General features: G+C 68.6%; 58 protein-coding genes and 1 pseudogene (2 of these 59 running past the window's edge). 30 read left to right on the plus strand and 29 right to left on the minus strand.

What is annotated here, in order from left to right:
- The 4 genes from ABZV44_RS05780 to ABZV44_RS05795 form a co-directional block, all read left to right on the plus strand.
- A protein-coding gene (locus ABZV44_RS05780) for an aldo/keto reductase (RefSeq protein ID WP_354832450.1) crosses the window boundary here: on the plus strand, window positions 1-290 show its 3' end. Its footprint begins 670 nt before the window's first position; 290 of the gene's 960 nt are visible here — the last part of the coding sequence; its start codon lies off the left edge, out of view; it ends in the stop codon at window positions 288-290.
- A gap of 20 nt (window positions 291-310) precedes the next feature.
- Window positions 311-1,348, plus strand: coding sequence for an ABC transporter substrate-binding protein (locus tag ABZV44_RS05785; RefSeq protein ID WP_354832452.1), 1,038 nt, complete (start codon window positions 311-313; stop codon window positions 1,346-1,348).
- Between the two features lie 329 nt (window positions 1,349-1,677).
- Window positions 1,678-2,694, plus strand: coding sequence for an iron ABC transporter permease (locus ABZV44_RS05790; protein WP_354833120.1), 1,017 nt, complete (start codon window positions 1,678-1,680; stop codon window positions 2,692-2,694).
- Complete coding sequence (locus ABZV44_RS05795) at window positions 2,691-3,533, plus strand: heme ABC transporter ATP-binding protein (protein ID WP_354832454.1); 843 nt, start codon at window positions 2,691-2,693, stop codon at window positions 3,531-3,533. Before ABZV44_RS05790 ends, ABZV44_RS05795 begins: the two co-directional genes overlap by 4 nt.
- A gap of 60 nt (window positions 3,534-3,593) precedes the next feature.
- Here the strand turns inward: ABZV44_RS05795 and ABZV44_RS05800 are convergent, their stop codons facing one another.
- From ABZV44_RS05800 to ABZV44_RS05815, 4 genes are all read right to left on the minus strand, one after another.
- A complete protein-coding gene (locus ABZV44_RS05800; protein ID WP_354832456.1) occupies window positions 3,594-3,944 on the minus strand; it encodes a YrdB family protein in 351 nt (116 codons plus the stop codon).
- Window positions 3,941-6,043 (minus strand): MMPL family transporter, encoded by a 2,103-nt coding sequence (locus ABZV44_RS05805; protein ID WP_354832458.1) that lies wholly within the window; start codon window positions 6,041-6,043, stop codon window positions 3,941-3,943. The genes ABZV44_RS05800 and ABZV44_RS05805 overlap by 4 nt, the downstream gene beginning before the upstream one ends.
- Window positions 6,043-6,579 carry a hypothetical protein gene (locus ABZV44_RS05810; protein ID WP_354832460.1) on the minus strand — a complete coding sequence of 179 codons (537 nt, stop codon included), beginning with the start codon at window positions 6,577-6,579 and terminating at the stop codon, window positions 6,043-6,045. The genes ABZV44_RS05805 and ABZV44_RS05810 overlap by 1 nt, the downstream gene beginning before the upstream one ends.
- A gap of 105 nt (window positions 6,580-6,684) precedes the next feature.
- Window positions 6,685-7,062 (minus strand): hypothetical protein, encoded by a 378-nt coding sequence (locus tag ABZV44_RS05815; RefSeq protein ID WP_354832462.1) that lies wholly within the window; start codon window positions 7,060-7,062, stop codon window positions 6,685-6,687.
- 196 nt (window positions 7,063-7,258) lie between these two features.
- Here ABZV44_RS05815 and ABZV44_RS05820 point away from each other — a divergent pair, with 196 nt between their 5' ends.
- From ABZV44_RS05820 to ABZV44_RS05830, 3 genes are read left to right on the plus strand one after another with little or no spacing between them, the layout of a single operon-like run.
- Window positions 7,259-8,284: a hypothetical protein gene (locus ABZV44_RS05820; protein ID WP_354832464.1), complete on the plus strand. Its 1,026-nt coding sequence runs from the start codon at window positions 7,259-7,261 to the stop codon at window positions 8,282-8,284.
- On the plus strand, window positions 8,284-8,550 hold the full coding sequence (locus ABZV44_RS05825) for a DUF5703 family protein (protein ID WP_040857817.1): 267 nt from the start codon (window positions 8,284-8,286) through the stop codon (window positions 8,548-8,550). The genes ABZV44_RS05820 and ABZV44_RS05825 overlap by 1 nt, the downstream gene beginning before the upstream one ends.
- 18 nt (window positions 8,551-8,568) lie before the next feature.
- Window positions 8,569-9,648, plus strand: coding sequence for a quinone-dependent dihydroorotate dehydrogenase (locus ABZV44_RS05830; RefSeq protein WP_354833122.1), 1,080 nt, complete (start codon window positions 8,569-8,571; stop codon window positions 9,646-9,648).
- Window positions 9,649-9,742: 94 nt separating this feature from the next.
- Here the strand turns inward: ABZV44_RS05830 and ABZV44_RS05835 are convergent, their stop codons facing one another.
- From ABZV44_RS05835 to ABZV44_RS05845, 3 genes are all read right to left on the minus strand, one after another.
- The gene (locus tag ABZV44_RS05835; RefSeq protein ID WP_354832466.1) at window positions 9,743-10,156 is read right to left on the minus strand and encodes a hypothetical protein; all 414 of its coding nucleotides are present in this window, start codon (window positions 10,154-10,156) and stop codon (window positions 9,743-9,745) included.
- 247 nt (window positions 10,157-10,403) lie between these two features.
- Window positions 10,404-10,688 carry a hypothetical protein gene (locus ABZV44_RS05840; protein WP_354832468.1) on the minus strand — a complete coding sequence of 95 codons (285 nt, stop codon included), beginning with the start codon at window positions 10,686-10,688 and terminating at the stop codon, window positions 10,404-10,406.
- Window positions 10,685-10,978, minus strand: a complete 294-nt coding sequence (locus tag ABZV44_RS05845) for a hypothetical protein (RefSeq protein ID WP_354832470.1) — start codon at window positions 10,976-10,978, stop codon at window positions 10,685-10,687. The genes ABZV44_RS05840 and ABZV44_RS05845 overlap by 4 nt, the downstream gene beginning before the upstream one ends.
- A 443-nt stretch (window positions 10,979-11,421) precedes the next feature.
- Between ABZV44_RS05845 and ABZV44_RS05850 the strand changes: the two genes are divergently transcribed.
- The 4 genes from ABZV44_RS05850 (at window position 11,422) to ABZV44_RS05865 (ending at window position 16,858) form a co-directional block, all read left to right on the plus strand.
- On the plus strand, window positions 11,422-12,987 hold the full coding sequence (locus tag ABZV44_RS05850) for a carbohydrate kinase family protein (protein WP_354832472.1): 1,566 nt from the start codon (window positions 11,422-11,424) through the stop codon (window positions 12,985-12,987).
- A 278-nt stretch (window positions 12,988-13,265) separates the two neighbouring features.
- The gene (locus ABZV44_RS05855) at window positions 13,266-14,069 is read left to right on the plus strand and encodes a GTP cyclohydrolase II (RefSeq protein ID WP_354832474.1); all 804 of its coding nucleotides are present in this window, start codon (window positions 13,266-13,268) and stop codon (window positions 14,067-14,069) included.
- Window positions 14,070-14,229: 160 nt separating this feature from the next.
- Entirely contained in the window at window positions 14,230-14,841 is a 612-nt protein-coding gene (locus ABZV44_RS05860; protein WP_354832476.1) for a GTP cyclohydrolase, read from the plus strand.
- Between the two features lie 187 nt (window positions 14,842-15,028).
- A complete protein-coding gene (locus ABZV44_RS05865) occupies window positions 15,029-16,858 on the plus strand; it encodes a long-chain fatty acid--CoA ligase (RefSeq protein WP_354832478.1) in 1,830 nt (609 codons plus the stop codon).
- A 103-nt stretch (window positions 16,859-16,961) separates the two neighbouring features.
- On the opposite strand, the gene ABZV44_RS05870 is transcribed toward ABZV44_RS05865, so the two are convergent.
- On the minus strand, window positions 16,962-18,269 hold the full coding sequence (locus ABZV44_RS05870) for a hypothetical protein (RefSeq protein WP_354832480.1): 1,308 nt from the start codon (window positions 18,267-18,269) through the stop codon (window positions 16,962-16,964).
- A gap of 133 nt (window positions 18,270-18,402) precedes the next feature.
- Here ABZV44_RS05870 and ABZV44_RS05875 point away from each other — a divergent pair, with 133 nt between their 5' ends.
- Window positions 18,403-18,954: a TetR/AcrR family transcriptional regulator gene (locus ABZV44_RS05875; protein ID WP_354832481.1), complete on the plus strand. Its 552-nt coding sequence runs from the start codon at window positions 18,403-18,405 to the stop codon at window positions 18,952-18,954.
- A 216-nt stretch (window positions 18,955-19,170) separates the two neighbouring features.
- Here ABZV44_RS05875 and ABZV44_RS05880 read toward each other — a convergent pair whose 3' ends face one another.
- The 3 genes from ABZV44_RS05880 to ABZV44_RS05890 form a co-directional block, all read right to left on the minus strand.
- Window positions 19,171-19,707 (minus strand): YbhB/YbcL family Raf kinase inhibitor-like protein, encoded by a 537-nt coding sequence (locus tag ABZV44_RS05880; RefSeq protein ID WP_354832483.1) that lies wholly within the window; start codon window positions 19,705-19,707, stop codon window positions 19,171-19,173.
- Between the two features lie 19 nt (window positions 19,708-19,726).
- Window positions 19,727-21,076 carry a M20/M25/M40 family metallo-hydrolase gene (locus tag ABZV44_RS05885; protein WP_354832484.1) on the minus strand — a complete coding sequence of 450 codons (1,350 nt, stop codon included), beginning with the start codon at window positions 21,074-21,076 and terminating at the stop codon, window positions 19,727-19,729.
- A gap of 167 nt (window positions 21,077-21,243) precedes the next feature.
- Window positions 21,244-22,461 (minus strand): hypothetical protein, encoded by a 1,218-nt coding sequence (locus ABZV44_RS05890; RefSeq protein ID WP_354832486.1) that lies wholly within the window; start codon window positions 22,459-22,461, stop codon window positions 21,244-21,246.
- 179 nt (window positions 22,462-22,640) lie between these two features.
- Between ABZV44_RS05890 and ABZV44_RS05895 the strand changes: the two genes are divergently transcribed.
- The 4 genes from ABZV44_RS05895 (at window position 22,641) to ABZV44_RS05910 (ending at window position 27,962) form a co-directional block, all read left to right on the plus strand.
- On the plus strand, window positions 22,641-23,729 hold the full coding sequence (locus ABZV44_RS05895; RefSeq protein WP_354832488.1) for a phospholipid scramblase-related protein: 1,089 nt from the start codon (window positions 22,641-22,643) through the stop codon (window positions 23,727-23,729).
- Between the two features lie 64 nt (window positions 23,730-23,793).
- On the plus strand, window positions 23,794-25,311 hold the full coding sequence (locus ABZV44_RS05900; RefSeq protein WP_354832490.1) for an FAD-dependent monooxygenase: 1,518 nt from the start codon (window positions 23,794-23,796) through the stop codon (window positions 25,309-25,311).
- Window positions 25,312-25,480: 169 nt separating this feature from the next.
- Window positions 25,481-26,932 carry an FAD-dependent oxidoreductase gene (locus tag ABZV44_RS05905; RefSeq protein WP_354832492.1) on the plus strand — a complete coding sequence of 484 codons (1,452 nt, stop codon included), beginning with the start codon at window positions 25,481-25,483 and terminating at the stop codon, window positions 26,930-26,932.
- A gap of 151 nt (window positions 26,933-27,083) precedes the next feature.
- Window positions 27,084-27,962 carry an NAD(P)-binding domain-containing protein gene (locus ABZV44_RS05910; protein WP_354832494.1) on the plus strand — a complete coding sequence of 293 codons (879 nt, stop codon included), beginning with the start codon at window positions 27,084-27,086 and terminating at the stop codon, window positions 27,960-27,962.
- A 100-nt stretch (window positions 27,963-28,062) separates the two neighbouring features.
- Here the strand turns inward: ABZV44_RS05910 and ABZV44_RS05915 are convergent, their stop codons facing one another.
- From ABZV44_RS05915 to ABZV44_RS05940, 6 genes are all read right to left on the minus strand, one after another.
- Complete coding sequence (locus tag ABZV44_RS05915) at window positions 28,063-29,286, minus strand: hypothetical protein (RefSeq protein WP_354832496.1); 1,224 nt, start codon at window positions 29,284-29,286, stop codon at window positions 28,063-28,065.
- 5 nt (window positions 29,287-29,291) lie between these two features.
- On the minus strand, window positions 29,292-29,513 hold the full coding sequence (locus ABZV44_RS05920) for a hypothetical protein (RefSeq protein WP_354832498.1): 222 nt from the start codon (window positions 29,511-29,513) through the stop codon (window positions 29,292-29,294).
- 108 nt (window positions 29,514-29,621) lie between these two features.
- Complete coding sequence (locus tag ABZV44_RS05925; RefSeq protein WP_354832500.1) at window positions 29,622-31,988, minus strand: GMC family oxidoreductase N-terminal domain-containing protein; 2,367 nt, start codon at window positions 31,986-31,988, stop codon at window positions 29,622-29,624.
- Between the two features lie 11 nt (window positions 31,989-31,999).
- Window positions 32,000-33,028 (minus strand): hypothetical protein, encoded by a 1,029-nt coding sequence (locus ABZV44_RS05930; protein ID WP_354832502.1) that lies wholly within the window; start codon window positions 33,026-33,028, stop codon window positions 32,000-32,002.
- A 13-nt stretch (window positions 33,029-33,041) separates the two neighbouring features.
- Window positions 33,042-34,565: an aldehyde dehydrogenase family protein gene (locus ABZV44_RS05935; protein WP_354832504.1), complete on the minus strand. Its 1,524-nt coding sequence runs from the start codon at window positions 34,563-34,565 to the stop codon at window positions 33,042-33,044.
- 270 nt (window positions 34,566-34,835) lie between these two features.
- Window positions 34,836-35,096 carry a hypothetical protein gene (locus tag ABZV44_RS05940; protein WP_354832506.1) on the minus strand — a complete coding sequence of 87 codons (261 nt, stop codon included), beginning with the start codon at window positions 35,094-35,096 and terminating at the stop codon, window positions 34,836-34,838.
- A 475-nt stretch (window positions 35,097-35,571) separates the two neighbouring features.
- On the opposite strand from ABZV44_RS05940, the gene ABZV44_RS05945 reads away from it, so the two are divergent.
- Window positions 35,572-35,871: a hypothetical protein gene (locus ABZV44_RS05945; protein ID WP_354832508.1), complete on the plus strand. Its 300-nt coding sequence runs from the start codon at window positions 35,572-35,574 to the stop codon at window positions 35,869-35,871.
- Window positions 35,872-36,289: 418 nt separating this feature from the next.
- Here ABZV44_RS05945 and ABZV44_RS05950 read toward each other — a convergent pair.
- A pseudogene (locus ABZV44_RS05950) lies at window positions 36,290-36,447 on the minus strand (transposase); the annotation flags it as partial.
- 95 nt (window positions 36,448-36,542) lie between these two features.
- Window positions 36,543-37,265: a GntR family transcriptional regulator gene (locus ABZV44_RS05955; protein ID WP_354832510.1), complete on the minus strand. Its 723-nt coding sequence runs from the start codon at window positions 37,263-37,265 to the stop codon at window positions 36,543-36,545.
- 178 nt (window positions 37,266-37,443) lie between these two features.
- On the opposite strand from ABZV44_RS05955, the gene ABZV44_RS05960 reads away from it, so the two are divergent.
- Window positions 37,444-37,743 (plus strand): hypothetical protein, encoded by a 300-nt coding sequence (locus ABZV44_RS05960; protein ID WP_354832511.1) that lies wholly within the window; start codon window positions 37,444-37,446, stop codon window positions 37,741-37,743.
- Between the two features lie 122 nt (window positions 37,744-37,865).
- On the plus strand, window positions 37,866-38,996 hold the full coding sequence (locus tag ABZV44_RS05965; RefSeq protein ID WP_354832513.1) for a glycosyltransferase: 1,131 nt from the start codon (window positions 37,866-37,868) through the stop codon (window positions 38,994-38,996).
- A 123-nt stretch (window positions 38,997-39,119) separates the two neighbouring features.
- Here the strand turns inward: ABZV44_RS05965 and ABZV44_RS05970 are convergent, their stop codons facing one another.
- Complete coding sequence (locus ABZV44_RS05970) at window positions 39,120-40,235, minus strand: hypothetical protein (protein ID WP_354832515.1); 1,116 nt, start codon at window positions 40,233-40,235, stop codon at window positions 39,120-39,122.
- A gap of 256 nt (window positions 40,236-40,491) precedes the next feature.
- Here ABZV44_RS05970 and ABZV44_RS05975 point away from each other — a divergent pair, with 256 nt between their 5' ends.
- The 6 genes from ABZV44_RS05975 (at window position 40,492) to ABZV44_RS06000 (ending at window position 44,196) form a co-directional block, all read left to right on the plus strand.
- Window positions 40,492-41,676: an inorganic phosphate transporter gene (locus ABZV44_RS05975; protein WP_354832517.1), complete on the plus strand. Its 1,185-nt coding sequence runs from the start codon at window positions 40,492-40,494 to the stop codon at window positions 41,674-41,676.
- Between the two features lie 11 nt (window positions 41,677-41,687).
- Window positions 41,688-41,981, plus strand: coding sequence for a hypothetical protein (locus ABZV44_RS05980; RefSeq protein ID WP_354832519.1), 294 nt, complete (start codon window positions 41,688-41,690; stop codon window positions 41,979-41,981).
- A gap of 3 nt (window positions 41,982-41,984) precedes the next feature.
- The gene (locus tag ABZV44_RS05985) at window positions 41,985-42,287 is read left to right on the plus strand and encodes a DUF3349 domain-containing protein (RefSeq protein WP_354832521.1); all 303 of its coding nucleotides are present in this window, start codon (window positions 41,985-41,987) and stop codon (window positions 42,285-42,287) included.
- A gap of 32 nt (window positions 42,288-42,319) precedes the next feature.
- A complete protein-coding gene (locus ABZV44_RS05990) occupies window positions 42,320-42,631 on the plus strand; it encodes a DUF3349 domain-containing protein (RefSeq protein WP_354832523.1) in 312 nt (103 codons plus the stop codon).
- Window positions 42,632-42,817: 186 nt separating this feature from the next.
- Window positions 42,818-43,924 carry an alanine dehydrogenase gene (gene ald / locus ABZV44_RS05995; protein ID WP_354832525.1) on the plus strand — a complete coding sequence of 369 codons (1,107 nt, stop codon included), beginning with the start codon at window positions 42,818-42,820 and terminating at the stop codon, window positions 43,922-43,924.
- Between the two features lie 50 nt (window positions 43,925-43,974).
- Window positions 43,975-44,196, plus strand: a complete 222-nt coding sequence (locus ABZV44_RS06000) for a hypothetical protein (RefSeq protein ID WP_354832527.1) — start codon at window positions 43,975-43,977, stop codon at window positions 44,194-44,196.
- Window positions 44,197-44,252: 56 nt separating this feature from the next.
- Here ABZV44_RS06000 and ABZV44_RS06005 read toward each other — a convergent pair whose 3' ends face one another.
- Both ABZV44_RS06005 and ABZV44_RS06010 read right to left on the minus strand, forming a co-directional pair.
- The gene (locus tag ABZV44_RS06005; RefSeq protein WP_354832529.1) at window positions 44,253-44,753 is read right to left on the minus strand and encodes an Lrp/AsnC family transcriptional regulator; all 501 of its coding nucleotides are present in this window, start codon (window positions 44,751-44,753) and stop codon (window positions 44,253-44,255) included.
- Window positions 44,754-44,819: 66 nt separating this feature from the next.
- Entirely contained in the window at window positions 44,820-45,020 is a 201-nt protein-coding gene (locus tag ABZV44_RS06010; RefSeq protein ID WP_354832531.1) for a hypothetical protein, read from the minus strand.
- Window positions 45,021-45,336: 316 nt separating this feature from the next.
- On the opposite strand from ABZV44_RS06010, the gene ABZV44_RS06015 reads away from it, so the two are divergent.
- The 4 genes from ABZV44_RS06015 (at window position 45,337) to ABZV44_RS06030 (ending at window position 48,329) form a co-directional block, all read left to right on the plus strand.
- A complete protein-coding gene (locus ABZV44_RS06015) occupies window positions 45,337-46,212 on the plus strand; it encodes a helix-turn-helix transcriptional regulator (RefSeq protein ID WP_354832533.1) in 876 nt (291 codons plus the stop codon).
- A complete protein-coding gene (locus tag ABZV44_RS06020) occupies window positions 46,209-46,418 on the plus strand; it encodes a DUF397 domain-containing protein (protein WP_354832535.1) in 210 nt (69 codons plus the stop codon). The genes ABZV44_RS06015 and ABZV44_RS06020 overlap by 4 nt, the downstream gene beginning before the upstream one ends.
- Before the next feature lie 100 nt (window positions 46,419-46,518).
- Entirely contained in the window at window positions 46,519-47,193 is a 675-nt protein-coding gene (locus tag ABZV44_RS06025) for a class I SAM-dependent methyltransferase (protein WP_354832537.1), read from the plus strand.
- A gap of 218 nt (window positions 47,194-47,411) precedes the next feature.
- Entirely contained in the window at window positions 47,412-48,329 is a 918-nt protein-coding gene (locus tag ABZV44_RS06030; protein ID WP_354832539.1) for an EamA family transporter, read from the plus strand.
- A gap of 146 nt (window positions 48,330-48,475) precedes the next feature.
- Here the strand turns inward: ABZV44_RS06030 and ABZV44_RS06035 are convergent, their stop codons facing one another.
- From ABZV44_RS06035 to ABZV44_RS06055, 5 genes are all read right to left on the minus strand, one after another.
- Window positions 48,476-48,745 (minus strand): hypothetical protein, encoded by a 270-nt coding sequence (locus tag ABZV44_RS06035; RefSeq protein WP_354832541.1) that lies wholly within the window; start codon window positions 48,743-48,745, stop codon window positions 48,476-48,478.
- A gap of 12 nt (window positions 48,746-48,757) precedes the next feature.
- Window positions 48,758-49,711, minus strand: a complete 954-nt coding sequence (locus ABZV44_RS06040; protein WP_354832543.1) for a sigma-70 family RNA polymerase sigma factor — start codon at window positions 49,709-49,711, stop codon at window positions 48,758-48,760.
- A 46-nt stretch (window positions 49,712-49,757) separates the two neighbouring features.
- Window positions 49,758-50,465: a hypothetical protein gene (locus tag ABZV44_RS06045; RefSeq protein WP_354832545.1), complete on the minus strand. Its 708-nt coding sequence runs from the start codon at window positions 50,463-50,465 to the stop codon at window positions 49,758-49,760.
- 21 nt (window positions 50,466-50,486) lie between these two features.
- A complete protein-coding gene (locus tag ABZV44_RS06050) occupies window positions 50,487-51,278 on the minus strand; it encodes an SDR family oxidoreductase (protein ID WP_354832547.1) in 792 nt (263 codons plus the stop codon).
- Window positions 51,279-51,596: 318 nt separating this feature from the next.
- Window positions 51,597-52,424, minus strand: coding sequence for a thioesterase family protein (locus tag ABZV44_RS06055; RefSeq protein WP_354832548.1), 828 nt, complete (start codon window positions 52,422-52,424; stop codon window positions 51,597-51,599).
- A 221-nt stretch (window positions 52,425-52,645) separates the two neighbouring features.
- Between ABZV44_RS06055 and ABZV44_RS06060 the strand changes: the two genes are divergently transcribed.
- Entirely contained in the window at window positions 52,646-53,308 is a 663-nt protein-coding gene (locus ABZV44_RS06060; RefSeq protein ID WP_354832550.1) for an HAD-IA family hydrolase, read from the plus strand.
- An 18-nt stretch (window positions 53,309-53,326) separates the two neighbouring features.
- On the opposite strand, the gene ABZV44_RS06065 is transcribed toward ABZV44_RS06060, so the two are convergent.
- Together ABZV44_RS06065 and ABZV44_RS06070 are read right to left on the minus strand one after the other, a co-directional pair.
- Entirely contained in the window at window positions 53,327-54,754 is a 1,428-nt protein-coding gene (locus ABZV44_RS06065) for an amino acid permease (protein ID WP_354832552.1), read from the minus strand.
- A gap of 194 nt (window positions 54,755-54,948) precedes the next feature.
- On the minus strand, window positions 54,949-55,850 hold the 3' portion of the coding sequence (locus ABZV44_RS06070) for a proline dehydrogenase family protein (RefSeq protein ID WP_354832554.1). It continues 58 nt past the right edge of the window; the window shows 902 of its 960 coding nt (coding positions 59-960); its start codon lies beyond the right edge, outside the window — the gene reads right to left on this strand; its stop codon occupies window positions 54,949-54,951.

Raw genomic sequence — 55,850 nt, forward strand, 5'->3', positions numbered from 1 at the left:
TGCCCGCCGACTCGCGCGGCGCCGACGAGGCCACCGCCGCCGAGATCACCGCCCACCTCGACGATCGCGCGGTGCGGGTGGTGGACGCGGTGGTCACCGCCGCCGACGGGCTGGGCACCTCACCGCTGGCGGTGGCGCTGGCCTGGATCCGCGATCAGCCCGCGGTGGCGACGATGCTGGTCGGGGCGCGGGATATCGGGCAGCTCACCGGGATTCTGGCCGCCGAAACCCTCGAGCTGCCGCGTGCCATCACCGCCGCACTGGGAGACGTGAGCGCACGCACAGAATGAGCAAGGCTAACCTTACCTGCATGAGGTGTCTCGTGAATGCCCGCTCGGCGGCCCGTACGCTGCTGATCATGCTGCTCGGCATCGGCCTGGTCGCGGGCGTCACCGCCTGCAGCAGCGGCACCTCCGGCACCGGCGGCGCCCACGGCCCGGTGACCGCCAGCGTCGGCGACCTGAACCCGGTGGCGATCGGACCCGAACCCACCCCGGTGCTGCCCGCGACCGTGAAGTCCTTCGACGGCAGCGACGTCACCGTCACCGACACCAGCCGGATCATCGCCGCCGATCGCTACGGCACCCTGGCCCAGACCGTCGTCGCGCTCGGCCTCCGGTCAAAACTGGTCGGCCGCTCCAACTCTGCGGCGTTCCCCGCCGTCGAGGACCTGCCCACCGTCTCCAGTGGCGCGGGCACCCTGAGCGTGGAATCGGTTGCGGCACTGCGGCCCACGGTATTCCTCACCGACACCACCGCCGTCACCGCCGCCCTGCGCGAGCAGCTCAAGGCACTGGGCATCACCGTGGTCTACTTCGACCCGCAACGCACCATGGACGGCGTCGTCCCCCAGATCCAGGCCGTCGCCGCCGCCCTCGGCGTCCCCGACGCCGGCAAGGCCCTGGCCCAGCGCACCCGCGACGAGATCTCCGCGGCCACCGCCTCGGTGCCGCACCAGGATTCGAAGCCCAAGATCGCGTTCCTGTACCTGCGCAGCACCGCCATCACCATGATCGCCGGACCCGGCTCGGGCGCCGACTCGCTCATCACCGCCCTGGGCGGCATCGACGCCGGCACCGCCTCGGGCATCACCCAGGACTTCCTGCCCATCACCAGTGAAGCCATGATCGCCGCCGCCCCGGACGTCTTCCTGCTCATGAGCGACGGCCTGGCCTCCGTCGGCGGCATCGACGGCCTCGAGAAGATCCCCGGCGTCGCCCAGACCCCCGCCGGACGTGACCGCCGCGTCGTCGACATGTCCGACGCCGTCCTGCTGTCCTTCGGCCCCGACACCGGCCGCGTCCTGGCCGCCCTCGTCAAGGCCGTCTACGGCACGAGCAACACATGACCGACCCGCAAGCCCCGCAACCCGATCCCGCCCGCCCGCCCGGCGCTGCCGCCACACCGGACGGCGACGTGACCGATCCGGCCGTGGACCGCGCGGCGAACCGGGCCAGGGCACACGAGACGACCTCGCCCACGGGTAAGCGCGACGAGACCGATCGGGCGATGTCCGATCGGGCGAACCCGGCTGCCGCCGTGGAGTCCGGTCGCGCGGCCACCGGTCGCGGGGCAGTCGAGGTCGCCGATTCGGAGACGGAATCGGTTGCCGCACATCGTTTGCCGGCGAGTGTGGACCCGGCTCCGGCCGGTCGGCGCAGCCGCCCGCGCGCCACGCTGATCTTCGCCGCGGCCCTGGCCGGGCTGGTGGTGCTGGCCCTGATCTCCGCGGCCATCGGCCAGGTGCCGACCAGCCCCGCCGAGGTCGCGGGCAGCGTGTTCCACCGCATCGGGCTCGACTGGGGGCCGCTGCCCCACCATCCCGCCGGCAACGTGACGTTGTGGGAAGTGCGGTTCCCGCGCGTCGTGCTCGCGGTGCTCGTGGGCGCGGCCCTGGCCACCGCGGGCGCGCTGCTGCAGGGCGTGTTCGCCAACCCGCTCGCCGAACCCGGCGTCATCGGCGTGTCCGCGGGCGCGGCGGTCGGGGCGGGTGCGGTCATCGTGGTCGGCGGCGCGTTCACCGCGGCCTGGTCGGTGGCGGCGGGCGCGTTCGTCGCCGGGCTGGGCACCACCCTGCTGGTGTATCTGCTCTCGCGCTCGGGCGGGCGCACCGAAGTGGTGACCTTGATCCTCACCGGCGTCGCCATCAACGCCTTCGCCGGCGGCGTCATCTCGTTCCTGCTGTTCAAGGCGTCCCCGGCGGCCCGCGATCAGCTGGTGTTCTGGCAGATGGGCAGTCTCAACGGGGCGAGCTGGCAGGCGGTCAACGTGGTGTGGCCGCTGACCCTGCTGGGCATCGCGGCCGCGATCTGGATGGCCCCGCGCCTGGACCTGCTCGCCCTCGGTGAATCCGCGGCCCGCCACCTCGGGGTCGACGTGGAACGGTTGCGGCGCAACATCATCGTCGTCGTCGCGGTGCTCGCCACCGCCGGCGTCGCGTTCACCGGCATCATCCTGTTCGTCGGATTGATCGTGCCGCACCTGGTGCGCATGCTCGTCGGGCCCGGACACCGGGTGCTGATTCCGCTGTCGGCGATCCTCGGCGCGGCGGTGCTCGTCGCCGCCGACATCGGCGCCCGTGCCCTGGTCCACAACGCGGACCTGCCGCTGGGCATGATCACCTCGCTGGTCGGCGGGCCGTTCTTCTTCTGGCTGCTGCGCCGCACCCGGGCACGATCGGGAGGCTGGGCATGAGCGGCCTGCGCGAGCTGGCAACGATTTTCGGGCGTACCCCCGCACTGCCGGAGACACCGGAACCGGGCGCGGTCACCTTGCGCGCCCGCAACGTCAGCGCCAAGCGCGGCGACCGCACGGTCCTCGAGGGCATCGACTTCCCGGTGATCGCTGGGCAGATCGTGGCGCTGGTCGGACCCAACGGCGCCGGGAAGTCCACACTGCTGGCCGCCCTCGCCGGGGAACTCGAACTCTCCGGCGGCAGTGTCGAACTCGACGGGCACGCCCTGACCCACTGGTCCCACCTGGACATGGCGCGCCGGCGCGCGGTGCTGCCGCAATCGCACACCGTCGGATTCCCGTTCCGCGCACGCGAAGTCGTGGCCATGGGACGCTCCCCGTGGGCACGCACCGACCGCCAGGACCACGACGACGAGGCGATCGCCGCCGCCATGGCCGCCACCGACGTCGAACGCTTCGCCGAGCGGCCCTTCCCGGCCCTGTCCGGCGGTGAACGCGCCCGCGTCGCCCTGGCCCGGGTGCTGGCCCAGGACACCGCGACCCTGCTGCTCGACGAGCCCACCGCCGCACTCGATCTCGGCCACCAGGAGCAGGTACTGCGCCTGGCGCGCGAGCGTGCCACCGCGGGCGTGGCCGTCGTGGTCGTGCTGCACGACCTCGGTGTCGCCGCCGCCTACGCCGACCGGGTCGCCGTCCTGGAAGCCGGGCGCATCGCCGCCGACGGCCCGCCCCGCCAGATCCTCACCCCGGAACTGCTCTCCCGCGTCTACCAGCACCCGGTCGACGTCTTCGACCACCCGGTGACCGGCGCGCAACTGGTGCTGCCCGTCCGCGGCTGATTCGCCGAAAGCCGTGCGGGCCAGGCACATTCGCCCCGGCCCGCACGGCGGCAGCGCGGATCAGAGCTGCTGCTGACCCCACAGCAGCCGCAGCGCGCCGTTGCCCAGCCACACCGCGAACATCACCGCACCCGCGACCGGAGTCCAGGCCAGGCCCAGCAGCACCGACGCCGCGCCGAACCACACGACCTCCAAAACGACACGCCGCCAACCGGTTTGCGGGAACCGGGGATCCTTGGCCGCGCCGAACAGCGCCCACACCACGACGAACACCGCCGGGGCCGCCAGCCCCAGCACGATCCGCGCCGCGAGCGGCGCCGACACCGTGAACCCCCACCACGCGGCCGCACCCAGCACCAACAGTTCCAGCAGGAACATCACCAACAAGTTCGCGCCTTTGAGCACGCTCATCGCCAGACCAACTTCAATACCGCGGGAGTCAACAGCATGCGGATCACGGTGGCGTCCAACACCAGTGCCGCGATCATGCCGTAGGCAATGTATTTCATCAGCACCAGATCCGAGAACCCGAACGCCCCGGTCACCACGATCAGAATCGCCGCGGCCGAGGTGATCACACCGCCGGTGTGGGCGATGCCGCAGCGGATCGCCTCGGGCGCCTCGGCTCCCGCCGCGCGCGCCTCGGCCATCCGCGACTGCAGGAACACCTCGTAGTCGGTCGACAGGCCGAACAGCACCGTCACGATCAGCACCAGCACCGCGAACATGAGCGGACCCGGCGTGAAATCGAACAGGCCCGCGCCGTGACCCTGCACGAAGATCCAGGTCAGCACGCCCAGGGTGGCGCCGAGGCTGAGCGCGCTCATCACCACCGCCTTGATCGCCAGCACCAGCGACCGGAACGCCGCGTACATCAACGCGATCGCCGCCACGACCAGGATCGCCGCCAGCAGCGGCAGCCCCTTGATCAGACCCTGGATCGAATCCCGCTCCAGCGCGGGCACCCCCGCGACCATCACCTGCACCGCGTCCGGTTGCGGGATCGAGCGCAGCGCCGCGATCACGCTGTCGGCGTCGCGTTTGTCGCGCAGCCCGCTGGCCAGCACCGTCACCTGATCCTTGGTCGGCGCGGCCGGATCGAACGGCCCCGTCATCTCCGGGCCCACCATCTGATTGGCGGCGTAGCGGATATCGGAGAGCTGCTGCGGATTCGCGCCCACCACCACCAGCTTCAACGGCTCGGTCCGGAACTGCGGGAACATGCGGTCGAAGTCCTGCTGCGCCACCCGCGCCGCATTGTCCGAGGCCAGATATCGCTCGCTCAGCCCCCCGAACTCGATACTGCGGAACGGCAGGATCAGCACCAGCAGCATCAGCACCACCGGCACGATCACCAGCCACGGCTTGCGCATCGCGAAAAGCGCCAGCCGCGAGAAGAATCCGGCATCGATCTGCTCGGCGGTGCGCACACTGGCCAGCCCGTGCCAACCCCACAGATCGATGCGCCGCCCCACGATCGACAACACCGCCGGCAACGCCGTCACCGACAGCACCGCCGCCAGCAGCACCGAGGAGATACCGCCCAGCGGCACCGACCGCAGCACCCCGTTGGGGTAGATGAACAACGCTCCCAGGCTCACCGCGATGATCGCCGCCGAGAACAACACCGTCCGCCCGGCCGTCGCCACCGTCCGCGCGGTCGCCTCCTCGACACTGCGGCCCGCCGCCAGCTCCTCCCGGAACCGGGTCACCGCGAACAGCCCGTAGTCGATCGCCAGCCCCAGGCTCACGAGCGTGACCACCGCCGAGGCGAACACGTTGACCTGCAGATGATTCGTCAGCAGCCGCATGATGCCCTGGCTGCCCAGGATCGTCATGCCGCCGATCAGCACCGGCAGCAGCGCCCCCACCACCCCGCCGAACACGAAATACAGCAGGATCGCCACCAGCGGCAGCGCGATCAGCTCCGCCCGGCGGATGTCGTCCTGCATACCGGTGTTGATGCCCTCCACCACCGGCTGCAATCCGGCCAGCTGCACCGTCGTCCCGCCCGGCCCGGAACCGGTTGCGCCCGCGTGGAATTCGCTCTTGATGGCCAGGTAGTTGTTGACCGTGTCGGTGCCGCCGGCCCCGCGCAGCCCGATGCTGGCGAAGGCGTGCGTGCGCGAGGCGTCGGCGAACTGCCCCATCAGCGCGCCGTCCCAATACGAGTCGATCTTCAGGATCCGATCGGGATGCTCGGTGCGCAGCCGGGTCAACTCCGCCGCCACCGCCGAACGCACCGGCTCGTCGTCGACGGTCAGCCCGGGCGGGGCGGTGTAGATCGCGATCAGATCCGCGTCGGTGTCGCGCCCGAAGGTGGCATCGGCCAGCTTCGACGCCGCCACCGACTGACTGGATTCGTCGAACCAGCCCTCCTGGGTGAGGTGATCACCCAGGTCCCGCCCGTAGAACCCCGACGCCAGCACCACCAGCCCGAACACGGCGAACACCGCAAACCGGAAACGGTGGATCAGCCGCCCCCATCGCAGGGATCCGGCCTCGAGCATCAGCCGCAGGCCGCGGTCTTGTAGTCGGCCGAACGCAGAATGCCGCACAGGTCGGTGCGCGAGATCTTCCAGCGCCCGTCCTTGTACACGAAATGCACCACCGTGGTGCGCACATCGGTGCCGGTGCCGTCCTTGTCCAGGCTCAGCGTCGCGGTCAGGGTGCCGTCGTGATTGTCGAACACCGGATCCTTGACCCCGTACACCGCGCGCGGATGATCGGCCAGCGCCTTGTACATGTCCGGAATCGCGTCCTTGAACGCCTGCCCGTCCTCGATCAGCGCGGTCCGGTCACTGTCGGGCAGATTCGGATCCAGTGCGCTCTTGATCTGCGCGTCCAGCTCCTGCGCGGTCGGGATGGTCGGCTTGTTGGCGCTGCTCTGCGCGGCCGCGGCCGCCGAGGACGAACTCAGTGCCGCGTACGCCGAGGACCGTGCCTGGGCCACCTTGGACTCGTCGTCGCCCCCGCCGCACGCGGCGATCGACGCGCCGAGCACGGTCAACAGGAGCGCGGCGGCGGCCGGTCGTCGAAGTCGCATCAACATCCTCGTCAGCTCGAACTGCGGTTGTGTGCCGTTAGTTTGTCACGCGCCGCGCCCGAGGGTGATTCCTGTGTCACAGACACCCGGTTCCGAGCGAGCGGCTCACATGCCGTCGATGACCGCGCTGAGCCGCCCCAGCAGCGCCCGCACCGTGACGGCCTCCCGCAGCTGCGCGGCCGGCACCGGCGTGGCCTGCGGAATCAGATCGCGCACCAGCGCCACGACGCTGCGCTCGTCGTCGAGATCGATATCGGTCACCGGTGCCATCGCCACCGCTTCGACGTCCTCGGGGCCGGGCACGGCGGTGGCCAGTCCGAGCCGGTAGATCTCGAGGGTGAGGGTCGCGCGGTGGGTGCGGAAGGCGAAGGACCGCCCGTCCGCGGTGACCCCGAACCCGTGCGCGTAACGACCCACCGTCACGTCTTCGACGATGAAGCCCGGAGTGCGGTCGGCTACCAACAGATCTCCCTGATACAGCACGCTTTTGCCTTCCACGGTAACCGCACCGGCCGACAGCGCCACCGAAAGCCCATGTCACATCATGCAAATCGGCCCGGGAGGCGGGCGGCACGCCGCCGCGAAGACCCCCGCTTGTGGGGTGTGGTGACGGATCATGGTCAGATAAGAGAGCACGCATGATTTCGTCGGTCAGTTCGGTCAGTAAGGAGTTCGCTGCATGCGCCGTCGCGGCTGGATCGGTTCAGCCCTCGCGGGTGTGACCGTGGTGACCCTGCTGGCGGGCTGTTCCTCCCAGGAGAACAACGCCGACAACGCCACTCGTGACCCGGCCACCCCCGCCGCCGCGCCCGCGGCCACCGCGGCCCCCGCCGGGGAGGTGACCCGCAGCACCCCGATCTCGCTGCTGGTCTCCGAACCGGCCACCGGAATCCTGGCCGCCGCGACCACCGCCGGCGACACACCCGTGCTGCGGCTCACCGACACCGCCACGCCCGGCAACCACCGGACCACCGATGTCCCGCTGCCCGGCAAGGCCGCCTCGCTCGCCCTCGGCAAGCCCGGCGAGATCCTCGTCGCGGTGCCCGGCAGGATCCTCCGCGTCGACGCCGCCTCGGCCAAGGTCACCGAGATCACGATCGACGGCGACGTGCACGCGGTGGCGCTGCGCCCCGACGGCTCGCTGGTGGCGGGCCTGGCCAACGGCAAGGTGCTGCTGCTGGACGCGGACGGCACTGTGCGCCACACCATTTCGGGTCTGTCCTCCGCCGACGCGGTCGAGGCCGGCGACGGCGCGGTGGTCGTGCTCGATCGCCGCCAGACCGCCATCGTCCAGCTCGACGGCACCAGCAAGCTCGGGCTGTCGCTGCGCGCGGGCGACGGGGCGTCGAACATGATCGGCGACCACTTCGGCCGCCGCATCGTCACCGACACCGCCGGGCAGGAACTGCTGGTCTACACCGCCGATCCCTTGGTCCTGCACCAGCGTTTCCCGGTAGGCTCGTCGCCCTACGCACTCGCCTACGATCAGCGGTCCGAGACCGTGTGGGTGACGCTGACAGGCAGCAACGAAGTCGTCGGCTACGACCTGTCGACGGGTATACCGGTAGAGGTGGGGCGCTACCCGACGGTGCGCCAGCCCAACGCGGTGACCATCGACGGCCGCACCGGTGACATGTTCGTGGGATCCGCGACCGGTGACGGTCTGCAACGGATCGGCGCGGACCAGCGGAAGAGAGGGCAGTGATGGCTCGGGCCTCACGATCGGCGCACCAATCGCGCACATTGCCGGAGGGCTGGGAGGAATCCAGCGACGAATGGGAATACGTGCCCCTGCGGCTGCCGCCCGGCATCAGCAGGGTCACCGCCTCCATGCGGCTGTCCATCCACGCCGAATACGGTGGCTGGGAGTTGTCGCGGGTACGCGCCTACACCGACGGCAGCCGTCGGGTGTTACTGCGCCGCCGCAAGACGACCCCCCTGCTATCCCCGACACCCGAGGCGGTGATGTAACCCCCCATGTACGAGCGCCTGTACAGCCTGTTGCTGAAGGTGATGTTCCTGCTGCCGCCGGAACGCATCCACCACCTGGCCTTCGCCGCCATGCGGCTCGCGACCCGCTTCGCCCCGGGCCGCGCGCTGACCGGCAGGCTGCTGGTGGCCGACGATCCGATCCTGCGCACCCGCGTGTTCGGCGTGGACTTCCCCGCGCCCCTGGGTCTGGCCGCCGGCTTCGACAAGAACGCCGACGGCGTCGACGCGTGGGGCCCGCTCGGTTTCGGCTACGCCGAGATCGGCACCGTCACCGCCCAGGCACAACCCGGCAACCCGGCCCCCCGGCTGTTCCGCCTGCGTGCGGACCGGGCGCTCATCAACCGCATGGGCTTCAACAACTTCGGCGCGGCCGCCGCCGCCGGACACCTGGCCCACCGCCTGCCCGGCGGCGTCCCCATCGGCGCCAACATCGGCAAGACCAAGATCGTCGAGCCCGAGGACGCCGCAGGCGATTACGCCATCTCCGCCGGACTGCTGGGCCCGCTGGCCGACTTCATGGTCGTCAACGTCAGCTCCCCCAACACCCCCGGCCTGCGTGACCTGCAGGCGGTGACCTCGCTGCGCCCGATCCTGCAGGCGGTCCTCGACACCGTCTCGGTCCCCGTCCTGGTCAAGATCGCCCCCGACCTCTCCGACGAGGACATCGACGCCGTCGCCGACCTCGCCGTCGAACTCGGCCTGGCCGGCATCGTCGCCACCAACACCACCATCCGCCGCGACGGGCTGCGCACCCCCGCCGCCGACGTGGAACCGATCGGCGCGGGCGGCCTCTCCGGCGCCCCCGTCGCCGACCGCTCCCTCGAAGTGCTGCGCCGCCTCTACGCCCGAGTGGGCGACCAACTCACCCTGATCTCCGTCGGCGGCATCGAAACCGCCGACCAGGCCTGGGAACGCATCCTCGCCGGCGCCTCCCTCCTCCAGGGCTACACCGGCTTCATCTACGGCGGCCCGTTGTGGGCCAAGCACATCCACCGGGGCCTGGCCGCCAAACTCCGCGCCCACGGCTACACCACGCTGGCCGACGCGGTCGGCGCCGAACACAAAACCCGCGCCTGACAACCGATCCCGGCCACTGACCTCGCACCGGCGGCGGCCCGACGCGTCCTAGGGGCCGATCGGGTGCGGCGAATCGCCGTGCGGGTCGGGTCGGTCAGGCCCACAGGTGGCGGGAGCGGGCGCCTGTCATCGAGGGACGATGGGTGGTGGCTGCCCATCCTGCGAGGATCGATTCGGGTCGTTCGTCCTCCTCGTCGGTCTCTCGGGGAGTGTCCTGGCGGTACATCCGTTCGGCCAGGCGTTGCGAGAGCAGCAGTACCGCGCTTTCGACGCCGATGCCGACTCGGGTGGCCAGGTCGGCGGCCCACAGGTGGGCGGCTTCGTCGTAGACGACGGCCGGATCGGACAGGATTTCGTCCAATTCCATTCCGGCGCGGGCCTGTTCGTGGGTGAGCCGGTGGGTCGGAAGCCAGCTCAGGCGCCAGACCGCTTCGCTGCCCCGGTGCTCGCGGATCGCATATTCGGGGCTGATGGTGCTGGTCATGGCGGTGGTGGTGATGTCGATCATGGGGCCCTCCCTCGGCCGTGCACGCGAGCGGCAGGATCGCTGCCCGTTCGCGCTGTGGTGCGCTCGGTCGCGGTCGATGTCCCACGCCGGGCTGTTTGCTCCCTCATCGAATGCTGGTCGGTCGCACTGTCATCGCGTCTCCTGCTCCCGCCCGAATGTCGGCTGTGCCAACTCCTTTCCCGGTTGTCGCCCACGGGCGATACCGCGGTCGACGATCGTCACGACCCGTTTCCGGCGTCGCCTGTGCTCATGCCGACCGCCGGCGCAGCAGAAACATCGCCTGCTCCACCGGAATCCCCAGTTCGCCCGCGCCGGCGATCAGGCGGCCCTGGACGATTTCGTCCCGCGGATACGGATCGACGGTGACGATTTCGGCCAGCACCATGGCCGCCGGCGCCTGGGCGCGGGTCAGCAGCCGATCCGGCAGCCAACTGCACCGCCACGCCAAGGTCCACCGGTCGGCGACCCGCACGGCGCTCTCTCCGGTGACGTCGCTGGTCATCGTCCAGTCGTCGGTAGCGTAGATGGTCACGAGTCCCCCCGTTCCTGCCGGCGCCTGCGCAGGATGTCGCAGGCTGCTTCGATATCGATGCCGAGTTCGGCGGCGATGGTCTGCACGCGCTGCCACACCGTGTCGGAGCCGACGAGCGGGGTGCACAGGATTTCGGTGAGTTCCATTGCCGCCAGCGCTTGTTCGCGAGTCAGCAACGGCCGAGGCCGCCAGCTGAGCTCCCATGCCGGTTCCGGGCAGTCCGGGCGCCGCTGCGCCCATTCGACGACTGCGATGCTGCTGGTGATCGAGTTGACACTGGGATAGATCACGGTGGCCCCCCGGGGCGGAACGTGTGTCGCCCTCGCGCGGCCGCTGGATGCCGGTACCGGCCGACCCTCGAAAGGCGACCGGCCGGTGGGCCGTCGCCTGCGAATGATGGTGTCGGCCAGGGCGATTGGCGACAGGGATGGATGGTGTCGGTCGCGGCGCGGACGGATTCCGTCCTAGCCCACGGCGACATCGATGTCCTGCTCCGCATCGCACTCGCTGGTCGCGCCGCGTCTGCGCCGGCGGATGTGTCGAATCAGTAGAAGCACTCCGGACACCGGACCTCCCGAACCTGCCTGGTGGGCACGGTACTTCGCCACCATCAGTATGGCATTTGCCGGGAGTTGGGTGTTTTTGCCGCTGGTCTCCGGCATTTGCCGCCGCACCCAGATTATTGCCGTATTCGCTGGTAGCTAAACCGATTTCGGCGGTATCGTTGGAGCAAATGGTGAGAGACAACAACGATCCAGGACTCGCGTCCACCATTGCGGTGCCCGACCACGCCGCGGATGCTGTCTGCGGAACCCTCATGCGTGTCAGAAAGCACGAGGGTTTGAACGTCGGCCGCATCGAGAGCAGTGAGATCGACACCAGGATTCTGCTGCAACTCACCGCGGTACGCCGCTGTGCGCACCTGGAGCGCGTGGAGCCGAAGGATGCGCTCCCGGGAGCGATTCGCCGGATCGCCGACAAACTGTCGGTGACCGACCGGGTCGTCGTCGACGCCGAGCTGTGCCTGGGACTGCTGCGTGAGATCGGTCCGCCGGGTGTCGATCTGGATCAACACTACGGCGCGGCACTCGCTCAGCGTCGCAACTCCCTGGCCCGCCATTGGCGGACGCTGCACGAGGCATTCGGGGCGGTCGACATCCCGCCCGCGCCCACCGCGCGGGCGGTGCGCGGGGGCCGATACGAGGTCCCGGCCTTCGTAGCCCTCGCGAAACTCTTGACCACGCTGTCCGATCCCGGCGGTAGGGAGCGCGATGCAGTGGTCGTCATCGGCGACGCTGTCATCGACCACATCCTGGAAGTCGACCACTTCCCCCGGCCGGGAATGTCGATGTGGGGAAAGGACTCCGGTAGTCGTCCGGGAGGAAAGGGACTCAATCGAGCGGTGGCGTTGGCGCGTCTGAACCTCGATGCGAGACTTCTCGCGGCGATCGGCGATGACGACGAAGGCCTCGAGATCCTGCACTACCTCGACAGCGAACACGTCGATACCAGTCTGATCAAGGTCGAGGCGCTCGAGCGGACTCCGGTGACGACGGTGGTGACCCCGGCCGACGGCGACTATTCGTCCATTGCGATCAAGAAGGGCCGAACGCGGCTGACCTCCTCGGATCTCGAGCTCGCGCCCATCCGCCATGCGATCACCTGCGCGGCAGCGGTCGTGCTCACCTTCGAGCAGTCGGACAGCGTGATCGAGAAGGTGCTGGAAATCGTTGGTGCGGTGAATGATTCGTCCGCGGGATCCGAATCTCCATGGGTGGTCGTGAATGTGAGCCCGCCACGTCCTCCGACGCAGTACATGCGCGACCATCTCGCGGTCATCGATTACCTGGTCGGTTCCTCCGATGATCTCGCTCGACTGCGCCCCGATCTCCCGGACGGGGCCGTCGCCGAAGCCCTGCTGAACGACGGGGTCGGCACGGTGTGTGAGATCGATCGGTCCCAATGCACGGTTCATCGGCGTGGTCTCGGTGCCATCGAGGTCGATCGCTTCGGCACCGCGGTATCGAACGTCGCCGGCGCGGCCTCGGCCTTCTCCTCTGCGTTGACCAGCAGGCTCGTCAAGAACGCCCGGCCGGCCGAGACCGCGGACTTCGTGTGGGCGACCGCGGCGATGGCGACGCTGATCCGTCGTGATGCCGGTGCGCATCCCGTGGAGAGCGTTCCCGACGGCATGCCTTCCGAGGCGAGCATCGACGAAATGGTCGAAAGTACGCCCGTCGGCGATGGTCGAGGCCCTGATGCTGACGCAGCAACTCCACCGCGCCGATCAGCGCCGTGACGGCTGCGCGAAGGCGACACGTCGCTGATGTATCACAGACACGCCGACGTCTTGACGAAAGTCGTACTATGCTTCCCCGCGGCCGCAACTGGCTTGCGGGCACGGTCCCCACTCGAATGGGGTCGGAATGGTTCGACCTCACCCGGGAGGATCGGTTGCGTGCACCAGTAGTCGAGACCAAACGGTCTGATCGTGAGTACGCCGTCGCGCCGGCTGCGAAAGCTCACTGCGACACTGAGCACCGATTCACTCGCAATGGACTCGATATCACCGTCCGTGTGGTCGCGATAGAAGCGAACCAGGGGTACGCCCTCGTATTCGGCGACGGGTCGCATCTGGAAAACTGCTTGGTCCGTATCCACTCCCGGTGCCTTTACGGCGATGCCCTCCGTTCCGACGACTGTGACTGCGGCCCCGAACTGGATCTGGCCATGGACATGATCCAGGAAGAAGGCAAAGGGGTACTGATCTATCTCGAGCAGGAGGGGCGCGGCGCGGGGTTGATCAACAAGGCCCGCGCCTATCAGTACAGCCAGCAGCATGACGCCGATACCTTCGAGAGCTACGGAAAGCTCGGCCTGCAATTGGATTCGCGGCGCTACACCGCCGCGGCCATGACCCTGAACGAGCTCGGGCTGACGCAGATTCGATTGTTGACAAACAATCCGGCCAAAGCCGACGACCTGCGTGAGGCGGGATTGGCCGTCGAGATGAAGCCGCTGCTGATTCCGCCTCAGAATCCCACTGTGCACCGCTATCTCGAGGCCAAGCGCGCCCACCGGCATCATCGATTGCCGAAGTCCTGGCGGTTCTACAAGTGGGTCGATCGCCTGATGCAGGCGACCGGGCTGCTGGTATTCGGACTGTGTTGTGCCGCATTGGCCGTGGTCGCGCGTTCGACCATCCTGACCCTCTGGGAGCGTGTCTGGCCCGGCGCTGCGGTGCCCGCCGGTGGATTCGTGATCATCGCTGTCGGTATCGCGGCCGCGGTCGGACTGGCTGTCGGTAAGCGCGGTTCCACCCGGCGACGCCTGCAGAAGGCGCGGCTGGCCTCCCGCATAGTGTCCGTGCAGCTGCGGTAGGACACGATCGCCCCTGAATATCGTGCCCGTTTTGCTCGGATCGGGGCATGACCCTGGTCGCTCGGCCATAATTGCCAGAGGCAGGGCGGCAGGTGGTGTAGGCGTGAAAGAGCTTCAGGCAACCGCACATTCGTTGCTCCGGAACGGACGCGAGTTGCGGGTGCGTGTGAAGGAAGTGCACGACGAAGCCGGTGTCGGGCACATGCTGATCTTCGGGGAGCCGGCCGATGGGTGCCTGGTACGGATCCACTCCCGCTGCCTCTACGGCGATGTGCTCGGCTCGCAGGACTGCGACTGCGGGCCCGAACTCGACCTGGCCATGGACCTCATCCAGGGCGAGGGCGGGCAGGGTGTGCTCATCTATCTCGAGCAGGAGGGGCGCGGAGAAGGCCTCGAGGTCAAGGCGATGGGGTTGCATCTCGGTGAAGAGACGGGTGCGGACACCTTCGATGTCTACCGGCGGCTGGGGCATCCCGACGATTCCCGCACCTATGACCATGCCGCCCATGCGCTGGCCGCTCTGGGATTGCGATCGGTGCGGCTGATGACCAACAACCCGGACAAGGTCGCCGCCGTGGCGGACGCGGGGCTGATCGTGACGGCGGTGCCGCTCGAGACCGAGCCGCGCAGTCCGCAGGCGGCGCTGTACATGGCGGCGAAAGCCAAACGGCGCAGCGCTTATCCGGGGCGGCATGCCGGCATCGGGCGTGACCCGGTAGCCGGACCGTGGGGTAGCGCCTTCGATTCCGCCGCCCGCCACCAGGATCGGTAAATTCGGCCACCGACGTGGCCGTGTAGCCCAGGACACAACCGTGATGATCTGGTTACGATGAGTGAGCCGCGCCACAGACGGCGCGTGGCCATCGCGTGATCGGGTTGGTCGTTCTCTCGGACGTCGGGGTTCGCGCAGGTGGGTGCGCGTGTGGCGGGTGAAGCGAGAGGCAATCGGGAAAAGGGTTATGACGACTGACATCGGGTATGCGCACGCATCTGGGAAAACCGTTCACACGATTCCGCAGGCGTTCCAGGAGACATTGACGCTGCGGCCGGGGCAGGTGGCGTTGCGGACCGTCGGGGGGACACAGCAGATCACCTGGCGCGAGTACGGGGAACGGGTGCGCGCCATCGCGGCGGGGCTGGCCGGATTGGGGGTGGGGCGCGGGGACACCGTGGGGATCATGCTGACCAACCGGCCGGAGTTCAATCTGGTCGACACGGCGGCGTTGCATGTTGGGGCGACGCCGTTCTCGATCTACAACACCAGCTCCGCCGAGCAGATCGCGCACCTGTTCACCAATGCCGAGAACAAGGTCGTGATCACCGAGCCCGCGTTCCTGGACGTGGTGCGCGGGGCGGGCGTCGAGCTGGAACACATTGTGCTGGTGGAGGGTTCGGCGGCGGGCACGCTGACCCTGGCCGAGGTGGAGGCCGCGCCCGAGGCGGACTTCGACTTCGATGCCGCCTGGCAGGCGGTGCAACCCGACGATGTCGCGACTCTGATCTACACCTCGGGCACCACCGGCCCCTCCAAGGGCGTGGAGCTCACCCACGCCAATGTGGTGGCCCAGATCGTGGGCCTGGTCGAGGGCCCGCTGACCGTCGGCCTCGACGACCGCTCGGTGTCCTACCTGCCGGCCGCCCATGTGGCCGACCGCATTTCGGGCCACTGCGCCAACCTGTTCACCGGCGTGCAGATGACCTGTGTGCCCGACCCGCGCGAGATCGCCGCCGCCCTGCCCGACGCCCGCCCGACCGCGTTCTTCGGCGTGCCGCGCGTGTGGCAGAAGATCAAGGCCGGGATCGACGCCAAGCTCGCCACCGAGGCCAGCCCGGTGAAGAAGGCCCTCGCCAACTGGGCGCTCGGGGTCGGCGCGCAGGCCGCCCGCGCGGATCTGGCCGGCACCGGCCGCGGCCCGCTGCTGGATGTGCAGCACAAGCTGGCCGACGCGCTGGTGCTGTCGAAGCTGCGTCACGCGCTGGGCTTCGACGAGTTGCGCGTCGCCGCCTCCGGTGCGGCCGCGATCCCGCCGGAGACCCTGGAATACCTGCTGGGCCTGGGCTTCACGGTGACCGAGGTGTGGGGCATGTCGGAGACCTCCGGCGTCGGCACCTACACCCCGCTGGCCAAGCCGAAGCCGGGCACCGTCGGTGTTCCGTTGCGCGGGCTGGAGATTCGCCTGGGCGAGGACGGGGAACTGCTCGTCCGCGGCGGCATCGTCACCCACGGCTACCGCAAGATGCCCGACAAGACCGCCGAGGCCATCGACGGCGACGGCTGGCTGCACACCGGTGACGTCGCCACCATCGACGGCGACGGCTACATCAGCATCGTCGACCGCAAGAAGGAACTCATCATCAACGAGGCGGGAAAGAACCTGTCTCCCACCAATATCGAGAACACCGTCAAGGCGGTGTCCTCGCTGGTCGGCCAGGTGGTGGCGATCGGTGACGCCAAGCCGTTCATCTCCGCGCTCATCGTGCTCGACCCCGACACCGCGGTGGTGCGGGCCAAGGCTCTGGGCACTCCCGACGCCGAGCTGAAGACCCTGGCCGGGCACCCGGAGATCGTCGCCGAGATCAAGGCCGCGGTCGCCGAGGCCAATGCCAAGCTCTCGCGGGTGGAGCAGATCAAGCGCTTCACCATCCTGGATCTGGGCTGGGAGCCCGGCGGTGACGAACTCACCCCCACCCTCAAGCTCAAGCGCAACCCGATCGCGGCCAAGTACGCCACCGAGATCGCCGCGCTGTATCTGACCCCGCCGCCGGACGGCGTGATCAACATGAGCTGATCCGGGGGCACGCCACCGGAACAGAAGTGGGCCTGGACGAGTCGTCCAGGCCCACAGCCGTTTTCGCGTCCGTTGTGCTACGGGCGCCGCATCGCCGGTGGTGTCACCCGCGCGCCGCGGCCGTCCGGGTCACCCGGGCCAGCAGATCGCTCATCGACTCGGCGATCCGCCCCATCTGACGGTGACTGTGCTCGGCGGTGTCGTACTCCACCTGAATCGTCAGCCGATCGCCGACCGTGAAGATCGTCATCTTCGGCGGCATGCCGGCCGCCATCGCGAACACCTCGTCCCGCACGAACTCCAGGCCCGCGGGCATCGGATGTGCGGGCAGCCGGCCCATATTCGACAAGGCGATCGCCGGCGCGCCCGACAGCATCGCCGCCACCTCCGGCGCCAGCGCCCGCTGCGCGGCCCGCATGAACAGCGCCGGGAACCGTGTGTCCAGCATCTGCCGCATGGTCGCGTCGACCACCGCGCCCAGCGCCCGCGGATCGGCATCCCGATCCACCAGCGCGGGGGTTCCCGCCCCCGAGGCGCAATTGAGCATCGTCGAGACCGGCAGTCGCGGCGACAGTTCCGGCCGCAGATCCGCGGCATGCCCGCACATCAACGGCAGCGGTCCGTCCTCGGTGAGCTCGGCCCGCACCGCCGCCAGGGCGGCTCCGGCGAGCAAGCTGTTGACCGAGATCCCTTGTTCGCGTGCCACCTCCACCAGCTCGCCGGTGTGCCGGGGCGGCAATTCGATGCGGCGCAACGCCAATCGCCCGCCGGGATCGCCCGACCCGTCGCCGTCGTGTGGCAAGGTCCGCGGCACGCCCTCGGGCCCGACGGTCGCCGCCATCTCCCCTACCTGCGCGAGGAATCCGTCGACCTCGGCGTCGGTGGTGACCAGCGCCAGTAGTCGATCGACGCCGTCGAGCAGGTCCCGGTCCGAATCCTCCAGCGGTAGTGCCGTTCCCGCGAAGTGTGCGCTGTAGCGCCGCCACATCTCGTCCAGCAGCGCGAAAGCCGAACGCCCATCGCTGATCCCGTGATGGATGACCAGCACGATGCGACTGTCCACGGGCCCGCGCAGCAGCACCGCCCGGAACAACCCCGCACTCCAGTCCGGGCAAGTGTTGACCAGTTCCCAGTACTCGTCGACCTCGCCGTCGCGCACCTCCAACGGCGGCGCATAGCCCTCGTCCACCTCGAACCGCGACACTCCCGCCACCGTGACGGCGCGGCTGCGCAGCAGCACATGCCCGGCCGCGAGCTCACCGAGCACCCGCCGCAGCACGGCGGGATCGACCGCACCGCGCACGGTGGTGCCGATGAACAGCGGCATCCCGCCGATCGGCACGCTGCCGAGGCGGGTGTCGGTGGCGAAGTAACCGGTTTCGAAGGGGGACAACAGTCTCTGCTGAGTCATATCGGGGCTCGTACTTCCGTGTGATGGATCGTGCCGAACTCGACCATACACACGTTTCACACGTTCGTACAAAACATCTGTTTTAAACGGTTGTCACAAACGACCGTTTCACCCGGTGCTAGGCTCTACCGCCGTGGGAACCCGAGAAGATCTCCTCGCCGCGACCAAGCAGTGCCTGGCCGACCGCGGCTACGCCCGCACCACCGTGCGCGACATCGTCGCCGCCTCCGGCGCCAACCTCGCGGCCATCAACTACCACTTCGGCACCCGCGACAAGCTGCTGAACCAGGCCATGCTCGAGGCCACCGCCGCCGCCGTGCAGCAGATCCTCGACTCCCTGCCCGCCGATCGCGCCGGTGATCTGGCCGCCCGCCTGAACACCTTCTGGCACAAACTGATCGACTCGTTCACCGCCGACCGGGTGATCTGGACCGCCAATATCGAATCCGCGGCCCAGGCCCTGCACTCCCCCACCCTGCGCGCGGAAACCGGTGCCGCACAGCAACAAGCCCGCGCCGGCCTCACCGAAGCCCTCGGCGCCGGCGACCCCGCCATCGGCGCACTCCTGCAAACCCTCATCGGCGGCCTGCTGGTCCAATACCTCATCGACCCCGACCACTCCCCCACGCCGGAAGATCTCGCCGCGGGCCTGCGCGGCCTGGCCCAGCTCACGACCCCCGACTAGCCACCTACACCCGCCGGTGGGCGCGGTCGGCCGCGCCGCCGCCGCTGCCACAGCACGACGAGCCTCGAGTGTGGCGACCGGCCCAGTCTTGTTGGATCCCAGCGCCGTCCGGGTGCTGTCGGGTGCCTCCGTGGTCGGGACATGGGTCGTGTTGCCCGGACATGACTGTGGCCCCGAGCGAATTACTCGGGGCCACAGTCGTTTCGGCGTGGACGCCTACTTCTGCTCGTGAGTGCCGATGATGGTGGCGCGGCCGATGGCGTTCATGAACAGGTTGAAGCCCAGGTAGGCGGGCGAGGCGTTCTCGTCGACCTCGAGGCGTTCGACGCCGACGGCGTGCACGACCACGAAGTAGCGGTGCGCGCCGTGCCCGGCGGGCGGGAACGCGCCGGTGTACTCGTGCAGGCCCGCGTCATTGCGCAGGTGGATGGCGCCGGCGGGCAGGGTGCCGCCCTTGCCGGCCTGCCCGCTGGTGAGGCTGGTGGTGGTGACCGGGACATTGGCGAGGACCCAGTGCCAGAAGCCCGAGGCGGTCGGCGCGTCCGGGTCGTACATGGTGACGGCGAAACTCTTGGTCTCGGCCGGGAAGCCCGACCAGCTCAGCTGCGGGGAGATGTCCTGTCCGCCCGCGCCGCCCAGCGCGCTGACCTGATCCAGGTGCAGGGGCTTGCCGTCGCTGATATCGGTGGAGGTCAGGGTGAACTCGGGCAGCTGCGGCAGCGGCGCGTAGGGATTGTAGGAGTAGTCGGGCACGAGCAGTCCTTTCGAATCGTCAGCTGTGCAACAGGAAGTGTTCCAGTACACGGGTGCCGAATTCGAGCGATTCCACCGGAACCCGCTCGTCGACCCCGTGGAACAGGGCGGAGAAGTCCAGTTCGGGCGGCAGTCGCAGCGGCGCGAAGCCGAAGCAGCGAATCCCCAACTTGGCGAAGGCTTTCGCGTCGGTGCCGCCGGAGAGCATGTAGGGCACGGTGCGCCCGTTCGGATCGTGGGCCAGGATGGCGTCGTTCATGGCGTCCACGAGGTGCCCGTCGAAGGTGGTCTCGTAGGAGTCGAGCTTGGTGATCCACTCCCGTTCCACATCCGGTCCGATGAGCGCGTCCACCTCCCGCTCGAATTCGGCCTGCCGTCCCGGCACCACCCGGCAGTCGACGACGGCCTCGGCGGTCTGCGGAATCACATTGGCCTTGTAGCCCGCCCGCAGCATGGTCGGGTTGGCGGTGTCGCGCAGGGTCGCGCCGATGATGCGGGAGATGGTGCCCAGTTTGGCCAGCTGACCCTCGATATCCGGTGAGCCGGGATCGAATTCGAGCCCGGACTCCTCGGCGACGGCGGCCAGGAACTCCGCGACCGAATCGGAGACCACCAGCGGGAAGGTGTGGGTGCCCAGCCGCGCCACCGCCTGCGACAGGATCGTCACCGCGTTGTCCTCGTGCAGGAACGAGCCGTGCCCGGCACGGGCCTTGGCGCGCAACCGCATCCAGCCCAGGCCCTTCTCCGCGGTCTCGACCAGATACAGCCGCCGCTCGCTGCCGTCGGGCCGCGGCACGGTCAGTGAGAATCCGCCGACCTCGCCGACCGCCTCGGTGATGCCCTCGAACAGGTCGGGCCGATGCTCGACCAGCCACTGGCAGCCCCAGCGCCCGCCGTTCTCCTCGTCGGCCACGAACGCCCACACGATGTCGCGCGGCGGTACCGTGCCCTCGATCTTGAACTGGCGGGCCACCGCCAGCATCATGCCGACCATGTCCTTCATGTCGATGGCCCCGCGGCCCCACACGTAGCCGTCGCGCACCGCGCCGGAGAACGGGTGCACACTCCAGTCGGCGGCCTCGGCAGGCACCACGTCGAGATGCCCGTGGATCATCAGGGCCCCGCGTGAGGAGTCCGCGCCCTGCAGCCGCGCGAACACATTGCCGCGTCCCGGCGCACCCGATTCGACGTATTCGGTGGTGTACCCGGCCTCCTCGAGCTGTGCGGCCACCCACTGCGCGCATTCGCGCTCGCCCTTGGTGGTTTCCAGTTCGCCGGTATTGGAGGTGTCGAACCGGATCAGCGCGCTGACCAGGTCCACCACTTCCGAGACGGCGCGAGGGGTGCGGGTTTCGGCGGTTTCGGACACGTCACCTTTCCTACCACCTCCCCGGCACCCCGTCGCCCACCGCCGCCCGCACGACCCGCCCCGCCGCAGGTCGAACGACGACCGGGAGTTGGAATCATCCGTGGCACAAGGGTTCCCGTACCCGGCGGGACAGCACCCGCGCGCACCCGATCGCCGACGGCGGCCGCTCAGCGCAGAAAACGGATCGTGTTGGTCAGCGTGGCCAGCAGCGAATCCAGGTGCTGGTCGGCGATGCGGCGTTCGAGAACCTCGAGGTCCAGGCGGGTGGCGGTGGCCCACAGCTCGCCCACGCGGGCCTGGACCTCGACATCGGTCGCGGACAGCACCCACAGCAGCGGCGGCCACAACCGGGCGGCCTGGGCCAGCGCGGGCAGCATGAGCAGCGTCGGGGCGTCGAGGGTGGCCAGGCGCAGGCCCGCCCGGCGGCGCACCTCGGCGGGAGTGCGCGCCAGGGGTTCGAGAACCCCGCGCCACACCGCCAGGTCGCTGCTGCCGTCGACGGCGTCGACGAGGGTCTCGGCGATCTCCGGCAGCACCGGGTTGAGGGCCAGCCGGGTCAGGGCATTCGGGCTCAGCCGCCCGAAGAAGCGCAGCATGTCGTCGGTGGCGTCGGCGGCGATATAGGTGGCGATCAGGTCCGCGACCGCCGAGGGCGGGGCCACCTCGAAGAGGATGTCGCCCACCGCGGCGATCACATCGGGGGCGCAGCGCGCGAACACCGACAGCGCCGCGAGCCGTAACTCCTTGGAACCATTGATGACCGTGCCCAGCAGCCGCGGCACCCGCTGACCGCTGCCCGCGAGCAGCTGCCGCATCACCGCACTGAGCGATTCCCCCGAATACGCGTAGGCGGCCGAGCGGATGAGGCCCTCGTCATCGGGCACCCCCACCTCGACCGCCTGGATCAATTCCGGTGTCGCATAGGCCAGGAACGGCCCCGCGGTGATGTAGTCGCGCCGGGCCAGCAGCTCGTTCACGATCGCCACCACCGGCGCGGGCGGTGCGTCGTCGGCGAGCTGGCCGACCGTGCGCGGATCCAGATACGGCGCACAGTCCGCGGCGTATCCGACGTCCAGCCGCAGCAGCGCCTCGATCGCCTTGGCCGGATACTTCACTCCGATCGCGCCGGCCGCGCGCCCGGTCATGGTGGGCGGCACCAGCCGCTGCACGATCGGCAGCGAGATGCTCAGCGGGATGACGGGGACCAGCTTGGCGATGCGCTCGAACACCGGCGCGTGCCGGTCGAAGAGGTTGCCCGCCATGCGTTGTTGCAGCTCGTGCAGGCGATGCGGGCCGAGGCGTTCGAGGTGGGCGAGCCGTTCCACCGGCACGTGCAGGGTCCGGGCCAGGAGGACGAGCTGGGCTCGCGTCACCAGTTCGGTCATAAGCCCGGCCGCACCGTGTACGCGTGGCAACCCGCGAATTCGACTGTGGCGGACATACTTTCCCCGTTCCCCGGGTGACCCGAGCTGGGCCTCCGGATGTCGACCGCCCATCATAGAGGTGACCGCGGGGCGAAAAGTGCAAAAAGTGCAGAGTCCCTGTACACCGTTAGGATGCGGCCATGAGTCAACCCGCGGGGTGGTACCCCGAGCGTCCCGGATCTCCAGTGCTCCGCTGGTGGGACGGCAGCCAATGGACGAATCACACTCAGCCCCAGCAGCAACCGGCGCCGGCGCCGCAGCAACCGGATCGGCCCCGGTCCGACCAGTTCGCGCAGCAACCGAACCAGCCGCACGCTCAGCAGTCGCAGCCGCACCAGGTCCAGCAGCAGTACGCGCCGCAACCTCAGCAGCAATACGGCCACCAGCCCCAACAGCAGTACGGCCACCAGCCCCAGCAGCAGTATGCCCAACAGCCGCAACAGCAATACGGTCAGCGCCCGCCGCACCCGCAGCAGCCGGGCCAGCCCTATGGCGCGCAACCGCAGCAGTTCGGTGGCCGCAGTGAGGCCAGCCCCTGGGAGCTCGAGGTCGGCAGCGCCGACAACCCCGCCGACATTCAGCGCCAGGTGCAGCAGCAGGCCGGGATCGCCCCCGCCCAGGCCGGTGGCGGCACCGTGTTCACCGAACCCGTGCTGGTGGTGAACCAGAAGGTCAAGTTGATCGAAATGGTCAACGAGTACAGCGTCTTCGACCAGCACGGCCGCCAGATCGGCGCGGTCGCCGAGGTCGGGCAGAGCGCGCTGAAGAAGGCCGTGCGCTTCCTGTCCAGCTACGACCAGTTCATGACCCACAAGCTGGAGATCCGCGACGCGCACGGCCAGTGCCTCATGCGAATCACCCGTCCGGCCAAGGTCTTCAAGTCGAAGTTCCTGCTCGAGCACGGCAATGGCGCGCCGATCGGTGAGATCATCCAGGAGAACATGATCGGCAAGATCAACTTCGCCTTCGTGGTCAACGGTCAGCAGATCGGCGGTATCCGCGCCGAGAACTGGCGGGCCTGGAACTTCGCCATCCACGACCACACCGGTCAGGAGGTCGCCCGCATCACCAAGACGTGGGAGGGCCTGCTCAAGACCATGTTCACCACCGCCGACAACTATGTCGTGCAGATCCACCGCCAGCTCCCCCAGCCGCTGCTGTCCATGGTGGTGGCTTCCGGCCTGGCCATCGACACCGCCCTGAAACAGGATTCGCGCGGCTGGAACTGACCGCGCAAGCGGCGCGCAAGCCGACGCAAGCGCCCGGTGATCGGCCACCACCACAGTGATTCTCATGGATGAGACACGAGATGTGGTGGTGGCCGGGGCCGGACCGGTCGGGCTGATGCTGGCCTGCGAGCTGCGGCTGGCGGGGGTGGACGTGCTGGTCGTCGAGCGCCTCGCCGAACCCGATACGACGATCAAGGCGGGCGCGATCAACGTGCCCACCGCCCAGGCGCTGGGCCGGCGCGGGCTGGTGCCGGAGCTGCGGGCGGCCCACGAGGCGGCGCTGGCCCGCATGGGCCAGATGTTCGCGGGCGCAGCGGTTCCCACCGCGCCGCGGCGTACACCGGCCGGTGCGCACTTCGCCGGGATCATGCTGTGGGCCGACAATGTCGACGGTGCGGATCCGGCCTTCGCCGATCTGGGCCCGGCGGCCGAATACCGCTTTCTCGATCAGCAGACCATCGAGGCCGTCCTGGCCCGCCGCGCCGCCGACCTCGGAGTACCGGTGCGGCGCGGGGTCGAGCTGACCGGATTCGACGACGACGGCCTCGGTGTCACCGTCGACTGCGGCGGGCACACCGTGCGCGCCGGCTGGCTGGTCGGCTGCGACGGCGGCCGCAGCACCGTGCGCAAACTGGCCGGATTCGAATTCCCCGGCCTGGACCCCGAAATCACCGGCCGCCAGGCCCTGGTCGAGATGACCGGCGCGGAGAACGTGCCCCTGGGCTGGCACACCACCCCCACCGGCATCTTCGTCAACGGCCCCCAACCCGGCCGCATCCTGACCGTGGAACTCGACGGCCCGCCCGCCGACCGCACCAACCCGGTGACCGCCCGGGAGCTCGAGGACAGCTTCGAACGCGTCACCGGCGTGAAAGTGCAGATCTCCACGGTGGTTTCGGCCACCCGCTTCACCGACAACACCCGTCAGGTCCCCGACTACCGCAGCGGCCGGGTCCTGCTGGCCGGCGACGCCGCCCACGTGCACTCCCCGTTCGGCGGCCAGGGCCTGAACCTGGGTATCGGTGATGCGGTCAACCTGGGCTGGAAGCTGGCCGCCGTGATCCGCGGCCGATCCCCGGAGACGTTGCTGGACACCTATACTCGCGAACGCCGCCCGATCGGCGCCTGGGTGCTGGACTGGACGCGCGCGCAGATCGCGCTCATGCGCACCGATCCGCGCAGCCGGGCGCTGCGCGCTGTCACCACCGACCTGCTCGACACCCCGGCGGCCACCACGCAGGTGGTGAAGAAGCTCTCCGGCGTGCTGCACCGCTACGACCTGGGCACCGGTGACCCGCTGGTCGGTGCGGCCACACCCGATTTCGAGCTCTCCGACGACACGAGCGTGTCCGGTCACTTCGCCGACGGCCGTGGCGTGCTGCTGGATCCGACCGACTCCCCCGCCCTGCGCGCCCAGGTCGAGCCGTGGGCGGATCGCATCCGGATCGTCACCGCCAAGCCCGCTCAGCCGCGCGAGCCGCTGTCGCTGCTGATCCGTCCGGACGGCATCGTCGCCTGGACCTCCGCCGAGCCGCACGGGCTCGAACAGGCCTTGACCACCTGGTTCGGCAGCCCGGCGTGACCGGCGCCGCGGCGCCGGCCCGCGGTGGGCAGCTCACCCCACCACCGCGTCCCGCGGCGGCAGTTCCCGTGGCCGTGCCGGTGGTATCCGGTGAGTGAGACAACCGTTTTCGGTCGGCGCGACGGGCTGGGACCGTTCGCGGTGGACGAGATGGAAGGACGGTGCGGTCGTGGCCGACTGGGGTGTGGCGTGGGATGTCGAGGCCGATGTGGTGGTCGTGGGATTCGGCGGGGCGGGCTGCGCGGCCGCCGTCGCGGCCCATGATGCCGGGGCGCGAGTGCTGGTGCTGGACAAGGAATCCGGCGGCCGGGCCGGTGGCAGCACCCGGGTGTCGGGCGCGGTGTGGTTCGACAACCGCGATCCCGAGCGGGCCGCGGTCTACCTGCGCAGCCTCAGTGCCGGGCGGCCGATCCCGGAACCGGTGGTGCGGGTGTGGGCGCAGGAGACCGCCCGCAACAGCGAGTGGATGGAAAGCCTCGGCATCCCGGTCGGTTTGGCGGTGCCCGCGCCACCGGAATTCCCCGACCTCGACGGCAGCGATGTCATGTGCGGCTGGATCGGCGTCGAGGGCCGCATGGGTGACGGACTGCTGTGGGCGGCCCTGTCGGAGGCGGTCCGCGACCGCGGCATCGAGGTCCGGTTGCAGACGCCCGCACGCGAATTGATCACCGGCGACGGCACGGTGCTCGGCGTGCTGGCCACCGCACCGGACGGGACCGCCCTGCGGATCCGCGCCGAGCGCGGAGTCGTGCTGGCCACCGGCGGATTCGAGGCGAACCCGGAGATGGTGCGCGATCACTTGCGCCTGACCGACCCGGCGGTCTGGGGCACGCCCGCCGCCACCGGCGACGGCCTGCGCATGGCGGTCAAGGCCGGAGCCGACCTGTGGCACATGTCCAACATGATGACCCTGCCCGGATTGCGTGCTCCCGGTTACGAAGCCGGGTTCTACACCGCGTTCCCCAACACCAACAGCTTCGTCTACCTCGGCCTCGACGGTCGCCGCTACTGCAACGAACGGGTGGCCCTGGGCCACGGCCATGCCCGCATCAACGGCAGCTACCAGCTGTTCCCCACCACCCCGATGCACATCGTCTTCGACGAATCCGCCCGCCGCGCAGGCCCGATCGTGCCGGGACGGGAGCGCCTCGCCGTCGGCTGGGCCAGCCTGATCGAAGGCTACGACTGGAGCGCCGACAACAGCGCCGAGATCGGCAAGGGCTGGATCCACCGCGCCGACACCCTCACCGAACTCGCCGCCATCCTGCACGTGGACGCCGACGTCCTGCGGCAGACCGTCGACCGCTACAACGCCGCCTGCGCCGCCGGGCACGACGACCAGTTCGGCCGCCCCGCAAAGACTCTCGCACCCCTGTCCGAGCCGCCCTACTACGCCTTCACCGCGGCCCCCATCCTGGCCTGGAGCAACGGCGGCCCCCGCCGCAACGAGAACGCCGAAGTCCTCGATCCTTTCGGCGCGGTCATCCCCGGCCTCTACGCGGCGGGCAATGTCAGCTCCACCTACTCCTGGTGCAAGGACGGCGGCTTCCACATCGCCGACGCCCTCGCCTTCGGCCGCGTCGCCGGGCGGCACGCAGCCGAACGCGGCGGGAGCGCGTAGCGCGGCTGGTGGCCGACTGTGCTGGAGACAAACCTTTTCGTAAGTAGCTGAGCTATTTGTGCGTACTTGTGGGACGACTCCGTAACCGGCAGCCTCGAATTCAGCGCGCGCCGGAACCACTCGCCAACGAGCGACAAGGAGTTGTCCTGTAATGACGAACATCCAGCACAGCCCGGTGACCGTACTCGGCCTCGGTGCGATGGGGCGGGCGCTGGCGGCCGCGTTCCTGAAGGCCGGCGTGGCGACCACGGTGTGGAATCGGACGCCCGGGAAGGATGCCGAACTGGTTGCCGCGGGCGCGGTTTCCGCTCGGACGGCCGGGCAGGCGGTGGGCGGCGGTGAACTGGTCGTCACCGTGCTGCTCGATCACGCGTCCGTGCACGAGACCCTCGATCCGATCGCGGCCGAGCTCCGCGGCAAACAGTGGCTCAATCTGACCAGCACCTCGCCGGAACAGTCGCGGGAACTGGCGGCCTGGGCGGCCGGGCACGGCATCGATTTCCTCGACGGCGGGATCATGGCGGTCCCGGACATGATCGGGGCGGAGGGCTCGAGCATTCTCTACAGCGGGTCGCAGACGATCTTCGACGCCCACCGCCCCACCCTCGAATTGCTGGGTGCGGCCGACTATTTCGGCACCGACGCGGGCCTGGCCGCGCTGTGGGATTTCGCGCTGCTCTCGACCATGTACGCCATGTTCGGCGGGTTCTTCCAGGGCGCGGCCCTGGTCGGCTCGGCCGGAGTTGCGGCCTCGGAGTTCGCGGCTCGCGCGGCGGCGTGGGTGACCGCCATGTCCCAGATGCTGCCCGCCTACGGCCGCGTCATCGACACCGGCGACTACACCGGGGACGTCTTCCAGGACCTGGTCTTCACCAAAACCGCCCTGGACACGTTGCGTCGAGCCGCATTCGATGCCGGAATCACCGCCGAACCGCTCGACGGGATCGCCTCCCTGGTGGACCGTCAGGTCACCGATGGACATGGCGCGGCCGCATTCGAACGCAGCATCGAGGCCCTGCGCGGGCAGTGACGGACCGCACGCTCGGCGGTGACCGCGCCGTCCGTGCGTACCGAAAGCCGCTGCGGCCCCGAGTGACTCGAATGTCGCCGGGGCCGCAGCGTCGGCGACGTCATCGCGTGAGCTGCAATGTCGCGATCAGTGTCGTCAACTGCTCGCCCAGGCCGAGATCGGCGATGCGCTGCTCGATCTCGTTGCGCTCCAAGGCCGGCAGTGGCGACCACAGTTCCCCGATCCGCGACTGCGCATCCGGCTCGGCGGTGGCGAGGACCTTCAGCAGCGGCGGCCACAGGTGCGCGGTCGCCGCGAGCCCCGGGAGCCCCGTCAGCGTCGCGGTGTCGAAATGCGAGATGGCCCTGCCGATCCGGCGTGCGATGCCCGGCTCGGTGCGCTCGGCCAGCTCCAGCAGACCCCGCCAGACCGCGGCCTCGCCGCTACCGTCGGCCGCGCCCGCGACGGCGTCGATGGACTCCGGTTCGGCCAGAATCGGATTGGCCGCGAGCAGGTCCAGCGCCGCGGGGCTCAGCTGCCCGGCGAAGCGCAGCGTCTCCGGGACCGCCCCGGCGGAAATGAAGGTCTCGATCAGATCGGCGATCTCGTCGGCCGAGCCCACATCGAAGAGGATGTCGCCGATCGCCACGATCACATCGGTGTCGCAGCGCGCGAACACCGACAGCGCCGCCAGCCGCAACTCCTTGGCGCCCTGCAGGATGGTGCGGGCCAGCTTCGGAACCCGCCGTCCCTCGCCGGTCAGCAGGTGCCGGATGATCACGCTGATGTTCTCGCCGGAGAACGAGTACGACGCCGACCGGATCAGGCCCTCGTCGTCGTGCACGTCGCGCTCGACCGCGTGCACCAGATCCGGTGTCGCATAGGCCAGGAACGGTCCCGCCGTGATGTAGTCCCCGCGGCGCAGCAGCTCGTTGATGATCCGCATGACCGGCCCGGCCGGGGCGATATCGGCCAGCTGCCCGACGCTGTGCGGATCCATGTAGGGTGCGGCCTCGGCCGCATAGCCCGGATCGAGCATGCCGACCGCCTCCGCGGCCTTCCGGGGGTGATCCACCCCGATCGCACCCGCGGCGCGACCGGCCATCACCGGCGGCACCAGCTTCTGCACCAGCGGCAGCGAGATGCTCAGCGGAATGATCGGCACCAGCAGCGACAACCGCGAGAAGATCGCATTGTGCTCGGCGAACATCACCTGCGCCATGCGTTCCTGAAGTTCGTGCAGGTTGGCGGCGCCGAGCTTCTCGAGGTGGGCGAGCTTGTCCTCGGAGACGTGCAGCGTCCGCGACAGCAGGGTGATCTGTGCGCGGGTGACCAGGTCGCTCATCGCCCCTACCCGAGCTTGTTGCCGAACATGATCTTCTTGGCGGCCGTGCGCAACGGCCACGGCAGCGCGCCGACGGTCTTGTCGACGGCCTCGACCATGGCGATGTTCTCGGTCCGCTGCGCCTGCTGGAAGATCGCCAGCAGATCGGCGGTCTCGGCCTCGGTCAGCAGATCCAGCGCGGCCAGCGACCCACCCAGTTGCCGTTCCAGTTCGGCTCTGGCACCCATTGATTCGTCCCCATCCTCCGGAATGATCCGGATCACCCCTTGTGTGCTTACACCAATCTCTACCAAGATCACAGGTGGTGCGCCAGAGGGGTGACGGGGCGAATCCGGTCAATTGAGGTCAGCTGCAATCAGATCGGCGGCGCGGAGCGCGAACGCCATGATGGTGACCTGCGGATTGACCCCCAGTGACGTCGGGACGACCGAACCATCGGCGACATACAGACCGGTCGTGCCGAATACCCGATGGCCGAAATCCACCACCGCTGTCCGGGCATCAGTACCCATTCGGGCGGTGCCCAGCGGGTGCGGGCCCATCATGCGGAATTGCCGCGGACTCAACCGGATCTCGGCGACCGTGCGGGCCTGATCGAGGGTGCGGATCGGCGGGGTCCCCGCGATCGGCAACGCCACCGCCTCCGCCCCGCCGTGCAGGAACAGCTCGGCCAGGCTCGCGCAGGCGTGCTGCAACGCGGCCTGGACGCGCGGGGTCAGGTGATAGCGGATCAGGGTCCGCCCGCCCGGACCGTGATGCACGCTGCCGGTGCCGGTGTCTCGCACCATCGCGCCGAACTGCTCGGTGTGGGTCCAGCGGTTCATCCATTCGGTGAGCAGCGCACCATGGAACGGCAGCGTGCCGGCCGCGAACTGCGGTGGGATGGCGACGCCTTCGAAGGTGACCAGCGGATCGCCCAGTCCTTCCACCTGGTAGCCCTGCGGGATCGCCGACCACGGCGTTCCGGGCGTCGGCATCATGGCCACCGCGCCCAGGGACGGATGCACCGACAGGTGGCGTCCCAGCGCGGGCAGGCTCAGGCCGTTGCGGCGCAGCAGCAGCGGCGTCATGAGGGTGCCGGCCGCGACCACCACCGCGCGGGCGCGGATCTCCACCGTCCGCGGCGCGCCGTGCGCGTCCTGGCCCTCGGCCAGCACACCGGTGGCACGGCTGCCCGACAACAGGATTCGGGTGACGGTCAGATTCGTGAACAGCTGCGCACCGCCCTTCAGGGCCCGTGGCACCCAGCTGACATTGCTCGAGCGTTTGGCCTCGGTCGGGCAGCCGTGCACGCACTGGCCCTGCCCGTCGCAGCCCACCGCATTGCGCGGCAGCGGACCGTGCGCCGTGCCCAGGGCGTCCGCGCCCGCGCCGATGATCTCCGCGACCCGGCCCAGATAGCGGGGATCGGCGGGGCCGATGCCCAGTTCGGCGGCGACCTCGTCCAGGTAGGGCGCGAACGCCTCGGGGGTGAAGTCGCCGGGGAAGCCCAGGTCCAGCCATTCCCGCAGCACCGCGTCCGGGGTGCGGAAGGCGGTGCCGGAATTGATGGCGGTCGTCCCGCCCACCAGCCGGCCCGTGCTGACGCCGAGGACCGTATTGCCGAGTGCCAGGTTGTATCCGCCATCGCGCCAATACTTCTGGGTGCGTTCTCCCAGATCCCCGCGGAACTGTGCGCGGCCGGCGTAGTCGCCCTCCTCGACCATCACCACGCCGAGGCCGTGTTCGGTGAGCCGGGCTGCCGCGGCCGCACCGCCCGCACCGGTGCCGATCACCACGACATCGCAGTCGATCGTCTCCCGCCGCGACAGCTCGGTCGGGGTGGTGACATTGGCCATCCAGCCCGGCCGCTGCTCGAGCACGGGCTCGTCGTAGCGTGGCGCGCCGATCGCATCCAGATAGCGGCGGTCACCGAAATACGCGATCCGCAACGGAGTCTCGACGGCATCGACCGCGTGCCGCAGGGCGCTGCCGCGCCGGGCCTCCTCCACCAGGGCCCGGCGTTGCGAAACCGTCAGCGCCGCAGCGCGTTTGCCGTGCCGGGCGCGCGCCGCCGCGTCGAGTCCGCGCAGCGCCGCCCGCAGCCCGGATTGCATGAGCGGGGTCATATTGCCGATATAGGTGTCGACCCGGTCGATGGTGCCGGTGTCGACGGGCGGCACCGACCCGCCCGGCTCGATCAGCACCTCGGCCAGCGCTGCGAGGGTCTCGCGATGTCCCGGGCCGAGTATCCCCTCCGGATGGCGACCCTCGGGCAGGTCGGCGCGCAGCGACACCCATGGCTGGAACGAGCGCAGAAAACTCGGATAGTCGTTGGCGAAGAACTGCATTCGCCCTTGCGCCACCCGCTCGCCCTCGCACGACAGGGTGGTGGCGAGGTTGGTGAGGCCGGCGTGCGCGCCGCGCAGCCGGCGCACATCCTTGCGACCGCTCAGCTGCCAGACGCGGCCGTCGTCGTCGCGGAACTCGAGTTCGTAGCTCATCAGCCGCTTGGTCACCGGCAGCGCGATCAGGGTGCCGAGCACCGCCGCGCCGTCGGCCCACGGCAGGGCCCGGATGGTGCCGGTGATGCGCGCGCGCCCATTGGTGACGAATCCGCGCGCGTGCCCGGATTCGCAGCGCAGATCCATGGCCACGTGATGCGCCAGCCCGTCGGCGTCGTAGAGCTCGCCGCGCATGGTCTCGAAGAAGGTCAAGGGCATAGCGGGTTCTCTCAGACGATCGGGGACACCGACGCAACCGGGTGCGGGACAAGGAATTCCAGTGCGCCGCCGTGCGGGCTGCGCAGCTCGAAGGCATTGCCGTTGATCGGGGCGACGTGCACGGAGACAGTCGCGGTCTTGGAATTGAGGCAGTAGCTGGTGTCGCGCGCCGGGTTCCGGTAGGCCAGGCACACCATCTGCTCGGGCTCGGCGTGCATGCGCAGATCCGCGGTGCCGTGGCGGCCGCGCATGCGCAGGGTCCAGGTGGGGAAGTCGAGCCGGGGGCGCTGCCGCCACAGGTCGACGATCCGGTCGAACCGGAATTCCTCGTCGCCGCGGCGGATGACCAGCATGGACAGCAGCGGCGAGGTGCGGCCCGCGATGCGGGTGCGGCCCGAGGCTGCCTCCAGTACGGCGAAGGGTTCGCCGCTCCGGGCATCGGTGAAAACGCTCTGGCCCCAGGCGTATTCGGGGCTGTGTTCGCGGCCCCAGTTGTGGCCCTGCATCCCGTGCCAGCCGCTGAGGTCCCAGTGCTCGCCCTGCCACTCCAGCCGGCCCGTGCAGGTCAGCACTGGAAACGGCGTCACCAGTTTGTTGTTCGGTACCGGAGTATCGAGCAACCGGTCGCTGGGCAGCAGCGACATCGGCTCACCCAGACCCGCCACCTTGCTGAAGCTCAGCTCCCAGGTGACGGTGTGCGCGTCATCGGACAACTTTCCGCTGGTCGTACCGCCGTTCCCGGTCAACGACAGGGTCAACGGACCGGCGGAGACGTTCTGCCCGATCGCGTGCGCCTCGAATCGTGCGGCCGCCAAGGGAATATCGAGACACCAGGCGTGCGTGCGCTGCCCGTCGAAGACGCTGCACCACGCCTGCGCCAGCGCGGTCCCGTCGCGCGCGGTGAGCACGGTCGCCTTGATCCACACCGCGCGCGGCGAGTGCGGGTCATTGGCGCGCACGAACCACGATTCGACGTGATCGGCCCCCGCCCGCAGCCGCGGAGCGTTCTGGGCGATGGCGGTCATGACTTGGTTGTTCACCGATTCCCGTCCTTCAGAGTTTCGGCTGCCGGCTGAGCATGCCCAGCAGCAGGTGACCGGCCCGCCCGTATCCTCGCAGCCGAGCCGCCGCTCGCGGCGTGACCGCGCCGGAGGCCAGCGCCCGCATGGCGTCCTCGAGTTCGGGCCCGTACGGATACCACCAGGGCCGTTTCGGCCCGAACGCCGGGCCGCGCGGCAGGTCCACCACCTGCACCCAGCTCGCATCCAGCAGCGCATCGACCCCGTGTGAGCGGCCGAACCCCGACCGGCCGACCCCGCCCCACGGCAGTTCCGGTGTCGAATACATGGTTGCCGCAACATCATTGATCGACACCGCGCCCGCCCGCAGCCGCTGCGCCAGCGTGCGGGCGCGTCCGACATCGGCGGAGAACACACTCGCGGTGAGCCCGTACTCGGTCGCATTGTGCAGCGCCACGGCCTCGTCGTCGGTCCCGAACCGCGCGATCGCCCCCACTGGCCCGAACGTCTCCTCCCGCCACACCTCGGCCGCCGTGACGCCCGCACCGCTCACCAACGCGGGCGTGAGGTGGCGGTCCCGCAACGGTTCTCCGCCACGCACCTGCACGCCGCCCTGCCGCGCCGCGGCGAGATGGCGCTCCCACACCCGCTGCTGGCGCTCATCGATGGCCGGCGCCAGATCCCGCCCGGTGTCGATGCGCCGCACCTTGTCCTCGAGCCGGACCAGGAACGCGTCGTGCAGCGCGTCGTGCACCAGCACCCGCTCGATCGAGCAACAGGCCTGTCCACCATTGAAATTCGCACCCCAGGCCACCGCCGAGGTGGTGAACTCCAGGTCGGCATCGTCGAGCACGATCGCGGCGTCGATCCCGCCCAGTTCCAGCCCGACCGGAATCGGGAAGCGTGCGGCCGCCGCCATCACCGTTCGCCCGGTGGCCACCGAACCGGTGAACAGCACCTTGTCCGGCCGCCCGGCGATCAACTCGGCGCCGACCGCCCCGTCCCCGACCGCCAGTTGCACGACCCCGGCGGGCAGACCGCAGTCTGCGATCAGCTCGACCAGCGCCTCGGTCACCCGCGGTGTGAGCTCGGAGGGCTTGAGCACCACCGCATTACCCGCGATCAATGCGGGCAGCACCTGACTGAACGGAATCAGGAACGGCAAGTTCCAGGGCGCGATGGCGACCACGACCCCGTAAGGCCGATGGGTGCGCAGCGCCTTCCGATGCGGCACGGTCGCCGAGCTGATCCGGGTCGCGCCCAGGGTGGCGACGGCACTGTCGAGGTGATGGCGAGCCAGGGCGATCGCCGGGACTACCTCGTGCGCCAGCGCCTCGGCGAGTGGTTTGCCGTTCTCGGCGGCGATCCCCTCCGCGATCCGGTCCATCCGGTCGAACAGCAGCTGCGGCAGCGACCCCAGCACCTGGACCCGTTCGGCGACCGTCAGCGCAGCCCACTCCGGCTGCACTTCCCGCGCCCGCTCGAGCAGCACGGCGGGGGTAACCACGTCCGGCCGCTCGGCGCGAGCCTCGCGTTGCGATTGCAGAGGGGGCGTCATACGCGTACCGCCTTGTCCAGACAAATGATCTTGGCCTGGTGGCCAAGTGGTCAGACCAATATATCGATCCAGCGTCGAAACACAAGACCGTCGCCCGGATCGGTCAGCTGTGCCCAGCGCTCGCCGGGGCGGGGCTCGGCACGCGCGGCGGGCTACACGCCGGGATCAGGCCGGTACGGGCGTCGGCCCGTGAGACTGACCGGTAAGGCTCGTATTCGAGTGGTCTGAATTCTTCTGCTGGGTGAGCGCGAAAACCGCTGAGAGCAACGGTCACCCGCAACTTGCCACGATCGTCCATCCTGTCGAGGGTGCTCGTTCGGAAGAAGTAGCTGCCAAGATTGCGCGCAGCTGCATCAGGGCGTCGAACGGAGTCGATGCCAGGCGTGTGTCCACGGGCACCGGCGGTGGCGGATCCGGCACCACCGCACCGAGCTTGACCCAGGGAAATTCGCTGAACAGGTCCGCATAGTGGGTGTGACCGAGGACGATTTCCTCCTTGCCGTTGCAGCCGGATGCCGTGTCAACGGGCACCGACGCGACCAACCAGGGGTGCGGCGGCGCCCTGTGCGCGCTGCAGTGGGGTCACGCAGAGCCGCCGCCCCATAGCACAGAACGGGAGAGACGTCGAGGACGGCAACCGTGTTCTGAGCATGTCGCGCCCTCGCGTTGCGCGAGACTTCGCTCGGATCGCCGACATGCCAGCGGTTCCCTGGGTGGGTCGTTCGGCTCGAGGTCGCACCGTGCCGGGACCGGAGGTCCGCGACGAGATCTCCTCCGCCGCAGGCCGATACGCGACTCCGTAGAAAAAGCAATCGAATTTGATCATTGAATTCGCGGGAGGAATGAAGATCAAATAGCGTCACCTCGGCAAAACGTGCTGTTAGCTCATTGTTAACGGTGATTATTCACACAAAAATAGCGGTGGATTTGCAGATCTCTTCTTCATAACATTTTGTTGTGCGCCGTGATGGCGTCGTTATCTGTCTGTGAAAGGAAGACTCAATACATGTTCTCTCGCAAGATCGTTGCCGCCGCCACCCTCTCGGCCGCCGCCCTGTTCCTCGGCCCGGTCGCGGTGGCCTCGGCTGCCGGCTCCCCCGCCACCGGCCTGGGCGCAGGTTCGGCTGACGCCGGCTCCTCCTCGGGTTCGGCCGGCTCGTCCTCGGGTTCGGCCGGCTCGTCCTCCGGTTCGGCCATGCTCGACTCCGGCAGCTCGGCACTCGACGGCGGCACCCACGCCATTGTCAACATCCTCGATGCGATCAATGGTGTCAGCAACCTGGGCAAGTCCAAGCCCGCCTCCTGATTCGGGCGGTGGTGCCGGACCTGCCACACCGCCGGCGCCCATGGACACACGGCTGGCGTCGACCCCGTTCGACGCCCTGATACAGCTGCGGGTCAATCCCCGCAGCTACCTCTTCTGAACGAGCACCCTCGACAGGATGGACGGTCGCGGCAAGTTGCGGCGACCGTTGCTCTCAGCGGTTTCGCGCTCACCCGGCAGGCGAATTCAGACCGCTTGAATACGAGCCCTCACCAGTCTCGCATCACCGAGCTCGGCCCACGGAGACTCGCTGAACGGGTCCGCACAGTGGGTGTGACCGAGGGCGATTTCCAACTCGCCGTCAGGCCCGAATTGCTTTGTCTGGTTGTCGATCTGGACCGTTGGCAGTGTCGGCCTGGTGACCAGCTTCGCACCTTCGGTGGTGATGACCCCGGCGTGGTCAGGCCGGCAGGATGCGGTGCCGGAGCAGGTCGAATCCCGCTCGGCCATACATTTGCCGTTTGATCAGTCTGGTCTTCGTGTTGACACCTTCGATCGGCCGCTGCTGTAGGGCAGGGTCAAGCCCGCGACGACGGCGTCGTGGTCCACGTCGACACCGGGGAGGAATGGTTTCAGCTCGATGAGGCTGACCGCACGAACCTGCTGGATCCAGCAGTCGATTTCCGGTGCCGCACCGATACGGGCGGGGCGTCCTATGCGCCGGGTCGAGTCTGACGGAGAAATATGTCGAAGGACTCCGCCGCGATCGCCAGCAGGGCATCCGCCGCCGCCCGCGCTTCCTGGGCGTCGCCCGCTATGACCGCCTCGGCCAGTCCGCGGTAGCGATCGATGCTGCCCACCTCACCGGCCATCACCCCCGCCAGCGCCTCCACCGCGGGTTCGTACACCGCGCGCAGATCGTTGTAGAGCAGCCGGTACACGATCGAATCCGCACCATCGACCAGGTGATCCCAGAAAGCGACCGCCGACATCTGCTGCGTCACCGGATTGTGTTCCACCGCAAGCGCTTCCAATGCCGCGTGCAGCGCCTCGGCCAGCCCGGCCCCGGCGCGCTCGGCGGCCAGCCCCGCGACCTCTCGCCCGAGCACGCGGCGCGTCTCCAGGATCGATCGCACCACCGTGGGGTCCAGCTCCCCCTGCCGGATCAGCAACCGCGGCAACATCTCCAGCCCCGCGTGCCGCCGGAAGTCCTGTACCGTCGTCGACCCACCCTGCCGCACCTCGACCAGCCCGGTGTGCGCCAACCGCTGCAGCGCCTCCCGCACCGTCGGCCGCGACACCCCCAGCGTCTCCGCCAGGGCCCGCTCCGCCGGCAAGGCCGCCCCCGGCGCCAACTCTCCATCCAGCACCTCACCCACGAGCTGCTCGAATACCGTGTCCGGCACCGTCCGTCGATCGATCCGCTTGAACGCCATCCTCGAACGCTAAATGCGCCCACCCAAACAGGTCAAGCGGCCAGACCAGTTGCTGCCACGACCCATACGGGGCCGCCGCAGCGGCGGCGCGAAATTGCCAGGCAATGGGCGATCGAGGCGCACCAGATCGACCGAGCCGCCGATGACCCCGGATTGCAGTGCGGGAGGGGGCGAGACGGTGAACGGTAGCGCCGCGGCAGCCGCCGACCAGGCGAGCACGCCGCTGACCAAGATCAGCGAACCGATCTACTTTCTCATGATGAGCACCTGGTTACGGCGTCGCGCACCCGCGCAGCACGGCATCGGCGGATCGTCGCGAACGGGCCGCCCGGCAAAGCGGTCCCCGCGCGGCAGTGCCGCGCACCGGGCCCTGACGACCGAGCGCATGGGTGTGCGGCGTGGTGGAGATTTGCCCGGAATTGCGTGCTGCGGGCTTCCCGATCTTGGTGGCGTGGGTCGTGCGGGGTTCGGGGTGTGAGGTTCGGGTGGGCGGGTGCGGGGTGCCGACTACGCCGGGTTCGCTGGGTCTTACGCGGGTGTTCATGTGGTGTTGGCGCCGGGGGTGCCGACGGTAACCCGTTGCCCTGCACGATCGGCCTCGTGCGCATCGTTCAGCTGGCGAACTTCTATGGTCCGCGGTCGGGTGGGTTGCGCACCGCGTTGCATCACCTGGGTGAGGGATATGCGGCCGCCGGGCACGAGGTGGCGCTGGTCGTGCCGGGGCCGAAGCGGGCCGAGGAGGTGCTGCCGACCGGGGTATTGCGGATCACGGTGCCCGCGCCGCAGATTCCGTGGACCGGCGGCTACCGGGCAGCGGACCCGCGCCGGGTCGCCGACACCCTGGCCGGGCTGCGGCCCGATGTGCTGGAGGTGTCGGACCGGTTGACACTGCGTGGCTTCGGCCGGTGGGCGCGCCGCCGCGACATCGCGGGCGTGATGATCTCCCACGAGCGCCTCGACCGGTTGCTGGGCCAGATCTTGCCCGGTCCGATCGCCCGCCGCGCCGCCGACGCCGCCAACCGCCGCACCGCCGAGGACTACGACGTCGTCGTCTGCACCACCCAGTTCGCACGCGAGGAGTTCCACCGCATCGACGTCGAGAACGTCGAACTCGTCCCGCTCGGCGTCGATCTGGACATGTTCCGGCCGGACCGCCACGACCACCGCCTGCGCACCGATCTCGGCGCCGACGACTACCCGTTGCTGGTGCATTGCGGCCGCCTCTCGGTCGAGAAACGGGTCGACCGCAGCATCGCCGCGGTGAGCGCACTGCGCCGCCGCGGCCTCGACGCCCGTCTGGTCGTCGCGGGCGACGGCCCCCGCCGCGACGCCCTCGAACGCCGCGCCCGCACCATCCCACCGCTCCCGGACGGCCGCCCCACCGTCCACTTCGCCGGCTTCATCGATGACAGAACCGCTTTGGCCACCCTGCTCGCCACCGCCGACGTCTCCCTGGCCCCCGGCCCGCACGAAACCTTCGGGCTGGCCGCACTCGAAGCCCTCGCCGCCGGCACCCCGGTCGTGGTCAGCCGCTCCTCAGCGCTGGCCGACATCATCACCGCCGAAGCCGGCGCGGTGGCCGCCGACCACCCCCGTGCTTTCGCCGAAGCCGTCACCGACGTGCTGTCCCGCCCGGCCGCCGAACGCCGCCGGGCCGCCCGCAGCCGCGCCGAGGAATTCACCTGGCCCGCCGCCGTTTCCGGCATGCTCGGCCTGCTCGGTCAGGGCTGACCGGTCGCCTGGGGGAGCGACGGATCAGCATGCCGGGTGAGCAGTGCGCAAGGCGCTCGCACCGCTCACCCGGGCTACCGGGCACGACCCTCGTACGGCAAACCCGACTTTCGCTGAAGCCGGTCAGTCGCGCGACGGGTCGGGCTGCCAGGGCACGTAGGGCCGTCCCGACGCCTCCGCGGCGTTTTTGGAGGAGTTCAGCTGGTACGGCGTGATCCCGCCGGGCTGCCACGGTCCGGCCGAGCCCGCCGCGAGCGCCGACCCGGCCTTGGGAACCAAGCCGATCTCATTGCGCACCACCGTGATCGGGCGGTCGGCCAGCGAGAACCAGTCCAGGTCGAGGAAGTCGTGGCTGCCCCGGGTGAGCGCGCCGCGCCGCATGGCATCGCCGAGCCGTTCGGCCATGCCGTGCGTGCTGAGGTGGCCTTCGTCGGCCTCGAACAGGCCCGCGCCGGCGCGCAGGTACCCGGTCTCGAACAGCGAGATCACCATGGCCAGCAGGCTGAACGCGCGCGGGTCGTCATTGGCGCGGGCCATGAAGGCGAAGACCTCGATCTCGTTCTCGAGGGTGGTTCCGTACCCGGCGAGCACGTGCATCCAGTCGTGCTGGGCCAGCAGTGGCGGCGCGGAACCGGGCAGACCGGGGGTGACGAAGCCCCGATCACGGTAGAAGTCGGCGACACCGCGTCCGAGCGTGCCGACGGGCAGGTCCCACAGTTCGGCCCAGCGCCCGGCCAGCACCGGATCGTCGGTGACCGCGCTCCACGAGCTGTCCAGGCCCTCGGTGTGCAGCGCGTCCAGCCGCAGCGTATTCGTATTGCCCAGATAGCCGTTGCGAGTGAAGTCGACCGCGGCCAGATCCACCGCGCCCTCGGCGTAGCGCTGCGCGACGGCGATCATGTCGTCGTCGACCCCGAGCGCATCGGCGAACTCCCGCAACCGGTTTCCTGCTTCCGCGGGCAGCGGCCGCACCACCAGCGCCGCGAGCAGCATGGTCTGCACGACGCGTTCCCGGAACACCCGATTGCGCCGCGCCATGCCGTCCGCGAACTCCGCCGCCCCGATCGGGCGCACCTCGGCCAGGTCCACCGGATGCCCGGTCATCGACAGGAACAAGGCCGGAACCAGCAACTCCTGCAGCGGCGTCAATCCCGCCTCCCCCGCCGCCGCACTGACCACACCCCGCGCCAGGAACCGCACCTCGGCGGCATCCGGCGGCGTGAGCAGCACCTCGTCCATCGACACCCTCCCGAACCTCGGGGCCCCAGCGGCCCGCCTCATTCTCACCGCGAAACACCGCCGCTGCGCGCTCATTTCACTGACGGCGTAGTCCGCCCATCTCCTGCCCCTGTGCACGCTCATGCCCGGCTGCCGTCAGGGCATGTGAGAGGCCGGACAACCCCGGGCGACCGTCCCGGGGCTATCCGATTGAATTTCGAGTGAACACCGGCGTGTAGCCATTCTGCGCGCGGTATTCCGTTGTGACACTGGAGTTGTGAGCGCTGAGCTACTGGTTCTCTTGATCGTGGTGGTTACCGCGTTGGCGTTCGATTTCACCAACGGGTTTCATGACACGGCGAATGCGATGGCGACCTCCATCGCGACCGGCGCGCTCGCTCCCCGGGTGGCAGTGGCCCTTTCGGCCGTGCTCAACCTGGTCGGAGCGTTCCTGTCGGTGGAGGTCGCCAAGACGGTCTCGGGTGGGCTGCTGAATATCGGCGGCATCCACGGTATGGCCTTGCTGCACATAGTTTTCGCGGGCCTGGTCGGCGGAATTCTGTGGAATCTGTTCACCTGGCTGGTCGGAATTCCGTCGAGTTCCTCCCATGCCCTCTTCGGTGGCCTGATCGGGGCCGCGGTCGCCGCGCTGGGCGCGAGCGGCGTGATCTGGACCGGGGATCAGAAGACCGGCCTGATCAACAAGATCATCCTTCCGGCCCTGCTGGCCCCCTTCGTCGCCGCACTGGTGGCCGGACTGGGCACCTACGCGGTCTACTGGCTGACCCGCCACTCCCGCAAGGACCGGGTGAGCACCGCATTCCGCTGGGGCCAAATCGGTTCCGCGTCCCTGGTCTCGCTGGCCCACGGCACCAATGACGCCCAGAAGACCATGGGCGTCATCTTCATGGCCCTGGTCGCCCGCGGGACCTACACCAATGCCGACGACATCCCGCTGTGGGTGAAGGTGTGCTGTGCCCTGGCGATCGCCGCGGGTACCTACCTGGGCGGCTGGCGCATCATCCGCACCCTGGGCAAGGGTCTGGTGGAGATCGATTCGCCGCAGGGCTTCGCGGCCGAAACCTCCTCGGCGGCCATCATTCTCACCTCGGCCCAGTTCGGCCTGCCGCTGTCGACCACCCAGACCGCGACCGGTTCCATCCTGGGCACCGGCCTGGGCAAGCCCGGCGCGGAGGTGCGCTGGGGTGTCATGGGCCGCATGGCCGTGGCCTGGGTGCTGACCCTGCCGCTGGCCGGTCTGGTCGGCGCGGCCTGCTGGTGGGTCGCCGATCTCGGCGGTGGCCTGCTCGGCGTGCTGATCGTGCTGGCCGTGCTGATCGCCCTGTCGGTCTACATGTACCTGCGCTCGCGCCGCAATCCGATCGACACCAGCAATGTCAACGACGACTGGGCGGACGGCCTCACCCCGCCGGCCCAGCCGCGCGAGAGCGCCGCGGCCTGAGGAGAGCGAGTATGCACACCTTCAACGCCATCGCCAAGTCCCTGGGCGAGGTCACGCTGATCGCGCTGGTGCTCGGGGTCGGGGTGCCGGTGATCTTCGGGATCGGCGTCCGGCTCTGGGCCCTGGAACCGGCCGCCGACGGCCCGGCCACCGCCAACCGCAATGTGGTCGTCACCGCCATCGCCTACCTCTGCTTCGCGGCGGCCCTGATCGTGGTCGCCGCCGGAATCCTCTATATCGCCAAGGATTTCATCAGCCACAGCTTCGACATCCAGTTGTTCGGCGCGAAACCCCCGAAGAAGTGAGCCATGACGACCCATCGTTCGATCCTCGCCACCGTCCTGGCCTGGCTGCGCGCGGGCTACCCGCACGGCGTCCCGCGTGAGGACTACGTGGCCCTGTTCGCGGTGCTGCACCGCAAGCTCACCGACCGCGAAGTCGACGAGGTCATCGAGGGATTGCTCGCCTCCGGCGGCGTGCCGGACCGGGCCGCCATCGAAACCGCCATCGCGCAGCTCGCCCACGAGAAGCCCGGCGCCGACGACGTGAACCGGGTCGCGGCCCGGCTGGCGGCCGGCGGGTGGCCGCTGGGCGACCCGTCCGAGGCGTGAATTCCGTTCCGGCAGAGTAGAACCGAGCACCGATGGAGTTGTCCGAACTACTGGCCAGAATTGTCGGCTGGCTGCGTGCCGGGTACCCGCACGGTGTTCCCGACACCGACTATCTGCCGCTGCTGGCCGTACTGGCGCGGCGGCTGTCCGAGGACGAGGTGCGGCAGGTGGCCGCCGAGCTGGTGCTGCTCGGCGCGCTGCCCGCCGACCGGGCCGACGTCGGGGTGATCATCACCAAACTCACCGACGAGATGCCGCGCGCCGCCGATCTGGATCGGGTCCGCGCCCATTTGCGGGCGGGCGGCTGGCCGATCGACGACAGCTGGCCGGAGCCGTTGCAGTAGCGCCGCAAACGCCGAAGATGCTTCGGTGTGACCCAGCTCGCACTCGCTGATTCCGATCATTCGGATAGTAGAGTGCGAATCTAGAGAATCTTATTCACGTCTCTAGTGCTGATCTCGCACAATATTCATACTGACTCTCTGGCGGCGATCCCGCCTCAACCCCAGTCGAGAGAGTCAGGAGTGCGGATGAAGATCGGAATTCCCCGCGAGGTCAAGAACCACGAGTACCGGGTAGCCTGCACGCCCGCCGGTGTGCACGAGCTGGTGGCCCGCGGCCACGAGGTGGTCGTCGAGGCCGGCGCGGGTGCCGGCTCGACGTTCGAGGACGACGCCTACCGCTTCGCCGGTGCGCAGGTGCTCGACACCGCCGACGAGGTCTGGGGTGTCGCCGATCTGGTGCTCAAGGTGAAAGAGCCCGTCGCCGAAGAGTATTCGCGCTTGCGTGCGGACCAGGTGCTGTTCACCTATCTGCACCTGGCCGCCTCCCGGGAGTGCACCGACGCCCTGCTGTCCTCGGGCATCACCTCCCTCGCCTACGAAACCGTCACCGCCCCCGACGGTTCCCTGCCACTGCTGGCCCCGATGAGCGAGGTCGCGGGCCGGTTGGCGCCGCAGGCGGGCGCGTATCACCTGATGCGCAGCGGCGGCGGCCGCGGCGTGCTCATGGGCGGTGTGCCGGGTGTACGCCCGGCGCGCGTGGTGGTGATCGGTGCGGGCGTGTCCGGGCGCAATGCCATCGCCGTCGCGCACGGCATGCACGCCGAGGTCACGGTGCTCGACTTGAACATTCAGCGCCTGCGCGAGATCGACGACCTGTACCACGGCCAGGTGCGCACCGTCATGTCCAACCGGCTCGAGGTCGAGAACCTGGTGCGCGAGGCCGACCTGGTCATCGGCGCGGTGCTCGTGCCCGGCGCGAAGGCTCCCACCTTGGTCTCCAATGACCTTGTCGCCCAGATGAAGCCGGGTTCGGTGCTGGTCGACATCGCCATCGATCAGGGCGGCTGCTTCGCCGATTCCCGCCCCACCACACACGCCGATCCCACCTACCGGGTGCACGACTCGATCTTCTACTGCGTGGCCAATATGCCCGGCGCGGTTCCGCACACCTCGACGGTGGCCCTCACCAACGCCACCCTCCCCTACGCGGTCGCTCTGGCCGACAAGGGCTGGCGCGACGCCGTCGCCGCCGACCCGAGCCTGGCCGCGGGCCTGAGCACCCACAAGGGCGAACTGCTCTCGGAATCGGTTGCGGCAGCACACGGTTACGCCGCACACTCCGTGGCCGCCTGAGGCCTCATCCGGAAAGGTCGACACGTAATGCCCGGGGATGGCGATCGGCCATGACCCACGAAGGATGGTTCCCACCCGACGGTGATGTCCACGTGCGAATCTGGCTGGCCGATGTGGTCTTCGACTACACGGTCACTGCGGTGGCGGTACGCAACTTGATCCACGATTGGAGACAAAGGCATTGGTTCACAATCGAATTCATACGCGACACCTTCGACGAATGCCGGCTGCTGCCGCGCCTGCCGTGTGAACGACTGTTCGTCGGACCGTGAGGGCTCCGCTTGCTGAATCAACCTTTCCGGACATGGCACCAGCCCCGCTCCGCCGATCAGGTCGCGGGGCGATGCCCCGGACGCACGTGCTCGAAGATGAGGATCGTCTCCGTGGACGCGACGGCGGGATGCGCACTCAGATGCTCCAGCACGAAGGTGCGCAGCTCGCCGGAGTCGGCGGTGGCGACATGGATCAGGTAATCGTCGGCCCCGGCAATGAAATACACGTTCTCGACCTCCGGCAGCGCGGCCATCTGCTCACCGAATTCGGCCAGCTGGCCGCGCGCCGCCGCACTGACCCGCACCGCGATCATGGCCTGCAGCTCGCGACCCAGCGCGGCCGGGTCGATATCGGCGTGGAACCCCCGGATCACCCCGTGCTCCACCAGCGCCCGCACCCGGCCCAGGCAGGTCGAGGGTGCGATCCCCGCCGCCGCGGCCAGCGCATTGTTGGTCATTCGCCCGTCGCGGGCCAGCTCATCGAGCAGCAGCCGGTCGATGGCATCCAGCGGAACCGCCCCGCCCGGCACATTCGATCCTGAAGAAACCTTCTTCATGGAGGAACTGTATCGAACTTCCTTCGTGCGGGAGGGGCGGATCAACGGAATATTCGTACAGAGCGGTCACTCACCGGCCCAGATGTTCCAGCTGGTGGCGCCCCGCTCCCGGTACCCGCTCCGCTCCAGGTAGGGCACCTGCCGGCTGAAGTACCGCTTCGCCTCGCACTCCTCACCGCACTGCGCATGCTGCGCCAAGGCTCGTTGCGCGACTTCCAGATTCAGCACCGGGTGGTCCGGCACGCTGTGCGTAACAGGTCGATTCACCACATCAACTCCCTACGTGTCGAGCGTCGACGGGTGCCGGCGTCCCGCACGCGATGAGCCGACGCTTGGCCTGGTTCTTCACCGGACACACCGAAACCAGACAATTCCGGTGTGTCTGCATGGTCAGATGCGCGTATTCGATTGTCATCGTTGGCAATTCGCTATGGTCGGTGATGGATGGGTTGGACACGAACTCAGATTTACTCCGATGCCAAGGGATTTGGGACCGCCATGACCGGCCGGTCGCGGGTATAGCGCCGAACTTCCATCACGGGGGGTTCCAAATTTCAGCGCCTTCGATAGAAAGGCTAGGAAAATGTCTGGCTCCACCCTTGCCGCCCGCGCCCTCGGTCGACTCTTGGCCGCGTACCGTCAACGGGCGCAGCTGAGCAGATCTGCCGCAGCGCGGGTCGTGGACACCTCGATACAGACCATCGGCCGCCTGGAAGACGGTCTCAAGACCAAGGTGTCGCGGGTCTGGATCAATGCGCTCGCCGACGCGTACAACTGCGGCGACGACGAGCGCCGCCTATTGCTCGGCCTTTCCCAGGAAATGGCCTCGGCGCAGCAGAATTGGTGGCGGGCGTACGAGGATTCGATGAAGCCTCGTTTCGATTACTACCTCGGGTTGGAAGCTTCCGCCCGCCGCGTGTCCTTCTGGCGACAGGCGGACGTGCCCGGACTCTTCCAGACGCCTGCGTATCGTCGCGCGATCGAATGGACCGAGCATCCGACGATGCCACCAGAGCAGGTGGAGAGGCGCGTTGAAATGGCCATGAGGCGAAAGAACCGATTGGAAGACAAAGGGTTCGAGATCGATGTCGTCTTGTCGGAAGCTGCCCTGCACGGTCAGATCGGCGGACCGGCAGTTCTGGCCGAGCAGCTTCGATACCTGGCCGATCTGAGCCAGCTGCCGAACGTGTCGATCCGGTGCGTTCCCCACCATGCTCCGAGCCATCTCGGTGCGGTGGTGGAATCCTTTGTCCTGCTGGAGTTTCCCAAACTTCCGGCAACCGGGATGGTCGAGCCGCCGGTGGTCTACATCGAAGGTTTTGTGGGAGACCTCTACCTGGAACGAGAGCCCGAGGTCCGGCGGTATCGACATGCGTTCGGCGAGATCAGCCGAGTAGCATTGGATCCGGTCACAACCAGGCAGGTCATGTTGTCGAGAGCCAAGGAGTGCGCCGAATGAACATCGAACTGTCCGAAGCCGATTGGTTCAAATCCAGCTACAGCCATTCGGGCGGAGAATGCCTGGAAGCCGCCCACCTGAACCGCGCGAGGGTCGGAGTACGGGATTCGAAACTGGGAGACTCGAGCCCGGTGCTCGTGTTCTCCCCGGTGGACTGGGACGTGTTCAACGCCGCCGTGCGGGCCGGGAAGTTCGATCTCGGCTGATGTCCTGGACGGTCGAGGGCTTGGTCCACGGCATTTCGAGGCCCATGCAGAGATCTATGATCGCGCTAGACCCGATTACCCGGCCGCACTGTGGAAATGGTTGCGAGAGTTCGGGTTACTGCGGTCCGGCGTCCGGGTGCTCGAGCTCGGCGCCGGCACCGGATTGGCGACGGGTCCGATGCTGCAGGCCGGTGCTGCTGTCACCGCTGTCGAGCCGGGGCAGGGTCTGGCCGCCCGTCTGCACCGTCGATGGCCCGACGCGTCGGTGATCATCGACAGCGCTGAAACAGCGCCCTTGCCGTCCGCCGCCTTCGATCTGGCCGTCGCGGCGACGGCCAGCCACTGGTTCGATCTCGACGTGGTGCTGCCGAGAATTCACCGCGCGCTGGTCACCGACGGTCATTTCGCGGTGTGGCGTCACGTCTTCGGCGACCCGTCGGCTGCTGCCACCCCATTCCGGCAGCGAATAGCCGAGATCGTCGCGCGCCGCGGCGACCACTCCCCGCCGCGCAGACCGGCAGAATTCGACACCGATGCGTTGGTGCGCCGTCTGACCGGCAGTGGGCACTTCGTCGCCGCTCATGTCGAACGGTTCTCCTGGACAATCGAACTGAGCACCGATCAGATCCACGATCTGTTCACCACTTTCAGCGATTGGACGGCCGCTGAAGTCGACGAGGCCGCCCGCGCGGCACACACCCTCGGCGGGCACGTACTCGAGCGCTACCTCACTCCGCTGATCATTCTGAAACGCGCCGGAACCGTCACCACCTGACCGCCGGGCGGACCGGGCGGACCGGGCGCGAGGCTGTTGGGTAGTCTCGACCCATGGGTACGTTCTGGCACTCCGTCACGCCGCCGCCGGCCGCCTGATCGGGCGCCGCGGCAGACTCTCGTTTCGCGTTCCGGCTGACCTCCGACGGCAGCCCGGATTCGTCGTGCGCCCGTTTCGATTCCTTCCCCCTTCGGAATTCGACGACGGAGTACTCGACAGTGTCCGAACACACGTCCACGCTCACCCCTGAACAGACCCCTTCAACCTCTTGGCGCGGTAGTGCGCCGATCCTCGCCGCGTCGGTGCTGTGGGGCAGCACCGGTACCGCGGCATCGCTGGCTCCAGCCGGAACATCGGCTGCCGCAATCGGTTCGGCCGGCTTGGCCCTCGGCGGATTGCTGCTGTTCGTCACCGGCCGCGGGCATCGGATGCGCGCCGCCGCGTCGGAACGATGGCTGCTGCTGCTCGGCGCGTGTGCCGTGGCGGGGTATCCGGTCACCTTCTATCCGGCCGTGGCCCGCACCGGCGTGGCCGTGGCCACGGTCATCGCCCTCGGAAGCGCACCGGTCTTCGCGGGCCTGCTGGCCTGGCTCACCGGCCGGGGCCGCCCGTCCACGAGATGGTGTGCCGCCACCGGGCTGGCCGTAATCGGTTGCGCCATACTGGTTATGGGCCCGCGATTCGGCAATGCGACCCCGATCGACCTGCCGGGCATTCTGCTCGCAGCCTGCGCGGGCCTCACCTACGCCGTCTACTCCCTGATCGGCGGCACCCTCATTACCCGCGGCCACGCCTCCGCCTCGGTCATGGGCATCATGTTCGGTCTCGCCGCCGTCCTGGTCCTGCCCGTGGTCGCAACCTCCGGCCCGATCTGGCTGACCACGCCGAGGGGCCTGGCGGTCGCCCTGCATCTCGCGTTCTTGACGACCTTCCTCGCGTACCGCCTGTTCGGTTACGGCCTGCGCCACACCACCGTCGCGTCCGCCACCACCCTGACGCTCGCCGAGCCTGCGGTCGCCGCTCTGCTCGGCGTCACCGTCGTCGGCGAGCGCCTCCCCGCGCTGTCCTGGTGCGGCCTGGTCGTCCTCGGTGCCGGTCTGGCCGCGCTGACATTCCCGGACAAGGGGTTCCGGTAGTAATCGCCGAAGAGACAACGGATATGGCGTAATGCCTTGTCGAAGTGGGTGATTCGTCGATTTCGACTGCACGTCAGGTGCCAGGTGTCGCGAGGAGATGTTCCGGTTCTTCACGCTGGCCCTCACCAGCGCGAACGGGCCGTGAGCTATTCATCGCCGATGCCGGCGCCCCGGCCGCAGCAATATCTGTTTCGGCCTGCTCGGCGGATCCCGCAGAGGTCAGCCGCAATACGGAACAGTTGAACGCGTTCCGATGGCCGATTCTCTTGCTCGTCGTGGTAATCGAGTGCACGACGGTAGATCTGCTGAATCATGCTGTCGGCGGCGTCGGCTGAACCGATCATGAGTTGGCAGAACAGCCGCAGTTGCGCGTGCAGCGCGGGGTCGTGCTGGGCGATGTCTTCCTGTTCGGACATGCCGTGGCCTGGTCAGAGTCCGAACAGCGGAAACAGCCCGGAGCCGTGGAACGCGACGATCCTGTCGATGCCCTCGGCGGTGATTGTCAATACGTGCAGTGCGTGTGGATGGTGTGCACCGTCGTGGCCGCGGGCGTACACCGCGAAGGCGGGCTGTCCATTGGCGGAGGTGGCGACCAGTTCGGCCGGACCGATCATCCGCATCTGTCTGGCCAGGAAGGCGAGGATGGTGTCGCGGCCTTCGAACCAGGCCGCGATCGGCGGCATTTCCCATCGTGCGTCTTCGGTCAATACCGCGACGAGTTGATCGACGTCCGCGGTTTCGAATGCAGTGACGTATCGGTCGAGCAGGGCGCGCTGCCGTGGTTCGTCCGGTTCGGTCAGACCGTCCTCGCTGAGCGGAACCTGGGCTCGCGCTCGCTGCAGCGCGCTGTTGACGGCCGCTGTTGTCATCTCCAGCAGTTCCGCGACCTCGGTGGTCCGCCATTGCAGCACGTCGCGCAGGATCAGCACGGCTCGTTGTCGCGGTGGTAGCTGCTGGAGTGCCCCCATCAGGGCGAGCCGCAGGGTCTGTCGTTGCACCACAACGGTTGCCGGGTCGGTCGGTGCGGCGGTGAACAGGACGTCGGGTATCGGCTGGAGCCACGACACCTCCGGGGATCGCTCGACCAGCCTGGCCTCCAGGTTCGTCTCGGGGTCGCCGAGATCGGCGGGCAGCGGCCTGCGTCTGCCTTTTTCGAGCGCTTTGAAACACGCCCGGGTCGCGATGCGGTAGAGCCAGGTACGCAACGACGATCGGCCCTCGAACCCGTCGTAGGCCCGCCAGGCGTCGAGATAGACGTCTTGCACCACTTCTTCGGCGTCGTCGGCCGAACCGAGCATGCGGTAGCAGTAGGCGAGCAACTCGCGTCGGAACGGTTCGCTCAGCCGTCCGAAATCCCCGTTGCCTTTCGTGGTTTCAGTCACTGTGTGCATGATCCGCCGATCCTGCTGTGGGGGTTGTTCATGGTGATCAACAAATGGTGATGTCGGCCATGTCGATGGCGACGAGGGCAATCCGGTCGTCGCCCACGGTGGTGTAGGCCCGCCGGGTGGCCGGGATGATGATGCCGTCGATGTCGCGGTAGTCGGAGGCGTAAAGGTGTGACTCGGTGGCCGGGTCGACGATGTCGATGGCGAAATCGTGGCGGCGGAGCAGCCCGTCCGTGCCGAAGCAGAACACTTGTTCACGGGTGTGGCTCTTGATGTGGTCGGGGAAGGTCACGTGGAGCCGCCGCCATATTTCACCATCGGCCTCGATGGGCGCGATCTCTTCGCAGACGAACCCCGGCCACGTGAACAGGAACGGCGTATTCAAGTACGTCCACAGTGCTTCCCCGGTGAAGTATGCGAGATGGAGGTCGTCCCACGGCGTGTGGAACTGGTGGCCGTCGAACGACCGCTCCGGGTCGTCGCGCGCGTCGACAACCGTGCCGTCGCGTTGCTGCAGGACGACCCGGTCGGGCTCGAAGAGCGACCGTCGGTCTCGACCGACGAAGTCCATGGTCAGCCGTTCCCGTGTGGTGTCCACCTCGAAGCGGATGTCCCTCAGCGCATCGCCTTTTCCCTTGACCTGCCAGAAGGCTCCGGTGATGGCGGCATCGACGCGGATCGCCCGGATCCGATTGAACCGGTCCGAACCACCGTGCGCGGCAACCGCGCTCGCGAGTAGATCGTTCATTGCCTTGCTCCTCCGTGGTGGTCAATCGACGATGATTCCGCCGGTCAGGTTGGCGACGGTTCCGGTCATCGCGGCCGCTTGGTCGGAGGCGAGGAACACGGCGACCGCTGTGAGTTCGGCCAGCGTGGTCGGGCGTTTGCGGTGGGTCATCGAGCTGACGGCGGCGGTGAATTGGTCCTTGGAGATGCCCAGCGCGTCGGCGTGCAGTCCGAACACGACGTCGATGGCCGGTGTCTCGACCATGCCCGTGGTGCGCAGGCAGATCGAGCGGACGCCGTGCTGGGCCCATTCGGCGGACAGCGCGCGGTTGAGGGCTTCCATCGCCGCCCAGCCGACGCTCATGCCGCCGACCAGGGGCAGGGGCACGCGGGCCGGTTCGGGTGTGTGCATCATGATCACTCCCGATCCCCGGGGGATCATGTGCCGTGCGGCGGATTTCGCGGTCACGAAATGAGCCTGGGCGTATGTCGTGATGGGTCGCATGAAATCGTCGACCGGTAGGTCGGTGAGCGGGATTCCCTGCAGTCCCCGCGGTGAGATTCCGATCGCGTTGAACGACACGTCGATGCCGCCGGCATCGGTGACGACGGCGTCGAGGTGCTCGGTGACGGATTTCTCGTCCCGGGCGTCGACCACAGCGGTCTCGACGGCTCCGCCCGCGGCGGAGATTTCCTTCGCGACGGTGTTGACGATGTCTGGATTTCGCCCGGTCAGGAAGACCCTGGCGCCTGCGTGGGCGAATCCGCGAGCGACCGCGCTGCCGACCGCTCCGCCCGCGCCATAGACGATCACGTTCTTGTTTTCCAGCAACATTTCCTACCTCCTACTCATACAGAGGCGATCGCACCGCGAAAGTCATCGGCGCCCGATAGATCGGAGAAGGAAACTTGGGCCCCGAGCAGATACGCCCGGGGCAATGCGCACTCCGGCCGGCCGGTTCCTGTTCCACGTCATCGCCGCCACGGCGAAATCACCGCCGCCGACAACTCCACCGGCTGACCGGGGACCACGGCATATCCGTTGTTCTTTCGGCCAGTCCGGAGCCCCGGCACACGGTGAAAAGCGCTGCTCGCCGATCACTTCCGTCGTGTGTGGCCGGAGCGGGCCGACCGGTGCCCGAGGTGTGGTGGGTCAGTCCTTGAAGTACACGAGCTGGTGGCTGGTGGCCAGTGCGGTGCCCTCTTCGGTCCACAGGTGGGCGGACTGGTCGAAGAAGCCATTGCCGAAGTGCTGTGCCCGGGCGGTCGCGAGAACGAACCGTCCGGGATCGGCGAGCGGGTCGAGCTCGGCGTGGAAGTAGACGGTGAGCGAGACGGTGCCCGCGGGGACCATCCGGCCCAGGCGCAGCATGACGCGCGGGAAGAAGATATCGCTCATCGCCGCCACGGCCGGAAAGTCCAGCGAGCGCGCGGGCGTGTCCCGAACCCACAGGGTGGAGGTGGACGTCGGGGCCGGTGCGCCGCCACCGCCCCCGGCGAACGGCCCGCGGCCCGCCACGAACCGCATCTCGTAATTCCGCAGCCACGCAGGCGATTCGGGCAGTTCCGCCACCTCGAGGGAGTCCGGTGCGGGCGCGGCGGGCGGGCTGATCTCGGTGTCGGACCAGGTCGGGCGGCGCAGCGCGCACACCACGGTCGCGGTGGTGGCCACGGTGTCGTCCTGCCGCATGGTCACGACCCAGTGCTGGGTGGTGCGATTGGTCCGCACGGGCTCGGCGTCGATGGTGAATGCCCCCGTGGCGATGGGCCCGGCGTAGTTGACCGTGAGCGACAGCGGACTGCCCGCGCAACGCGGGTCGTCGAGAACGGCCCGCAGCATGGTGGCGGCCGTGATCCCGCCGAAGGGGCCCACCATGTTCGAGTACTCGGCCGCGGTGTGACCGAGAAAGCGCCCTTCCCCATCCGGCGTCAGCGCGATGGCGGTATCGAACGGGTGCTCGAGGGTTGTGGTCGACCCCAAGACGAATTCTCCTTCGAACAGTTGCGGATTCGCGCGCGAGCGCGTGGCCCTCCGTCTGGTCGGAGATTGCCCCCGCCGACTATAACGACCGTTATAGACCGATCCGGCACGGGCCCTGCGGCCGTACGGCGAGCTCCGAGGTGTGATGGCGGGAATCCCTTGCCCGCGACACGGATTCGAGACATATTGCACGCCCGGCATCTTGTGGTTATAACCAGCTTATGACGGTTGATGCCACGCTGGCCGCCCGCGGCCTCCTGCTCGATATGGACAGCACCCTCGTGAATTCCGAAGCCGTAGTGGAGTTGCTGTGGCGACGCTGGGCCACCGAGCACGGCCTGGCGGTGGCCGATGTACTGGCCGTCGCACACGGCCGCCAGGGCTGGGCGACCATGGCCGAACTGCTGCCGGACCGCGCCGCCGAGTTGAACCGCGCCGACAACGACCGCATGCTCGCCGAGGAAGCCACCATCGTCGACGGCGTCATACCCATCGCCGGCGCCCCAGAGTTCATGGCCGCCCTCGCCGACCTCCCGCACGCCCTGGTCACCTCCGCCAACCACGTCCTCACCGAAACCCGGATGACCGCCGCCGGCCTACCCATCCCTCGCGTCCGCATCACCGCAGAATCGGTGACGGTGAGCAAGCCCGACCCGGAAGGCTACCTGAAAGCCGCCGCTGAACTGGGCCTTTCAGCTGATGACTGCCTGGTCTTCGAGGACTCGCAAGCAGGCATCACCGCCGCCAAGGCAGCAGGCATGCGCGTCATCGGCGTCGGCCCCCGCGCCGCCACCCTCGGCCCGACCGCCCACGTCCCCGACCTGACGCACATCCGGATCGAGCCGCTCCCCAGCGGCTCGATCGCCATTCACGTATCCGCCTGACCGGAAATGGGCTCCGGCTCAGGCGTTTTCGATCGCGGTGGGATGGCCCAGGCGGGAGTTGAAGCGGGAGTAGCCGAAGTACACGATGAGGCCGACGATCAGCCAGGCCACGAAGCGCACCCAGGTTTCCCAGGGCAGCGACCAGATCAGATAGATCGAGAATCCGATGCCCACCACCGGCACCACCGGCATGAGCGGCAGCCGGAATTCACGCGGCTCGTCGGGGCGGGTGTAGCGGAGCACGATCACCGACACGCTGACCACGATGAACGCCATCAGGATGCCGATATTGGTCAGCTCCGCAACGGTATTGATGGGCAGCAGCCCGGCCAGGATCGCCGAGCCGGCGCCCACGATCCAGGTCACCCGGGTGGGCACCTTGCGGGTGGGGTGGGTCTTGGCGAACCATTCCGGCAGCAGACCGTCGCGGCTCATGGCATACCAGACGCGGGTCACGCCCAGCATGAAAGTGAGCACCACGGTGATGATGCCGACGATGGCGCCGATGGCGATGATGTTCGCGATGCCCGGCATCCCCACGGATTTGAACGCGGTGGAGAACCCGGAGGTCGGGCTGATCTCGGTGTACTTCTGCATGCCGGTGAGCACCAGCGTGGCCAGCACGTACAGCACCATGGCGATGGCCAGCGAGTAGATGATCGCCTTGGGCAGATGCTTTTTCGCCTCGGTGGACTCCTCGGCCGCGGTGCTCATGGCGTCATAGCCGAAGACGGCGAAGAACACCGTGGCCGCGCCCGTCCACACCGCGCCGGTGCCGAACGGGAAGTACGGGTGGTAGTTCGCGCTGTCGATCTTGAACAGGCCGAGCACGATGATCAGCAGCACGATCGCCACCTTGATCCCCACCGCGACGGTCTCGAACCGTCCCACGCTCTTGATGCCGCGCGACAGCACCCAGGCGCTGCCGAGACAGAACAGGATCGCGAACACGTCCACCACATGCCCGTCCCCGGTGCCGGAGGCCCCGAGCATCCAGTGCGGCAGGGTGATTCCGATCTGATCCAGCAGGAAGTTGAAGTACCCGGACACGCCGATGGCGACCACCGCCGCCACCGCCACGTACTCGAGCAGCAGATCCCACCCGATGAACCAGCCCGCCAGCTCACCCAGCGACACATACCCGTAGGTGTAGGCCGATCCGGCCTTGGGCACCATGCCCGCGAATTCCGCGTAGCAGAGTGCCGCACAGGCACTGGCCACACCCGCGATCAGGAACGAGATGAGGACCGAGGGCCCGGTCGTATTGTGTGCGACCGACCCGGCCAGGGCGAAGATGCCCGCGCCGATGATGCCGCCCACCCCGATGGCCGTCAGCTGCCACAGACCGAGGTGTTTCGACAGCCGCTCGTCCGCCGGCGTGTCGTCGTCTACCTCCGAGATCGGCTTGCGGCGCAGGATCTGGCCGCGCAACTCCGCAAAAGACATGCGGGATCCTTTCGTTCCGCTGCGCACCGCCACTCTGTGGTAACGCAGGTCACACTCGAGCTAGCTCAGCTAATCCGACCACGGCCGATGCTGTGATCGGGCGGTTGGTTAAATAAAGTTCAGAAAGCTTGTCCAACCGGCCGACGCGCACCGCCCCGGGTGCGTTCGCCGAGGCGGTGCGATCGCGGGACCGATCAGCGGCGCGCGCCCGGTCCGAACGAGCGCAGGAAGAATGCGAGATTGGCCGGGCGCTCGGCCAATCGGCGCATGAAGTAGCCGTACCACTGGTCGCCGTAGGGCACATAGGTGCGCAGGTGCGCGCCCGTGGCGACCAGCCGCCGCTGCTCGTCGTCGCGGATGCCGTAGAGCATCTGGAATTCGAAGCGGTCCGGCGACCGCCGCGCCGCCCGCACGTAGTGGGCGGCAGCGTCGAGCATCACCGGGTCGTGAGTGGCCACCATCGGATAGCCCAGGCCGCGCATGAGGATGTCGAGGCAGCGCAGATAGGACGCATCCACCTCGTCGCGGCCCTGGTACGCGACCCCGGCCGGTTCGCGATAGGCGCCCTTGCACAGGCGGATTCGTGATCCGGGACCGGACAGGTCGCGGCAGTCGCCCTCGGTGCGCAGCAGGTACGCCTGCAGCACCGTGCCCACCCAGGGGAAGTCCGCCCGCAGCGCGTGCACGATGGACAGGCTGGAATCGGTGGTGGTGTGGTCCTCGGCGTCCACGGTGACCCAGACTCCCGCCGTCGCGGCGGCGGTGCAGATCTTGTGGGCGTGTTCGAGGGCGATGGCGTGGCCGTCTCGGGGCAGCGCCTGGCCCAGGGCGGAGAGCTTGAGCGAAACCTCCAGTGGCCGTACCTCTCCCGTGGACCCGGGCACAGCACCCAGGGTTTCGAGCAGGGCCAGATAATGCGCGACGGTGGCGCGCGCCTGCGTGAGGTCGGTGGTGTCCTCGCCCAGATAGTCGAGACTGACGTACCGCCCGGAGTCGATCAGCGTCCCGGCGGCCGCCGCGGCATCCGCCTCGGATTCCCCGGCGACGAAGCGCCGCACCATCTTCCGGGTCGATGCCAGCCCGGTCACCGTCCGTT

It is taken from the genome of Nocardia sp. NPDC004860 (assembly GCF_040609015.1).
Lineage (GTDB): Bacteria > Actinomycetota > Actinomycetes > Mycobacteriales > Mycobacteriaceae > Nocardia.

What these genes read in the sequence shown, in the direction of transcription:
- ABZV44_RS05870 (WP_354832480.1), bottom strand. Translation starts at nt 18,269, where the DNA reads ATGACTCAGCAGAGACTGTTGTCCCCCTTCGAAACCGGTTACTTCGCC.
- ABZV44_RS06065 (WP_354832552.1), bottom strand. Translation starts at nt 54,754, where the DNA reads ATGTCTTTTGCGGAGTTGCGCGGCCAGATCCTGCGCCGCAAGCCGATC.
- ABZV44_RS06045 (WP_354832545.1), bottom strand. Translation starts at nt 50,465, where the DNA reads ATGAACGATCTACTCGCGAGCGCGGTTGCCGCGCACGGTGGTTCGGAC.
- ABZV44_RS06000 (WP_354832527.1), top strand. Translation starts at nt 43,975, where the DNA reads ATGACCCACGAAGGATGGTTCCCACCCGACGGTGATGTCCACGTGCGA.
- ABZV44_RS05805 (WP_354832458.1), bottom strand. Translation starts at nt 6,043, where the DNA reads ATGCTCGAGGCCGGATCCCTGCGATGGGGGCGGCTGATCCACCGTTTC.
- ABZV44_RS05985 (WP_354832521.1), top strand. Translation starts at nt 41,985, where the DNA reads ATGACGACCCATCGTTCGATCCTCGCCACCGTCCTGGCCTGGCTGCGC.
- ABZV44_RS06005 (WP_354832529.1), bottom strand. Translation starts at nt 44,753, where the DNA reads ATGAAGAAGGTTTCTTCAGGATCGAATGTGCCGGGCGGGGCGGTTCCG.
- ABZV44_RS05920 (WP_354832498.1), bottom strand. Translation starts at nt 29,513, where the DNA reads ATGGGTGCCAGAGCCGAACTGGAACGGCAACTGGGTGGGTCGCTGGCC.
- ABZV44_RS06015 (WP_354832533.1), top strand. Translation starts at nt 45,337, where the DNA reads ATGTCTGGCTCCACCCTTGCCGCCCGCGCCCTCGGTCGACTCTTGGCC.
- ABZV44_RS05890 (WP_354832486.1), bottom strand. Translation starts at nt 22,461, where the DNA reads ATGACCGAACTGGTGACGCGAGCCCAGCTCGTCCTCCTGGCCCGGACC.
- ABZV44_RS05945 (WP_354832508.1), top strand. Translation starts at nt 35,572, where the DNA reads ATGTTCTCTCGCAAGATCGTTGCCGCCGCCACCCTCTCGGCCGCCGCC.
- ABZV44_RS05895 (WP_354832488.1), top strand. Translation starts at nt 22,641, where the DNA reads ATGAGTCAACCCGCGGGGTGGTACCCCGAGCGTCCCGGATCTCCAGTG.
- ABZV44_RS05970 (WP_354832515.1), bottom strand. Translation starts at nt 40,235, where the DNA reads ATGGACGAGGTGCTGCTCACGCCGCCGGATGCCGCCGAGGTGCGGTTC.
- ABZV44_RS05820 (WP_354832464.1), top strand. Translation starts at nt 7,259, where the DNA reads ATGCGCCGTCGCGGCTGGATCGGTTCAGCCCTCGCGGGTGTGACCGTG.
- ABZV44_RS05910 (WP_354832494.1), top strand. Translation starts at nt 27,084, where the DNA reads ATGACGAACATCCAGCACAGCCCGGTGACCGTACTCGGCCTCGGTGCG.
- ABZV44_RS05835 (WP_354832466.1), bottom strand. Translation starts at nt 10,156, where the DNA reads ATGATCGACATCACCACCACCGCCATGACCAGCACCATCAGCCCCGAA.
- ABZV44_RS05990 (WP_354832523.1), top strand. Translation starts at nt 42,320, where the DNA reads ATGGAGTTGTCCGAACTACTGGCCAGAATTGTCGGCTGGCTGCGTGCC.
- ABZV44_RS05955 (WP_354832510.1), bottom strand. Translation starts at nt 37,265, where the DNA reads ATGGCGTTCAAGCGGATCGATCGACGGACGGTGCCGGACACGGTATTC.
- ABZV44_RS06050 (WP_354832547.1), bottom strand. Translation starts at nt 51,278, where the DNA reads ATGTTGCTGGAAAACAAGAACGTGATCGTCTATGGCGCGGGCGGAGCG.
- ABZV44_RS05925 (WP_354832500.1), bottom strand. Translation starts at nt 31,988, where the DNA reads ATGCCCTTGACCTTCTTCGAGACCATGCGCGGCGAGCTCTACGACGCC.
- ABZV44_RS05935 (WP_354832504.1), bottom strand. Translation starts at nt 34,565, where the DNA reads ATGACGCCCCCTCTGCAATCGCAACGCGAGGCTCGCGCCGAGCGGCCG.
- ABZV44_RS05900 (WP_354832490.1), top strand. Translation starts at nt 23,794, where the DNA reads ATGGATGAGACACGAGATGTGGTGGTGGCCGGGGCCGGACCGGTCGGG.
- ABZV44_RS05785 (WP_354832452.1), top strand. Translation starts at nt 311, where the DNA reads ATGAGGTGTCTCGTGAATGCCCGCTCGGCGGCCCGTACGCTGCTGATC.
- ABZV44_RS05850 (WP_354832472.1), top strand. Translation starts at nt 11,422, where the DNA reads ATGGTGAGAGACAACAACGATCCAGGACTCGCGTCCACCATTGCGGTG.
- ABZV44_RS05795 (WP_354832454.1), top strand. Translation starts at nt 2,691, where the DNA reads ATGAGCGGCCTGCGCGAGCTGGCAACGATTTTCGGGCGTACCCCCGCA.
- ABZV44_RS05865 (WP_354832478.1), top strand. Translation starts at nt 15,029, where the DNA reads ATGACGACTGACATCGGGTATGCGCACGCATCTGGGAAAACCGTTCAC.
- ald (WP_354832525.1), top strand. Translation starts at nt 42,818, where the DNA reads ATGAAGATCGGAATTCCCCGCGAGGTCAAGAACCACGAGTACCGGGTA.
- ABZV44_RS06035 (WP_354832541.1), bottom strand. Translation starts at nt 48,745, where the DNA reads ATGTCCGAACAGGAAGACATCGCCCAGCACGACCCCGCGCTGCACGCG.
- ABZV44_RS05800 (WP_354832456.1), bottom strand. Translation starts at nt 3,944, where the DNA reads ATGAGCGTGCTCAAAGGCGCGAACTTGTTGGTGATGTTCCTGCTGGAA.
- ABZV44_RS05810 (WP_354832460.1), bottom strand. Translation starts at nt 6,579, where the DNA reads ATGCGACTTCGACGACCGGCCGCCGCCGCGCTCCTGTTGACCGTGCTC.
- ABZV44_RS05825 (WP_040857817.1), top strand. Translation starts at nt 8,284, where the DNA reads ATGGCTCGGGCCTCACGATCGGCGCACCAATCGCGCACATTGCCGGAG.
- ABZV44_RS05980 (WP_354832519.1), top strand. Translation starts at nt 41,688, where the DNA reads ATGCACACCTTCAACGCCATCGCCAAGTCCCTGGGCGAGGTCACGCTG.
- ABZV44_RS05915 (WP_354832496.1), bottom strand. Translation starts at nt 29,286, where the DNA reads ATGAGCGACCTGGTCACCCGCGCACAGATCACCCTGCTGTCGCGGACG.
- ABZV44_RS06060 (WP_354832550.1), top strand. Translation starts at nt 52,646, where the DNA reads ATGACGGTTGATGCCACGCTGGCCGCCCGCGGCCTCCTGCTCGATATG.
- ABZV44_RS06020 (WP_354832535.1), top strand. Translation starts at nt 46,209, where the DNA reads ATGAACATCGAACTGTCCGAAGCCGATTGGTTCAAATCCAGCTACAGC.